The organism is Streptomyces sp. NPDC006643, assembly GCF_042870175.1.
GTDB lineage: Bacteria > Actinomycetota > Actinomycetes > Streptomycetales > Streptomycetaceae > Streptomyces.
The window spans coordinates 57,285-113,611 of record NZ_JBIAHA010000017.1; the positions used below are offsets into that span (position 1 = coordinate 57,285).

Here is a 56,327-nt window from a genome sequence, read left to right on the forward strand (position 1 = left end):
ATGAACAGCATCTGGAGCACCAGTACGCCGGTCACGAGCAGCGCGGCCCGTACGGTGACGGCCCCCCGTACCTCGTCGGCGAAAGTCGTGCCTTCGCGAGTCATGGCCCCACGCTCCGGCGCACCCGGTGTTCCCGCAGGTGGGGAGGGTCTGAATGGCTGACGGGCCATGATGTCGCACAAACGTTCGATACTCTCTATGGTGGGAGCGGGGGAGGTGGAACGGATCGATCAGGAGGTGCGGATGACCGGGTTCACGCATCTCCATACCGTCTCGGGGTTCTCCCTGCGGTACGGGGCCTCCCACCCCGAACAGCTCGCCAGGAGCGCCGCCGCGCGTGACATGGGCGCCCTCGCCCTGACCGACCGCGACACCCTCGGCGGCGCCGTCCGCTTCGCCGAGGCGTGCGAGGAGACGGGGATCAGACCGCTGTTCGGGGTGGAGCTCGCGGTGGCCGAACCGGCGGGTGGCGCCGCCGGTCCGGCCGTACGGCGGCGTACCCCGGTGCGCGGCGGCGCCTTCATCGACGAGTCCGCGCCCCGTACCGTCTTCCTCGCCCGCGACGGCGCCGCCGGCTGGGCCGACCTGTGCCGGCTCGTCACCACCGCGCACGCCGCCGGGCACAGCGGCCCGCTGCTCCCCTGGCGGGACAACCACGGCGCGGGCGTCGCCGTACTCCTCGGCCCCGACTCCGGCATCGGCCGGGCGCTGGCCGCCGGCCGGACCGGCGACGCCGCCCGGCTGCTCGCCTCCTGGCGGGAGATCTACGGCGACGCCCTGCGTCTGGAGGTCGTCCACCACGGCCGGCAGGGCACCGGGCCGGGATCGCTGCGGCACGCGGCCCGTACGCTCGGCTTCGCCGTCGAGCACGGCGTACGGGCCGTGCTCGGCAACGCCGTACGCTACGCCGACCCCGGCCAGGGCCCGGTCGCCGATGTCCTCGACGCGGCCCGCAGGCTGGTGCCCATCGATCCGCGCAAGGCGCTGGACAGCGGGGAGCGCTGGCTGAAGGATCCGGCGGCGATGGCCCGTACCGCCGAGCTGGTGGCCGAGTCGGCCGGGCTCGGGCCGGGCACCGCGCGCCGGCTGCTGGCCATGACCCGGGAGACGGCCGAGAGCTGCCGGGTCGACCCCAGGGGGGATCTCGGTCTCGGCGCCGTCCACTTCCCCGAGCCGAGACTGGTCGGCGCGGACCGGCGGACCGCCGCGCGGGTGCTCCGGTCGCGGGTGACCGCCGGCCTGGTGCGGCGCGGCTACGACCGGGACGTGGAGTACTGGCGGCGGGCGGAGGCCGAGCTGGGCACGATCGAACGGCTCGGCTACCCCTCGTACTTCCTCACCGTCGCCCAAGTGGTGGACGACATACGGGAGATGGGCATCCGGGTCGCGGCGCGCGGCTCCGGGGCCGGCTCGCTGGTCAACCATCTGCTGGGGATCGCGCACGCGGACCCGGTCGAGCACGGACTGCTGATGGAACGTTTCCTCAATGAGCGCAGACTCACCGATCCGAAAGGAAAGTTCGAACTGCCGGACATCGACATCGACGTCGAGTCCGCCCGGCGGCTGGAGGTCTACCGGGCGATCCTCGACCGCTTCGGCCCCGAGCGGGTCGCCGCCGTCGCCATGCCGGAGACCTACCGGGTCCGGCACGCCGTACGCGACGTGGGCGCCGCCCTGTCCATGGACCCGGCCGAGATCGACCGGATCGCCAAGTCCTTCCCGCACATCCGGGCCCGCGACGCCCGCGCGGCGATGGACGAACTGCCCGAACTGCGCGAGGTGGCCAAGGAGTCACGGCAGGAGGGGACCAGGCACGGCCGGCTGTGGGACCTGGTGGAGGCGCTGGACGCGCTGCCGCGCGGAATCGCCATGCACCCCTGCGGCGTGCTGCTCTCCGACGCCTCGCTGCTGCGCCGTACACCGACCGTGCCCACCAGCGGTGAGAGCTTCCCCATGTCCCAGTTCGACAAGGAGGACGTCGAGAAGATGGGGCTGCTTAAACTCGATGTGCTGGGTGTGCGGATGCAGTCGGCGATGGCGCACGCGGTCGCCGAGATCGGGCGCGCCACGGGAACGACGCCGGACATCGACGATCCGGCGCAGGTGCCGGCGGGCGACCCGGAGACGTACCACCTCATCCGCTCCGCCGAGACCCTGGGCTGCTTCCAGATCGAGTCGCCCGGCCAGCGCGATCTGGTCGGCAGGCTCCAGCCCGCCACCTTCCACGACCTGGTGGTCGACATCTCGCTCTTCCGGCCCGGTCCCGTCGCCGCCGACATGGTGCGGCCCTTCATCGAGGCCCGGCACGGCCGCGCGCCGATCCGCTATCCGCACGACGATCTGGAGGAGGCGCTGCGCGAGACGTACGGCGTGGTCGTCTTCCACGAGCAGATCATCAAGATGGTCGACACCATGACCGGCTGCGGCCTGGAGGAGGCGGACAAGATACGCAGAGGGCTCTCCCATCCCGAGTCGCAGGCGAGGATCAAGGTCTGGTTCGAGGAGGAGACCGGGAGGAAGGGGTACAGCCCCGAAGTCACCGCCCGCGCCTGGGAGATCATCGAGGCCTTCGGGTCGTACGGCTTCTGCAAGGCGCACGCCGTCGCCTTCGCCGTGCCGACGTACCAGTCGGCCTGGCTCAAGGCGCACCATCCGGCGGCGTTCCTCGCCGGGCTGCTGACGCACGACCCCGGCATGTATCCGAAGCGGCTGCTGCTGGCGGACGCGCGGCGGCGCGGGGTGCCGGTGCTGCCGCTGGACGTGAACCGGTCGGCGGCGGTCCATCGAATCGAACTGGTGTCCGGTGAGGGTGGTGACACCTGGGGGGTGCGGCTCGCGTTCTCCGATGTCCACGGCATCAGCGAGGCGGAGACCGCGCGGATCGAGGCCGGCCGGCCCTACACCTCGCTGCTGGACTTCTGGCAGCGCGCCAGGCCCGGCCGCCCGGTCGCCGAACGGCTGGCGCAGGTGGGCGCGTTGGACGGATTCGGCGCCAACCGGCGGGATCTGCTGCTGCATCTGTCGGAACTGCACGGCGCCACCCGGCGCGCGGGCGCCCATGGGGACCAACTCCCCCTGGAAGGAGGGCGGCGGACGGCTCCCGCGGGGCTGCCCGACCTGGGCGACGCGGAGCGGCTGAGCGCCGAGCTGGGCGTCCTCGGCATGGACGCGTCCCGCCATCTGATGGCGGACCACTACCCGTTCCTGAAGGAGCTGGGCGTGCTGTCGGCCAAACGGCTGCGGGAGGCGCCGCACGGCGCCACCGTCCTGGTCGCGGGCGCCAAGGTGGCCACCCAGACCCCGCCGATCCGCTCCGGCAAGCGGGTCATCTTCACGACGCTGGACGACGGTACGGGCCTGGTCGACCTCGCCTTCTTCGACGACAGCCACGAGGCGTGCGCGCACACCGTGTTCCACTCCTGGCTGCTGCTGGTGCGCGGGGTGGTGCAGCGGCGCGGCGCGCGGAGCCTGAGCGTGGTCGGCGCGGCGGCCTGGAATCTGGCGGAGCTGGTCGAACTCCGGGAGAAGGGCGGCCTGGAGGCCGTCGCCGCCGCGCTCGACGCGCCGCCGCCGGGACCGGATCCCGGGAGCACGGCGGACAACGGGCGGCGTATCGAGATGCCCACGGGTTACGCGATGAACCCCTGGGCCGATCTCCAGCCACCCGGTGAAGGCATGCCCACCGGAAGGAAGTTCTGGCACGCGAGCCCGGGGAGCGCGGGATGATCCTCTGTGTACGGTTCCACCGGTTCCACCACGAGGCCGAGACCGGGACCGGGATCGAGGCCGCGCTGCCCGCCCTGCTCGGGCTGATCGAGGACCTCAGCCCGGTCGTCCAGGCGCTGCCACCGGACTCCGCGCTCGTCGATGTGCGCGGCGCCGAGCGGTACTTCGGGCAGGACGCGGCCCAGATCGCCGCCGTCCTGCGGGTACGGGCGCTCGCCCATGTCGGGGCCGGCTGCGCGATCGGCGTCGCCGCCACCCCGATGCTCGCCAGGATGGCCGCGCGCGCGGCGGCGCCGGGCACCACGCTGACGGTGCCGGACGAGCCGCGGGCGGTCGCGGAGTTCCTGGGGCCGCTGCCGGTCGCCGCGCTGCCGGGGGTCGGCGCGGCGACCGCCCGTACGCTCCGCTCGTACGGACTGGGCACCGTCGGCAGGGCGGCGGCCGTACCGCTGTCGACACTCCAGCGGGTCGCCGGGGTGCGGACGGGGCGCGAGGTGTACGAGAGGGCCCACGGCATCGACCGTACGAGGGTCGTCCCGAACGCGTCCGCCCGCTCGCTCGCCGCCGAACGGACCTTCCCGTACGACGAGTTGGACCAGAGCCGGCACCGGGCGGCGCTGCTGTCGATCACCGAGGAGCTGGGCGGCCGGATGCGGACCGAGGGGCAGGTGTGCCGCTCCCTGACCCTCACGGTGCGCTACGCCGACCGGTCCACGACCACCCGTACCCGGGCGCTGCGCGAATCCACCGCGCACTCCGTCGCCCTCGTCGCCGCCGCCTACCGGATCCACGACTCGCTCGGGCTCCAGCGGGCCCGGGTACGGGGTCTGTCGCTGCGCGCCGAGGGGCTGGCCCCGGCCGAACGGGCCACCCGTCAGCTCACGTTCGACCCCGTGGACGACCGGGCGCGCCGGATCGAGGCGGTGGCGGACCGGGCCCGTGCCCGATTCGGCCCGCGGGCGGTCGTGCCCGGCACGCTGGCCGTACGCGCGTGACGGCGCTCCTTCGAGGACACCCCCTAGAGTTCCCGGATCACACCCGACGAGCGGAGCGGAATCGACATGCCCGACGGATGGCAGTGGGACAGCACCCTGTTCCGGGGGAGCGCCGCCCACTACGAGCGGGGCAGGCTGCCGTACGCCCCGGGTCTCGCCAGGACACTGGCCGCCGTCCTCGGTCTGGACGGGCGGGGGCGGCTGCTCGACGTCGGCTGCGGGCCGGGGACCGTGACGCTCGCCGTGGCGCCGTACGTCGCCGAGGTGATCGGTGTCGACCCGGACGAGGACATGCTGGCGCGGGCCGCGCGGCGGGCCGAGCGGCGCGGGGTGGACAACGCGCGCTGGGTGGCCGCCCGCGCGGAGGAACTGCCCGCCGGGCTGGGCGAGTTCAGGGCGGTGGTGTTCGCCCAGTCGTTCCACTGGACGGACCGGGACAAGGTCGCCGCGACCGTGCGGGAGATGCTGGTGCCGGGAGGCGCGTTCGTCCATGTCGCCGATCTGAAGGACCCGCCCGCCGCGACGGCGCCGCTGCCGCGGCCCGCCCCGCCGTACGAGCGGATCGGTGAACTGGTGCGCCGGTATCTGGGCCCCGTACGGCGCGCGGGGCGGGGGACGCTCGCGGGCGGCACGCCGGGCCGGGAGGATCTGGTCCTGGCGCGGGCCGGATTCGTGGACTTCGAGCGGCATGTGGTGCCCGCCGGGGGAGTGGCCGACCGTCCGGCGGACGAGGTCGTGGCGTGGGTGTTCTCGCGGTCCGACTCCGCGCCGCATCTCTTCGGCGACAGGCTGGCGGACTTCGAGCGGGATCTGCGCGCGCTGCTGCGGGAGGCGGCGCCCGACGGGCGTTTCGCGGAGCAGCCGCCGCCGACCGAGATCATGATCTGGCGCCGGCCGGCAGTTTTTACCGACGCGTAACTTCCCTTCCCGTTCTTACTCGTGCGTAACTTGGCATGAGCACAGCCAATTGTGTGGTCCGGGCCACAGGGCTGACAGCTATCGCCTTTTCCCCTTGAGCCGCGAGGAGATCGCTCGATGCTGCCCTGGAAACGCCTGCCCTGGAAACGCGCGTTCGGACCGCTGGCGGCACTGCTGCTGGCGGTCTCGGTCGCCACCACCGCCCCCGCCGCCGCGGCCACCCCCACCGCGACCCCGGCAACCGTCACCGCCGCCGCCGCCGCGAGCAGTGGCTGGAACAACTACTCCTGCAAGCCCTCCACCGCCCACCCCCGGCCCGTCGTCCTCGTCCACGGCACCTTCGCCAACTCCGTGGACAACTGGCTCGGTCTCGCCCCGTATCTGGTGAACCGCGGCTACTGCGTCTTCTCCCTCGACTACGGGCAGCTCCCCGGAGTGCCCTTCTTCAACGGTCTCGGCCCCATCGACAAGTCGGCCGGCCAACTGAGCGCGTACGTCGACCGGGTGCTCGCCGCCACGGGCACCTCGAAGGTCGACATCGTCGGCCACTCGCAGGGCGGCATGATGCCCCGCCACTACCTCAAGTTCCTCGGCGGGGCGGCGAAGGTGAACGCCCTGGTCGGACTCGCGCCCGACAACCACGGCACGACCCTGCTCGGTCTGACGCAGCTGCTCCCGCACTTCCCCGGCGTGGAGGACCTGCTGACCGAGAAGACCCCGGCGCTGGCCGACCAGATCGCCGGATCGGACTTCCTCACCAAGCTCAACGCGGGCGGTGACACCGTGCCCGGGGTCAAGTACACCGTCATCGCCACCCGTTACGACCAGGTGGTCACGCCGTACCGCAGTCAGTTCCTGTCCGGGCCCGGCGTACGCAACGTCACCCTCCAGGACCTGTGCGCGGTGGACCTCTCCGAGCACGTGGCGATCGGGCTGATCGACCGGATCGCGTTCCACGAGGTGGCCAACGCCCTCGATCCGGGCCGGGCCACGCCGACGACCTGCGCGTCCGTCGTGGGCTGAACACGCCTGGGCCGAGCGTGCGTTGGGCTGACCGCGCGTTGGGCCGACCGCGCGTGGGCCCCGGACCGGTGCGGTCCGGGGCCCACGCGGGGTGCGGCTCCGTCAGCGGCTGTGCCGGCCGCCGCCCGCGGGCTGGGCCCGGCGGCGGACCGTACCGAACATCACGGCCGCGCCGGCGGCGAGGATCGCCGCGCCGCCCGCCGCGATGTACGGCGTGGTGCTGTCGCCACCGGTCTCGGCCAGGTTCTCCGAACCACCCGCCGGCTGCGGCTCGGCGGCGCCGGCCTCCTTCGCCTCGGGGGCGTTGGCCCCGGACCCGGCGGCGTCCTCCGGATAGCCGCCGGCGTCCTTCGCCGTGTCCTTCACCTCGGCGGCCTTCGCCTCGCCGGGGCTGTCGCCGCCGTGCCCGCCGTGGTCGACGGTGGACTTGGCCGCGCCTTCCTCGACATCGGCCTCGGAGGGGGCGGACGCCTCGGGAGCGGCGGCCGAACCGCCGTTGTCGGCGCCGAAGACCACGTCGGAGCAGGTGTAGAACGCCTCGGGGCTGTCCGAGCGCTGCCAGATCGAATAGATCAGATGGCGGCCCGACTTGTTGGGGACGATGCCGTCGAAGACGTAAGCGCCGTTGACCAGCTTCGGGTCGGTGACCTTGGCGAACGGCTTGTCCTCCAGGTCCGACCAGTTCAGCGGCTTGGCCGGGTCGTAGCCGTCCTTGGTGATGTACAGCTCGAAGGACCCCTTGTGCGGGGCGGTGGCCTTGTAGGTGAAGGTGCGGTTGCCCGCCGTGAACGGCGACGAGGGCCAGTCGCCGCGCGGCAGGTCGAGCCCCTTGTACTTGTCACGGCCGGCCGAGCAGAGCTTGCCGTCCGGGATGATCGACTTGTGGTTGTCGGCGGCGTCCGCGATGTTGACCTCGTTCCAGTCGTAGAACGCCTGCGTCCCGCTGGACGCCACCGCCGCCTTGCAGGCGGCCGACTTCGGGCTCTCGGGTCCCTCGGCGAAGCAGGCGGACACGCGGCTGACCGGATCCGTCATCGATCCGTGGGCGGCGGCGGGAACGGCCGCGAGCCCGACGAGCGCCAGCGGCGCGACGCCCAGCACGACGATTCCGGTACTCCTGCGACGAGCGGTCATGGATCCGTACTCCTTCTGAGCGGCACAAGCGAGGGGGCGCGGAGCGGGACGAACTCCCGGCGGCGTGACCTCCGTTGCACACGGCGCCACCGGTGTCGTCCCGCTCCGGCCCTCAGCAAGCTAGCCCCTCGAAACCCCGGAACGGCCTGCTGGGACGGGGTGAAGGGGATCCTTATGGTCCGCTTAAGGCGACGCTAAGCGACCGCTGAGACTGGGCGCGGACCGGGCCGCTCCCGGTCCGTTCACGGCGTCGGCACCGTGTCCTCGAACGTCGTGCCCGCCGCGCGGTACCCGTTCACCAGTGCGCCCACCTGGGCCGGGCTGAGGACCTGGTCCTTCACATGGAGCACGTAGTCCACCTGCTGGTCGTACGAGCGCGGCGTGGTGCTGGTCTGGCCCGCGAGATCGATCAGCCACTGGTTGAAGTTGATCGACATCGGCCGCTCCGGCAGATACGCCGCCCCGTGCGTGCCGAAGTGCTGCCCGTCGACGTAGTACGTGATGGCGTTGTTGTCGATGGTCACCACCAGGTCGTGCCAGCCCGCGTAGCTCTGCCGGACCTCGCTGTGCTGGTTGACGGCCTCCCACGGGTCGGGGCGGTAGGTCTCCCAGGAGGTGGTGTAGAGGATGTTGGCGGGCTCGCCCCAGCCGCCGTTCGGCAGATACTCGAAGTCGTACTCCGCGTAGTCGTCCGCCATCGGCGCCTTCAGGTCGTTGATGGTGAAGAACGTCTGGACGAGACGGTCGCCGTCCGGGCCCGACCTGGGCGCGTCGCTGAACTTCACGCGCGCCGCGTACGTCCCGTTGCGGAACTTCATCGACCGGGTGAGGATCTCCGTCTGCTCCGTGGAAGCGGCCGTCCCGGCGGTCGAAGTCTCCAGGTTCATCACCGAGTTGCCGCTCTGACTGGCGAACGTGACGTTCTCCGGAACCCAGTTGGCGCCGGGCACCCCCGGACCGCCGGAGTTCGCGCGGACGCTCCAGCCGTTCGCGGTGATCCTCGGGTCGCTGTGGCCGCTGTAGTTGAAGTCGTCGAACAGGGTGGGACCGTCGGCGGGTTCGGTCGGGTCGGTCGGATCCGTGGGATCGGTCGGGCCGTTGCCGCCGGGTGCCTCGCCCCAGACCGTCGCGCCGCCGATGTGCGCCGTGATCCGGGACCAGTCGCCGTACGTGGCCCGCTCCCGGCCGAAGGAGTAGTCGTCGCTCTGCCCCAGCGGCTGCCAGTTCGACTGGTGGAAGCGCAGTTGCATGTCCCCGGTGTCCGCGCCGGGGGCCAGGCTGCCCGCCCCCGCCGTGAACGAGATCTCCAGATACCGGTCGGCGGTGGCGGTCGGGTTGGCCGGTGTCCCGAAGGTGCCGGTGATGTTGGCGCAGCCCTTCACCGCCCAGGAGCAGGCGAACCGGTAGGCGGCGGACGCCGAATCGGCCTTGAAGTAGTACCGCAGCTTGACGTCGCTCAGCCGTACGGCGGCGCTGCCGTTGTTGCGCACCTTCAGCCAGGGTTCGCTCTGGTCGGCGGTCGCCCCGGCGGCGCTCGTACGGTACTGGACGACGAGCCCGTCGGCCGTCGGCGCGGCGCCGGCGGACGCGGGCATCGCCGCCAGCGCCGTACAGCTCAGGGCCACCGTGGCGGCGGCGGCGGCTGCCGCGCGGACGCGGCTCTTGGCGAGTTTCCTCATCGGACGCATGGGGTGTTCCTCTCCGGAACGGTGGTGGGGGAGGGAGGGACTACGGACGGGGTGGCGCCGTACCTGCGGGGATGGTCATGAGGGACCGTGGGGTGAGCGGGCGGTAGGGAACGCCGAGGGCGTCCAGCCGGGCGGTGTGCCGGCGCAGCCGCTCGACGAAACCGGCCCAGTCACTGCGCCCGCCGGACCAGGCGCGGTCGGCGAGGGCGCACAGACGGGGGTAGCTGAGGTACTCGATCCGGTCGGGAGTCTTCACATACTCGGTCCACAACTGCGCCTGGGTACCGAGGACTTGGGCGGTCTCCTCGGTCTCCCAGTCGCCCGGCACCGGTTCGTTCCCGTGGACCGCCCGCAGCCCGACCGGGTCGCCGGGCTGACCGAGCGGCTCGCACGGTTCGGCGGACTGGGCGTAGTCGAGATAGGTGGCCCGGTGGTGGGCGGTCACGACCCGGTGGCCGCGCCGGGCGGCGGCCAGGGCGTGCGCCGGGTCGCGCCAGGTCATCACCGTGAAGTCCAGGGGCAGTTCGGTCCCCGTCTCGGCCCAGCCGACGGGCTTTCGGCCCCGCTCCACCAGGAACGCGCCGATCCGGCCCATGAACCAGCCGTGCAGCGCCGCCGGTCCGTCCAGCCCTTCGGCCGCCGCGCGGGCACGCGCCACCGGACTGTTCTCCCACTCGGTGGTCGGGCACTCCTCGCCGCCGATATGGATGTACGGGGACGGGAAGACGTCCATGACCTCCTCCAGCACCGCCCGGCAGAAGTCGAGCGCCCCGTCGTGCACGCCGAGCACGGTGTCGCAGACGCCCCATCTGGTCCATACGTCGAGCTGCCGCTCCGGGTGGTTGCCCAGCTCGGGGTAGGCGGCGAGGGCCGCGCGCACATGGCCGGGCATCTCGATCTCCGGCACGACGCTCACCCCGCGCTGCGCCGCGTAGCTCACCAGGGCGCGCAGTTCCGCCTTGGTGTACGTCCCCGAGTGCGGGACGCCGTCGAAGCTGTCGCCGCCCTCGCCCGGCGGCCAGGCCATCGACTGGCTCCGGTGGCCGCCGACCGAGGTCAGCCGGGGGTAGGCGTCGACCGGCATGCGCCAGCCCTGGTCGTCAGTGAGATGCAGATGCAGGGTGTTGAGCTTGTGGAACGCCAGCAGGTCCACATATCTGCGCAGGTACGACACGGGCTGGAAGTGCCGGGCGACATCCAGCATCGCCCCGCGCCAGGGGTGGGTGGGCAGATCGCTGATCTCGACGCAGGGCAGCTCCCAGGAGCCGCCCCGCTCCTGGCCCGACAGGGCCTCGGCGGGCAGCAGTTGGCGGATCGTCTGGACGCCGCGCAGCAGACCGGTGGGCTGTGCCGCGCGCAGCAGCAGTGCCTGCGGGCCGACGGTGATCCCGTACCCCTCCTCGCCGAGACCGCTGAGCTGGTGATCGAGCGTCAGCACGATCCGGCCGTCGGGCGAGGAGGTGAGCGGCAGTCCGGTGACCGGGGTGAGCAGGGTGCGCAGCAGGTCCGACGCCGCCTCCGTACCGGGCAGGGAGCGCAGGGTGGTGCGCCGGTCGAGGGTGAACCGGCCGGGGCGGGGCGAGACCTTGCGGGGCCGGGGGACGAGGGCGGGTTCGGGGTGTGACGCTGACACGGCGGTGGCCTCCGGGAGTTCGGATCTCGGAAAGGTGCGTGGGCGGTGCCGAGGGTCGCTCCGCGCGGCTCAGCCCTTCACGGCGCCGGCCGCGAAGCCGGAGGTGACATGGCGCTGGAGCAGCAGGAAGATCACCAGTGCGGGCAGGGCGAAGAGTGTGGAGGCAGCCATGGTGGCGCCCCAGTCGGTGCCGAAGGTGTTCTGGAAGGACGACAGCCAGACCGGCAGGGTGCGGTTGTCCTGCTCCTTGATGATCAGGAAGTTGGCGTAGGCGAACTCGTTCCACGCGGTGATGAAGCCGAAGAGCGAGGTCGCCAGCAGACCGGGCATCAGCAGCGGCAGGGCCACCCGCCGGAACGCGCCGGTCCGGGTGCAGCCGTCGACCTGCGCCGCCTCCTCCAGCTCGGGCGGGATGGTCCCGATGAAGCCCCGGAGCACCACGATCGTGAACGGCAGCGTGATCATGAAGTAGACCAGGGTCAGGGTCGGCAGCCGGTCGAGCATGTCGGTGTCACGGGAGATGATGTAGATGGGGATGATCAGCGATTCCCAGGGCGCCATCTGCGCGATGAAGACCATCAGCATGAACTGCCGCCGGCCCTTCCATCTCATCCGGGCGACGGCGAACGCCGCCCCGAGCGCCACCAGGAGCGACAGCAGCACCGCGCCGAGCGTGACCAGGACGCTGTTGCGCCAGAAGAGTTCGAAGCCGTCGGCCGCCACGGCTCTGCGGAAGTGGTCCAGCGTCCAGCTGCCCGGTACCAGTTGGGGATCGGCCGACTGGATGTCCCGGGACGGCTTGAACGCGGTCGAGACCATCCAGTACACGGGGAACAGACACACCACGACGGTCACCACGGCGGCGGCGTTCAGCGGAATCCGGCGGACTCGCGGACGTAGCAAGGTCATCGTGACTCGTCCTCCTGGCGGAGCATCTGACGGAAGTAGAGGACGAGCACCCCGGACATCAGCACCACGGTGAGCATCGAGGCCGCCGAGCCCAGGTCGTAGCGCTGGCTGGAGAGCGCCGTCTGGACCGCGTACACGGGCAGGATCGTGGTGGCGTCGCCCGGCCCGCCACGGGTCATCACCCAGATCTGGACGAACGCCTTGAACGTCCAGATCACCTCCAGCGAGAACACCAGCAGGAAGATCGGCCGGAGCATCGGGAAGGTGACCGAGCGGAAGATCCGGGTGCCCGAGGCCCCGTCCAGCCGGGCCGACTCGTACAGCTCGGTGGGGACGGTGGTGAGCGCCGAGTAGAGGGTGATCGCGGCGAACGGCACGGACTGCCAGACGATCAGCAGGACGAGGATCGCGAAGGCGGCGGTGCCGTTGGCGAACCACGGATAGCGGTCGAACGAGCCGAAGCCCAGGGAGGTCAGAGCCCAGTTGACGATGCCGAACTCGGAGTGGAACAGCCACTGGAACACGGTGGTGGCCGCGACGACCGGCATCGCCCAGGCGAGCACCAGCGCGCTGAGGACCACCGTGCGGCCCGCCTTGGCCAGCCGTTCGGTCATCAGCGCGACCAGTGTGGCGAGCACCATGATCAGGACGACGTTGAAGGCCATGAAGAGGAAGGTGCGGCCGACCACGTCCCAGAACCGCGGGTCGGACAGCAGCGTCCGGTAGTTCCGCAGCCCGACGAACTCCGCGTCGCCGGTGATGAGCTGGCGCAGTCCGAAATCCTGGAGGGAGATCAGCACGGCCCGCAGCAGCGGATAGACGAGCAGATACAGCATGCCGCCGATCGCGGGTGCGATCAGGGTGTACGGCCAGAGGCTGTGCGACGGGCGGGAGCGCCGCCGCTTCGGCGGTCCGGCCGGGGGGCCGGGGGCGGGTCGGTGCTGGGGGGTGCGTGGTGCGGTCCGCTCATGGATGACCGGCACGGCACGCCTCCTCTCGATGGAGTACCTCGGTGGGGCGGCTCTCGGTGGCACATCGCCCTGAGGAGTCAGGAGCGTCAGGAGTTGGCGTTCATGGCCCTGGTGATGTCCTGCGACGCCTTCGCCGCCTCCCGCGCGGCATCACCGCCGATGAGGACCGCGGTCATGTAGTCCTTGATCGGGTTCTCGGCCTCCACCGCCGCCCAGCCGGGGGTGTTGGGCGTCGCGTGCCCGTTCGCCGCCCCGACCGCCATCGCGGCGGCGCCCGGGTCGTCGGCCACGGCCGACGCCAGCGTGGTCCGGTTCGGCACATAGCTCATGGCCACGGCGAGCTTCTTCTGCCAGGTGTCGCCGGTCAGTTCCTTGACGAACGTCAGCGCCTCGTCCGGGTCGCCGGCCGCGGCCGGGATCACCAGATCGGAGCCGCCGGTGAAGACGGCGCCCGGAGCGGCGGCGGTCTTGCCGGGGATCGGGAAGAAGCCCAGTTTCCCCTTGAGCCGGGGGTTGTTCTCGACGACGGCTCCGGCCAGGCCCGGGGTGGCGAGGATCTGGGCCACCTGGCCCTTCGCCATCACCTCGGCCTGCGGCGGATCGTCCTCGTCGGAGTCCTTGGGGCCCTTGCCGAGCGCCTGGAGCCGCTGGTAGAACTCCATGCCGCGCAGGGCCTCGGGCGTGTCCAGCGCGCCCTTCCACCTGCCGCCGGACTCGGTGGCGAAGTCGCCGCCCTCGTCCCAGATGAAGCCGCCCAGCGCGTACCACAGCTGGCCGGGCAGATAAATGCCCTGCGTATCGCCCTTGTTGAGCTTGGTGGTCGCCTCGATCCACTGCTCGCGGGTCTTGATCGACGCGGCGTCGACGCCCGCCGCCTCGAAGAGGTCGGTGCGGTAGACGACGACGCGGTTCGCCGCGTAGTACGGGACGCCGTACTGCTTCCCCTCGTACGCACCGGGCTCGGCGAGTCCCTTCAGCCAGTCCTCGCCCTTCAACTCGGCCTTGCTGTCACTGAGATCGAGTAGTCCGCCGCTCGACGCGAACTGCGCCACCTGGGTGTTGCCCACCTCGATCACATCGGGCGCGTCGTTGCTGGCGAGGGCGGCGGTGATCTTCTCGCCGATGCCGTCCCACTCCTGGATCTGGACCTTGGCCCGGATCTTGGGGTGCGCGGCCTCGAAGTCCGTCACGAACTCTTGCCGGAACGCGTCCGAGACGCTGTCGCGCATCAGCCAGACGTCGACCGTCGTCCGTCCGTCGCCGCTCCCGTCGGCGGAGTCGGTGGACGTACTACAGGCACTGAGCACGGCGGCCATGACCAGCACGGAGCCACCGGCGAGCAAGCGGTACTTCACGATTCACCTCGGAGAGAGCAACACCTGACCACCTGACCAGTGAGGCCCACTGGACAGCTCACCTCTTGATGCTGGATGAAGGTGGCATAGACCAATGAGACCGTCAACCCCCTGTGAAGCAACGGGATTTGGTGATCTCTCCGTACGATGAGGCGCTTTCGCTCCCCGGAGCTGCGGTTACACTTGACCTGACCAGTGAGCCGAGTTGAAGTACTGGTTGGATGAACTGGTAAGTCTGACAGCTCTGTTGAATCCGGTGGGGGACACCATGGATGCCGAGGTACCCGGGACGGTGCTCAAACGGGAGCGGGCCCGTGACGCCGTCCTGGAGCTGATCGAGTCGCGCAGCCCCGGGGACGCCATCCCGTCCGAACGCGCCCTGTGCGCGCTGCTCGAAGTGTCGCGGCCCACCGTGCGCTCCGCGATCGACGAACTGGTGGCCGCCGGGCTGCTCGTCCGCGAACACGGCCGCGGCATGTTCGTCGCCCCCGCGAAGATCACCCAGGAACTGGTCTCGGCCGACCTCACCCTGACCGTGCCACGGGCCGCCGGCACCTGGTCGAGCCGGCTGCTGGAGTTCACCACCCACCAGGCCGGCGCCCGGGTCGGCCGCAAGCTGCGGATGTCACCCGCCGAGGACATCCTGTACGTCGCCCGGCTGCGGCTGGTCGACGGCGCCCCGATGGCGATCGAGCATCTGCATCTGCGGGCCGCGCTCGCCCCCGGCCTGACGGCCCAGGAACTGGAGAGCGGCGATCTCTACGAACATCTGCGGGACACACACGGGGTGCATGTCCACGAGGCTGTCCAGGCCATCGAGCCGACGGTCGTCACCCGCGCGGAGGCGAAACTCCTCGACGTGCCCGAACTCTCCCCGGCGCTGCTCTTCGAGCGGCTGACCTCGGACACCACCGGCCGGCCCGTCGAGTACGTCCACTCGCTCTACCGGGGAGACCGCTACCGCATCGTCTCCCGGCTGACGCTCGGGCCGGCGGCGGCGGTGCCGTTGTCGGTGCCCGCCGACGGGGACGGGCACCATCCGGGCATCCCCCCGGGCGACTTCGCCCACGGGGACGCCATCACGTCATCGACCCGGGGGGACATCCAGTCGGGCGGCTGACCGGCGGGCCGCGTCCAACGGGGCCGCGCCGCGGGTCCGGCCCGCGGCCGGTCAGCCGCGCCCGCGGCCGTAGTGGCGCGCCACGGCGTGGAACGACTCCTTCGGCTCCCAGTGCCAGTCCGAATCCGGGTCGTCCGGATCGTCCTTGAGGGTCTTGGTGATGCTGTAGCTCGCCATGTCCAGATCGTGGAGCGGGTCGCCGGGGCGGTGCTGCGCGTCGGGCATGACGAAGTTGTAGATCAGCGACGCGTACAGGTTCATCGACTCGAATACGTCGAGCACATCGCTCAGGTACGCGGCCTGGGTCCGCTCGCTGCGGACCAGATCCCCCTTGATCTCGCCCTTCTCGTAGTCCACGACGTCCCACCCCATGCCGCCCGCCGCCGGGGCGCCGACATACGTGCACGAGCCGCATTCGGTGATCGCGACAGGTTTGCGGTGGCGGAGGTAGGGCGTCAACTCCGCGACGTGGTCGGCCTTTCGGGCGAAGTACGAGTAGTAGTTGACGCTCACGATGTCGAACAGGTCCCAGTCGACCCGGTCCCCGTGCGCCGCGCCGTACGTCAGCGGGCCGTGGAACACGGACCGGCCGGTCTTCGCCGCGCGCGCGATGAAGGCGGTCAGCCGGCGCTGCGCCACCTGCTTGTCGTACGTGCCCGCGAGGAGGTTCTTGATCCGCTCCAGGGCGTCGGCGCCCGGCACGATACCGGGCACATACAGGACGAACTCGCAGCCGACACTGAGATGGACGTCGGCTCCCTGACGGCGCAGCCGCTCCGCGTGCTCACCGGTCGCCGCGAGATGGTCCAGGATCTCCCGCTCGGGGCGGTCGCCGAGGCGCGGCTGGAGCCAGACGTTCAGCCCGCGCTCCGCCGCCTCCGCCGCGGTGGCCCCGAGCCGGTCGACACCGTCGCCGAAGACGGCGACGGTGTTGGCGCGCAGATCGTCCTTGACGGCCCGCAGATCAGCGCGCATCCGGTCGGCATGCCAGCTGGTCGCCGGGCTCTCACCCGTCAGGACCTCGTACATCACCCCCCGATGCGTCACACCGTCGCGGGGCCGGCCACGCCCGGGCGCCGGCTCCTCCGCCGCCCGCGCCCGCCCCGAAGCGAACGCCCCCGCCATGCCCGCGATCCCGACGGCCGCCGCCCCGCCCAGAAACCGCGCCCGGTCGATCCCGTTGGTCCCGTCGATCCTGTCGCCCCGCACCGTGTCTCCCCGTGTCCCCTGTGTGTGCCGCCCACTGTGCGGACCACTGTGCCGAGCGCGGGGGCGCCGGGGCTTCGGCCGAAGGTCTACGGGGCGGTGACCTTGGTAGCGGCGGGGCGGGTCAGCCGATCCAGCGGTAGCGGCGCTCGGGGCGGCCCGTACCGCCGTACCGGAGGGTGACCTCGGCCCGGCCCGTGTCGGCGAAGTACTCCAGATAGCGCCGCGCGCTCACCCGCGACAGCGCCCCCTCGTCCGCGCACTCCGTCGCCGACAGCCCCTCCGCGTGGCGCCGCAGCGTCCGCTCGACCAGCTCGGCCGTGTGCGCCGCCAGCCCCTTGGGCAGTTCACGTGAGCCCGGCGGGCGCGTACCGAAGATCTGGTCGACATCCTCCTGGCGCGCCTCGCCCAGCCGGTCGAGGCGGGTCCGCAGCGACGCCACGTGCCGCAGCTGCTCCTGGAGCGCCGACTGGTTGAACGGCTTGATCAGATAGTGCAGCGCCCCCGCCCGCAGCGCCGCGCGGATGACCCCGGCGTCCCGGGCCGCCGTGATGAACAGCGCGTCCACGCTGGTACGCGTCCGGTCCCGCTCCTCCGCCGCCCGCAGCTCGCGCAGCACGGCGATCCCGTCCATGTCGGGCAGATAGATGTCAAGAAGCACCAGGTCAGGCCGGGCCCGCTCGGCAGCGCGCAGCGCTTCGGCACCGCTGTGCGCCACGCCGACGACCTCAAACCCGTCCATCGCGGACACATAGCGGCCGTGCAGCTTCGCGACCATGAAGTCGTCGTCCACCACCAGCACTTTTGTCACGCCGTCACGCTAGGCCGCGACCGCAACGACCACAACGTCCGTTGATTCCGGAAGAGAGACAGCTTCTTAACGCGAAGGCAACATGTGGGCCACCTCACTCCCGTACCACTTGCTTCCCTGAAAGGCGGCACACGTGCGATTCCGCACTCCCCTCGCCCTCCTCGGGGCCGCGCTGCTGGTGCTGGTGGGTCCGCCGCTGCTTTCCGTGGGCAGTGGCGGCGACACCGGTACCCAGATACCCGGTCTGCGCTTCATGGTCCCGAACACACCGGGCGGCGGATACGACATCACCGCCCGCACCATGGCCAAGAACGCCGAGGACGCCGAACTCAACCACAACATCGAGGTCTTCAACCTGCCGGGAGCCGGCGGCACCGTCGGTCTCGCCCGTGCCGTCAGCGAGCACGGCAACGGCAAACTCGCCGTCTCCATGGGCCTCGGTGTCGTCGGCGCCGTACGCACCAACAACTCGCACGAAACCCTCGCCGACACGACGCCGATCGCCCGCATCAGCGAGGAGACCGACATCGTCGTCGTCGGCAAGGACTCCCCGTACAAGACGATCGACGACCTGCTCACGGCATGGAAGAAGAACCCGGCCAAGCTGCCCGTCGGCGGCGGTTCGTCGCCCGGCGGACCCGACCACCTCGCGCCCATGCTGATGGCGCGGGCCGCCGGGATCGCGCCGAAGACCGTCAACTACGTCCCCTTCGACGGCGGTGGCGAACTCCTCGCCTCCATCCTCGGCAACAAGGTCGCCTTCGGCGTCTCCGGTCTCGGCGAGTACCGCGACCAGATCGAGGCGGGCGAGCTGCGGCTGCTGGCCGTCACCGGCCCCGAGCGGACGCCCGGCATGGACGCGCCCACCCTGCGCGAGGCGGGCCTCGACACCGACTTCACCAACTGGCGCGGGGTCGTCGCGCCCCCCGGCCTCTCCGACGCCGAGCGCGACAAGCTCATCGCCTTCTTCGAGGAGCTGCACGCCTCGTCGCAGTGGAAGGACTCGCTGAAGAAGAACGGCTGGGACGACGCCTTCCTCACCGGTGAGAAATTCGGCGACTTCCTCGCCGCCGAGGACAAGCGCGTGGAATCCGTCCTGAAGGAGCTCGGACTGTGACCGCCCACCCGAACACCCCTCCCACGGAGGAGAACTCCGCGCCCGGGACCCTCGCCTCCGGGACCCCCGGCGCCCCGGGCCCAGGCACCCCCGCCCCCGGCACACCGGCCCCCGGTACCTCCCGAGGCCGCGGCTGGCTGCGCGAGCACTCCGAACTCGGCGTCGGGCTCATGCTGCTCATCCTCGGGGTCCTCGTCCTCACCGACGCCCTGACGATGGACGTCGACATCACCCAGCGCGGCCCGGTCGGCCCCAAGACCGTCCCGGTCGTCGTCGGTATCGGTCTGCTCGTCGTCGCCGTCCTCCTCAGCCTCGACGTCCTGCGCGGCGGCCGGGGCGAGTCCGAGACCGGCGAGGACATCGACCTGTCCGAACCCAGCGACTGGCGCACCGTGCTGCTGCTCGCCGGGGTCTTCCTGGGCAACGCCGTACTCATCGGCCCCCTCGGCTTCCCCATCTCCGGGGCGCTGCTCTTCTGGGGCTCCGCGTACGCGCTCGGCAGCCGCCACCCCCGGCGCGATCCGCTCATCGCCGCGGGACTGGCCCTCGTCACCTACTTCATCTTCAACAACCTGCTCGGAGTCCCCCTCCCCGGTGGCCCCCTGATGGGAGTGATCTGAGCAATGGATTCCCTCAACTCCCTTATCGACGGCTTCGGTACGGCGCTCACGCCGATCAACCTGCTCTGGGCCGCCATCGGTGTCCTGCTCGGCACCGCCATCGGCGTCCTGCCCGGCATCGGCCCGGCCATGGCCGTCGCCCTGCTGCTCCCCGTCACCTACGGCCTGGAGCCGACCGGCGCGTTCATCATGTTCGCCGGCATCTACTACGGAGCAATGTTCGGCGGCTCCACCACCTCGATCCTGCTCAACACCCCCGGCGAGAGCGCGGCGGTGGTCGCCGCCATCGAGGGCAACCCGATGGCCAAGGCGGGACGCGGCGCGCAGGCGCTCGCCGCCGCCGCGGGCGGACACTTCGTCGGCGGCATGATCGGCACGATCCTGCTGGTGGTCCTCGCCCCGACGGTGGCCTCCCTCGCCGTCGACATCGGCGCGCCCGACTACTTCGCGATCATGGTCTTGGCGTTCATCGCCGTCACCTCGGTCCTCGGCTCGTCCCGGATCCGCGGGCTCGCCTCGCTGCTCATCGGTCTCACCATCGGCCTGGTCGGCCTGGACCAGATGACCGGCCAGCAGCGCCTCACCTTCGGCACGCTCCAACTCGCCGACGGCATCGACGTCGTGATCGTGGCCGTGGGTCTCTTCGCGATCGGCGAGGCCCTGTGGGTCGCGGCGCATCTGCGCCGCTCCTCGGGCGAGCCGGTCCCGGTCGGCCGCCCGTGGCTGGGCAAGGACGACGTACGGCGGACCTGGAAGCCGTGGCTGCGCGGGCCGGTCATCGGCTTCCCGTTCGGGGCGATCCCGGCCGGCGGCGCGGAGATCCCGACCTTCCTGTCGTACGTCACCGAGAAGCGGCTGTCCAAGCACAAGAAGGAGTTCGGCAAGGGCGCCATCGAGGGCGTCGCGGGCCCCGAGTCGGCCGCGTCCGCGTCGGCCGCCGGAACGCTCGTGTCGATGCTGACCCTCGGGCTGCCGACGACCGCCGTCGCCGCGGTGATGCTGGCCGCGTTCCAGCAGTACGGCATCCAGCCCGGACCGCTGCTGTTCGAGCGCGAGTCGGAGCTGGTGTGGGGTCTGATCGCCTCGCTGTTCGTCGGCATGGTGCTGCTGCTGGCCCTGAATCTGCCGCTCGCCCCGGTGTGGGTGAAACTGCTGCGGATCCCGCGCCCCTACCTCTACGCGGGCATCCTCTTCTTCGCCGCGGTCGGCGCGTACGCCGTCGGCGGCGAGGCTCTGGACCTGGTGATCCTGCTGATCATCGGCCTGATCGGGTTCGGCATGCGGCGCTACGGACTGCCGGTGCTGCCGGCCGTCATCGGTGTCATCCTCGGCCCGGCCGCCGAGCAGCAGATGCGCCGGGCGCTCCAGATCAGCGACGGAAGCGTCACCGGCCTGGTGAACACGCCCTTCTCGATGACCGTCTACGCGGTGATCGTGCTGATCGTCTGCTGGCCGCTGGTACGGAAGCTGGTGCTGGGCCGCCGGACGCGGGACGAGAAGTCGGACGACGACAAGGAGACGAAGGTCTCGGTGTGACGTAACGGAAGGGCCGCGTCCGCCCCGGCACTTGGGGACAGGCGCGGCCCTTCCGGCGTTTACGGACGAACCGCTTCCGGTCACCGTGACCGAGAGCCCGCCGGTCCGGACTGTCGGTGGTGGATGGGACCATCGTCGTATGACCCCGATCGACTGGGACGACGCCGCAGACTCCTTCGACGAGGAGCCCGACCACGGGCTGCTCGATCCGTCCGTGCGCAAGGCGTGGGCCGCCAAGCTCGCCGGCTGGCTGCCCGCCGAGCCGTCCCGGGTCCTCGACCTCGGCTGCGGCACCGGCAGCCTCGCCCTCCTCGCCACCGAGCAGGGCCACCGCGTCACCGCCGTCGACCTCTCGCCGCGCATGGTCGGGCTCGCCAGGGCCAAGCTCTCGGGCACGGACACCGAGGTGCTGGTCGGGGACGCCGCCAGACCGCCCGTGGGGGAGCGGACGTTCGACGTGATCATGGCCCGCCATGTGCTCTGGCTGCTGCCCGACCCGGACCGGGCCCTGACCCACTGGCTGTCGCTGCTGCGCCCCGGCGGACGGCTGCTCCTGATCGAAGGCGTCTGGGCCGGCGCCGGACTGCCGGCCACCCGCGTCACGATGTCGGTGGCCCCGCTCGTCGAGCGTGTCCAGCACGAACATCTCTCGGCCGACGCCGCGCTCTGGGGCCGCGCCGTCGACGACGAGCGGTACGCGCTGATCGCCCACGCCGCCCAGCACCGCCGCCACACGGAAGTGGTCGACGTCCATCTGATCCTGCGCAGGGGGGACGAGGTGCTGCTCGCCCGTCGGTCCGGCACGGGCTACGCGGACGACCTGCTGAACGCACCCGCGGGCCATGTCGAGGACGGCGAGGACGTCCGTGCCGCGATGATCCGCGAGGCGGCCGAGGAGATCGGCGCCGCCCTGGACCCCGAGGATCTGCGGACGGCGCTGGTCATGCACCACCGGGGCCCCGGCGGACGCCCGCGCACGGGCTGGTTCTTCGAGGTGCGGTACGACGCGGAGCGGGCGTCCTGGGAGCCGTACAACCGCGAGCCGGGCAAGTGTTCGGGCCTCTCCTGGCACCCGCTCGCCGCACTCCCGGACGACATGGTCGCGTACTGCCGCGCGGGCCTGGAGGCGTACCGGGCGGGGGAGCGCTTCGTCATCCACTGGCACGAGGACGCCGACCCGATCGCCCACGACCCGGACGGCATACCGCGCGCGGTCCTGCTGACCAAGACGGATCCCGACGCTACGGGCGGGGCCGACCCAGCAGGGTTGTGAACGCGCCGTCGCGTACGAGGAGTTCGAGCTCGTCCAGCGCGCGGCGCGCCGCGTCCGCCGCCACCGGGTCCCGGTCGGCGAGACCGCTCTCCTCGAACTCGTCCTCGTCGAGCCGCAGGACGGTATCGCCGTCGGCCGACGCCCAGAGGTCCAGGTCCAGATCCTCGACCAGCAGCTCGTAGCGGAGCGCCCCCGGTCCCCGGCCGTGGACGACGGTGGGCCGTGTCACGTCGCAGTACCAGCCCTTGAGCGTCCCGTCGCCCGTACGGACCTCCTTCACCGCGTACCACCGGTCGCGCCAGTAGTGCTCGGTGAAGACGTCGCCGGGCTCGAAGCGTACGAAGCCGAAGTCCCGTACACCGGGGGCCGCCCAGGGCGCGCGCACCACCAGATGCGTGCCGTCGTCGGCGACCAGCGTCGCGGGGTAACGGATCTTCGTACGGCCCGCCTTGACCAGCCGCACCTCGACCTGGACCCGGCCGGTGGTCCCCGGCCCGGCCTCAGCCGAGCTTGCGGACATGGCGTACCTCCGAGGCACAGATCTCGTAGCCGAGCCAGGTGTTGACCGCGAGCATCGGCTCGTTCCCGGCGTCGTTGTTCGTGAAGGCGTCCGTGTAACCGGCCGCGCGGGCGCGGCGCAGCGAGTCGACCTTGGCGGCCTTGGCCAGACCCCGGCCGCGATGGTCGCGCAGCGTGCCCGTCATGGCCGACAGATAGCTGGTCGCACCGTCGGTGTGGGCGGCGGTGAAGGCCGCGATCCGGCCGTCGTCGGCGACCACGACGGTGCTGAGTCCATGGTCCAGACAGGGGTGGCGCCAGGTGTGGTTCAGCCAGTCCTCGTAGTCGTCGAGGTCCCTGCTCATGTCGCCCGGTTCGTCCGACGTGGCCTCGGCGTCGGCCTCGAACACCGGCCGCGGGTCGTCGGCGAAGTCCGCCGCCGTCGCCAGGGTGTATCCGGCGGGCAGATCCAGGGGTTCGAGCGGCGCGCCCGCTGTCAGATCCAGCCGCTGGAAGTGCGCGGTACGCAGCGGCGAATAGCCCCGGCGCCCGGCGAAGGCGAGGCTCGCCGGGACGTCGTTGACCCAGGTGAAGAAGGTGGTCGCGCCTTCGGCGGCCAGATGCTCCTCGGCGGCCCGCAGGATCGCCGATCCGACGCCCTTGCCCGTGTGGTCGGGGTGCACATGGGGGTTGAGACGGGCCACCCCCGGCTCGTCGCTGTCGTACGCGAGCGCGACATGCGAGGTGCCGACGACCTCCCCGTCGTACTCGGCGACCAGCATGCGGTACTTCGCCGCCGGGTGGGCGCTTCGCACGGCGAAGAGCAGGGCCTCCTCGGTCGTGATGGCGGCCTGCGCGGAGGCACGCCGGACACGGACAACGGCGGCGGCGTCCTCGGGGCGGAAGTCACGAACGATCACGGTCATGGAGCGGCACGCTACGCGGACGCGCCGCCACGTCGCCTCTTATTTTCCGGCCGGGAACGCGGGCGGCGAACACCGGCGCGGAACACGGGGGATGGGGGACAATCGGCCGTGTGACCTTGAGAATCGCCATCGACGACGACGCTGCCGCCGCCCCGTACGAGCAACTGCGCACCCAGATCTCCGAACTGGCGCGCTCGGGCGCGCTGCCCGTGGGACACAAGCTTCCGACGGTACGGGGCTTCGCCGAGGAACTGGGCCTCGCGGCGAACACCGTCGCCAAGGCCTACCGGGCGCTGGAGTCGGACGGGGTGATCGAGACACGCGGCAGGAACGGCACGTTCGTCGCGGCGGCGGGCGAGGCGGCCGACCGCAAGGCGGCGGCAGCGGCCCAGGAGTACGCGGAGCAGGCGCGGCGGCTGGGACTGGCGCGGGCCCAGGCGCTGTCGCTGGCCGAGGACGCGGTGCGGGCGGCGTACTCGCGCTGAACCGCCGTCGCCGCCGTCGCGGTCGGCCGTACTCATCTCGCCAGCCGGCCCAGCAGGGACGACGCCGCGGTGATGCCCACGAGCGCCGCGAAGATCAGCACCCCGAAGTCGAGCAGCAGATGGGACGGCGTGCCGAGCAGAAGTCCCCGCAGCGCGTCCACCTGGTAGCTGAGTGGGTTGATCTTGCTGACCACCTGGAGCCAGCCGGGCATGATCGCCACCGGGTAGAGGGCGTTCGAGGCGAAGAAGAGCGGCATGGTGATGGCCTGTCCGATGCCCATCAGCCGGTCGCGGGTGAGGACGATGCCCGCGATCGTGATCGACAGGCAGGAGAAGAAGGCCGAGCCGAGGACCACCACGACCGCGACGCCGAGCAGCTTCAGCGGATTCCAGGTCAGCGCCACCCCGAGGGCGGCGGCGATCACGATCACGACGACCGCCTGGATCAGCGCCTTGACCCCGGAGGCGAATGCCTTGCCGCTGATCAGCGCGGCTCTCGGGGTCGGGGTGACCAGGAGTTTGGTCAGAATGCCGGCGTCCCGCTCCCAGATGATCATGATGCCGTAGAAGATCGCGATGAACATCGCGGACTGCGCGATGATGCCGGGCGCGAGGAAGTCGATGTACGGGATGCCGCCGGTCGGGATGGCCCTGATGTGGGTGAAGGTCTCGCCGAAGATCAGCAGCCAGAGGGCGGGCTGGATGGCCCGGGTGTACAGCTCGGTGCGGTCGTGGCGAAGCTTCTGGAGTTCGACCACGCACATGGCGACGACCCTGGCGGGCAGCACCCGCCAGCCCGTTCGGGGCGCCGGCGGTACGAGCAGCAGCTCGAACCGCTTGGGATCGACGGCCTCAGCCGAGTCGGGACGCCGTCCGTCGTGTGCTTCTGACATCGCTGTAGTCGCCTCCTTCCTCTTCCAGGCCCTGGCCGACCACGTCGCGGAAGACGTCCTCCAGCGTCGGGGTGGAGCCGTCGTCCGCCGTCGGGGTGCCCGCCTCACGCGCCTCCTTACGGCGGCGGTCGCGCAGCTCCGTACGCAGTTCGTCGGAGGTGCCGAGCGCGTGGATCCGGCCCCGGTGCATCAGCCCGACCCGGTCGCAGTACTGCTCGGCCTCGTCCATGTAGTGCGTCGTCACCAGCACCGTCATGCCCGTGGCCTCCCGCACCGCGTTGATGTGCTCCCAGACGCTGCTGCGGGCGATCGGGTCGAGCCCGATCGTCGGCTCGTCGAGCATCAGCAGCCGGGGCGCGCTGACCAGCGCCTGCGCGAGTTCCAGCCGGCGGATCATGCCGCCGGAGTAGGTCTTGGCCATCCGGTCGGCGGCGCCGGTGAGATCGACGACTTCCAGCGCCTGCGTCACCCGGGCGGCGCGTTCGCGGCGCGGGACGTCGAAGACGCGGGCGAACAGCGCCACGTTCTCGCGGCCCGTCATCGTGGCGTCGGCGGACAGCTGCTGCGGTACGTATCCGAGCAGGCGCCGTACCGCCATCTTCTCGTTCGCGGCGTCGTGCCCGAACACCTTCACCATTCCGGTGGGGACCGGCAGGAGCGTGGTGATACAGCGGATGGCGGTCGTCTTGCCGGCGCCGTTGGGTCCCAGCAGGCCGAAGATCTCGCCTGTACGGACGGACAGGTCGAGGTGGTCGACGGCCTTGGTGTCACCGAAGGAGTAGTCCAGCGCGCGACAGCTGACGGCCTCTTCGGCGGCGCCGTCGGGGGTTTCAGCGGCGTCATAGGGGGTTTCGTCGGGGTTCCCGCCGGCGGCGAGAGGTCCTCGGGTCATGCCCCCTCCACCTCCTCGTGCAGATTCCGGGCGAGGCTGCGCAGCGCCGGAAGCGCACCGGCCAGGGCCGACCGCTCGTCGTCCGTCAGCCGGGCCACCTGTTCGCGCACCAGCGCGGAGCGCCGCGCCTCCCAGTCGGCCAGCCGCGACATCGCCGCGGGGGTCGGCATCAGCAGGACGGCCCTGCCGTCGGCGGGATCGGTGTCGCGACGCAGATAGCCGGCCCGGCTGAGCTGATTGACCAGCGTGGAGACCGAGTTCCCGGCGAGGAACAGCTCCTTTGCCGCGCCCGAGACGCGGATTCCCGGGCGGGCGGCGACCAGGCGCAGCAGATCGACCTGCGCGCCGCGCAGGGGTGGGGCCGTCAGACCGACCCTCAGCCGTCGCCGGATCGTGCGCTGCACTCCCGCCAGCACGTCGGCGAGTGAGTCGGAGAGCGAGTCGGGGAACTCAACCGCAGTCATGGCTATATTTTAGCTCTGAATGGGAGGAATCGCCCAAAAGGTACAACCGGGGCGAGTCGGCTCCGGGGGCGGCTCCGGGGGTCGACTCCGGGGGTCCGCTACAGATACAGCCCCGCGTCGACGCCCTTCGACTGGCCCGGGACCGATGTAGGGCCGGCGCCGCGGCGCAGCGCGAACAGCTCGGCCAGCGTCGCGCCTTCGCGGCCCACCGCGCCCTCCCAGTCGCCCTCCTCCCGGCCCAGCCAGCTCTCCGCCTCCGGGCGGGTCAGCGAACCGACCTCGATCCGGGCCAGACAGCGGCCGGGCCGGACGACCGCCGGATGCAGCCGCTCCAGATCCTCGTTGGTCGTGACACCCACCAGGACGTTCCTGCCCTGGCCGAGCAGCCCGTCCGTGAGATTCAGCAGCCGCGAGAGCGCTTGGCCGGCCGTGTGCTTGGCCTCGCCGCGGATCAACTCGTCGCAGTCCTCCAGGAGCAGCAGCCGCCAGCGGCCCTTCGCCGAGCCCTCGTCCTCGCCGATCGCGATGTCCATCAGATAGCCGACATCGTTGAACAGCCGCTCCGGGTCCAGGACACAGTCGACCTGGCACCAGTCACGCCACGACCGGGCCAGCGTCCGCAGCGCGGAGGTCTTCCCGGTCCCGGGCGGTCCGTGCAGCAGGAGCAGCCGCCCCGCGATGTCGTCGGGGGTCACCTTCATCAGCCGGTCCATCGCGTCGGCCACCGGGGCGGTGTAGTTGGCCCGCACCTCGTCCCAGGTGCCGGCCGCGATCTGCCGGGTCGTACGGTGCGGACCACGGCGCGGGGACACGTACCAGAACCCCATCGTCACGTTCTCGGGCACCGGCTCGGGCTCGTCCTGCGCGCCGTCCGTCGCCTGCGCGTGCACCTTCTCGGCGAGTTCGGACGTGGTCGCGGTCACCGTGACGTCCGCGCCCCGGTTCCAGCGGGAGATCAGCAGCGTCCAGCCGTCGCCCTCGGCGAGGGTGGCGCTGCGGTCGTCGTCCTTGGCCGAGCGCAGCACGGTGGCGCCCGGCGGCAGCAGCGAGACACCGGACTTGACGCGGTCGATGGACGAACTGTGCGAGTGCGGCTGCTCGCCCGTCGCGAAACGGCCGAGGAAGAGCGCGTCGACCACGTCCGACGGCGAGTCGCTGTCGTCGACGTTGAGCCGAATCGGCAGGGCGTCCTGAGGCTTGGCAGACATGCGGCCCATGATCCGGCACGCGCGCCCCCGGCGCACGGTGTTTTGCCCGGTGACGCCCGGACCTGTCCCCGCGCGGTCGGCCGCCGCGCGGGCGGGACGGGGCCGGCGCGTACCCGGCCCCGGCCCCGTACCGCTCAGCCCTCGCCGATCCGCCGCGCCACCCGGCGGGCGCCCCGCACCACCGCGTACCCCTTCGTCAGCGCCCGGTCGGCCGCGAAGGCACGGCCGAGCGCGCGGCCCTCGACCAGCCGCCCGAACTCCGCGATGTCCGTGGAGCGCCGCACCGTGAGCCGTCTCAGGGCGTACGGCCCCTGGGCGCGGCGGGCCGGCGCGTTGCCCACGGCCAGGGACTGCGCGAAACCGGCCGCCCGGACCGCGTGGCGTACGCGGCGGGTGGAGTAGCCGTACGGGTACGCGAACGACACCGGCGCCGCGCCCAGTTCGGCGGTGACGATCTCCCGGCAGCGCACCGCCTCGTGGCCGAGCCGCCGGTCGTCCAGCTGGTCCAGCTGCGGGTGCGTATGGCTGTGGCCGCCGATCTCCACGCCCCCGGCGGCCAGTTGGCGCACCTGGTCCCAGTCGAGCATCGTGTCGGGCGCGCCGCCCACCTCGTACGGGCCGCGCAGCCACCCCGTGGACACGAACAGGGTGGCCGCGAAGCCGTGCCCGGCCAAGGCCGGGAGGGCGTAACGGTGCACGCCCTCGTAACCGTCGTCGAACGTGATCAGCACCGGCCGCGCCGGCAGCCGCCCCGTACCCCGCCAGACGGCGGCCAGCGCGGCCGTCGTCAGCGGGGTGAAGCCGCGCTCGCCGAGCAGCTCCAGCTGCTCGGCGAACGCGTCGGGCGACACGGACAGTCCACGCACCGACGGGGCGGGCCGGTGCGCGAGCGCGTGGTACATCAGGACCGGCACACCCGCGTTCATACCCGCACCGGCCTGTCCGGCCTGTCCGCCCTGTCGGCCCTGTCCGTCCTGTCCGCCGGCGTGATCGGGCCCGAGGCGAAGGTGACCGAGCCCCGGCGTACGCGGGCGCTGCCCACCAGATAGCCGGCCGTCGTCGTCAGCACCCCGGCCACGATCGCCCCGGCCCGCGCCGCGCCGCCGCGTTCGCGCCCCGCCCCGAGGCCCGCCGAGCGCCCGGCCCCGCGCACCGCGTCGCGCAGCCCGCGCGCCACCCCCGCCGGCAGGACCCGCGTGGCATAGCGGCGCTCCGACTCAAGTCCCTTGCCCGCGCCGACACTTCGCGCGACCAGGGCCTTCGAGAGCCCTTCGGCGTAGGCGCGCTCGCGGAAGTATCCGAACCGCGCACGCGCCGGGGGCACCTTGTGGTGGATCACCGCACGGTCGTCGATCAGCAGCACCGCGTGCGGCAGCGCCCTGCTGAGCCTGATGCACAGCTCTGTCTCCTCGCAGCCCAGCGGACGCTTGTCGCCGTCGCGCCCGATGCCGGTCGCGAAGCCCCCGGCGGCGTCGAACGCGGTACGGCGGAACGAGGCGTTGCCGCCCAGGACGTTGCGCACCCGCACCTTGCCGGGCGGCAGACCCCGGTACGTACAGCCGACGACCCAGTCGAACTCCTCCGGGAACCAGACCGGCCGGCTCCCGGACGACCAGGCGGGCAGCGTCCTGCCGCCGACGGCCATCACCCGCGGATCGCCGTAACCCGCCGCGAGGTACCGCAGCCAGTCGGGCTCGGCGACGGCGTCGTCGTCCAGGAAGGCCACGAACTCCCCGCGCGCGGCGGCGATTCCGGTGTTGCGGCCGGCCGAGAGCCCACGGGGCCCAGCGTTGGCGAGGACCCGCACCTCCCCGCCGTCCGCCGCCGGCGGACCGGCGTACCGGGCGAGCAGCCGGGCCCGCAACGCCTCGTTGTGGTCGACCACCAGCAGCGTCTCCACGGCCGGCATCGACTGGCTCCGTACGGAGTCGACGGCGGCCAGGATGTCCTCCCAGCGCTCCTCGGTGTACACGCAGACGACGACGGAGAACGCCCGGTGGAGGTGACGGTCGGTCAAGACGCCTCTCCCTGCCTGACCACGGGCCCCGCGAGGCCCGTGTGGACGGCGAGCGGCAGCGGGAGCGCCGGCCGGACGGCGCGCGTCCGGCGCCGCGCCGCCCTCGGGACACCCCTCTCCTGGAGGATGACCCGCAGGACCCGCAGCCCGTCGCGTACGGCCCGGAGATTGCTCACGCCGTGGATCCGGTCGTACTCGTGGCTCGGGATCTCCTGCACCCGCAGTCCGGCCTTGACGACCCGGATGTTCATCAGGGTCTCGACCTCGAAGCCGGTGCAGTCGAGCGTGATCCGGTCCAGGCAGTGCCGCCAGAAGGCGTTGTAGCCGTAGCAGAGATCGGTGTAGCGGGCGCCGAACTTGGCGTTCACGACCGCGCACAGCACATGGTTGCCCAGCTTGCGGATCAGTGTCATGTCGTCCGTGCCGCCGCCGTTGGCGAACCGCGACCCCTTGGCGAAGTCGGCGCCCGACACGAGGGCCGACACATAGCTGACGATCTCCTGGCCGTCGGCCGAGCCGTCCGCGTCGATCATCACGATGATGTCGCCGGTGCAGGCGGCGAAGCCGCTGATCAGGGCGTCGCCCTTGCCCTTGCCGCGCTGCTCGACCACCTTGACGTCCGGCCACAGCTCCCGCGCGACGCGGACCGTGGCATCGGTCGAATTGCCGTCCACGAGGACGACTTCATGAATCCAGTCGGGCAGTGTCTTGAATACGTACGGCAGATTCTCGGCCTCGTTCATCGCCGGGATCACCACGCTCACCGGCGGCGCGATGGCGAGATACGAGGAGACCGGCCGATAACGGCCGACGGTGTGCCGGCTGTCGAGCGGCGCCACGGTTAACGGGTCTTCGCCCGGGGCCGCCGGGCGCAGGAATGAGCTCACGAGATCTTTTCCCTCTCCACCGGTGGACCGCCCGCCCCCGGGCGGTCCGGATGATGTGCCGGTTCGAAAGGGGGGTTCTCACCCTGTACGTGACAGCGTGGATCTCCGTGCCTGTCAGGTGAGTTGTCGAGATTCGAGTGCCGCGCGGCACCCCCCTACCGCGCCCCGCCCGGGAGCCGTCGCGACGTCCGAGCCCTCCCCTGAAGTCGCTCTCCATGACGGACCGATGCGGGTGGATGTCAGAAGGTATTGATACTTACGACTGTATGGCAAGGGCTGCGACATGACCGCGCCTATTTGCTATTTGGCCTTACTTCGACGGTGGTTTCCGGAACCTCCGTGTTCCGATTAACTCGATCTGTTAAGCGGTGCGATCCCGTTCGGGCCACTTCGAGCGGTATACGCGCGTCCATCTGCAAGTTGTCACCGGATCTACTTGGCATGAACACTTCCAGCGAAGTCCTGTGCCTGGTACGAACGTTGGAGCAGAGATCCTGCTCGATGGAGGTTCCATGAAGCTGTCCAGATTCGCCGCGTTCTCGTCCACGCTCCTGCTCGGTGCCGTTCTCGCGTTCACCGGAGCGGGCCAGGCCCAGGCGGCCGAGGCGGCGGCGCTCGACTATGTCGCCCTCGGCGACTCCTACTCCTCCGGCCTCGGAGCCGGTCCCTACGACAGCGCCAGCGGCAACTGCAAGCGCAGCAGCAAGGCGTACCCGTCCCTCTGGGCCGCCGCCAACTCACCCTCGTCGTTCGCCTTCACCGCCTGCTCGGGCGCTCGTACGGGTGATGTGACCGGCAGCCAGCTCGGCCCCGTCAACTCCGGGACGGACCTCGTCAGCATCACCGTCGGCGGCAACGACGCCGGTTTCGCCGACGTCATGACGACCTGTGTCCTCCAGTCCGAGGCCAGTTGTGTGAATCGGGTCAACACGGCGCGGGCCTACGTCGATTCGACGCTGCCCGGCCAACTGGACGCCGTCTACGACGCGATCAGCGCCAAGGCGCCGGCCGCGCAGGTCGTCGTCATCGGCTACCCGCGCTTCTACCAGCTGGCCGGCACGTGCGTGGTGGGCATGACCGAGGTCGAGCGCGGCGCCATCAACGGCGCGGCCGACCACCTCAACAGCCTGCTGGCCAAGCGCGCCGCCGACCACGGCTTCCGCTACGCGGACGTGACCGGCACCTTCAGCGGGCACGAGATCTGCTCGCCGTCGACCTGGCTGCACAGCGTCACGTTCCCGCTCGGTGAGTCCTACCACCCCACGGCCCAGGGCCAGTCGGGTGGTTATCTGCCGGCCTTCTCCTCGGCCGTCTGACCACCGCCGGGCCGGCCGTCCGATTCGGCCGTCTGACCCAATCGCGGATCGTACGAACTGACCGCCGGGTCCGCACCTGTCCGCCCGTCCCCTCGGGCGGGCGGACAGGAATCGACGTTCGACGCGATCGAACATTTCCGTGGTCGATTGTCCAACTCGCCCTGGAATACAATGGATTCACCGGGCGGGGTGCCATCCCCCGACGGGTGTTGTCAATCCCCGAGGCGGGATACACGTGTGTCCCATGGGGGCGATAGGGTTAACCTGCCCGAGCCGGGTGCCCTCGTACGGGTGGGGAGTGACATGGATCAGATAACGGTGCACAGCAGGGCGCGAGTCCCTGCCATCACATGTGGGAGCAGCGCGACCAGTTCACGGCTCGACCGTCATCTGTCGGTGCTGGGCGGCCCCGCCGTCCCGCAGCGCGAGACGGCCGAGGCGACGATGCTGATGCGGGAGTTGACCTCGCGGGACGAGGTACGGACCCGCAAGAGCGCGCGTGTCTCCCTGTTCGCACCGCTCCGGCGGCTGCGACGGTCCCTCTTCGGCAGCCGCCGCTGACTCAGCCGGTCGGCGTCCGCCGACCCCCGGACAGCGCTCGGGCGATCACGCCGTACCGACGCAGCGCCGCTCCCCGCTCGCCCGTCACTCCCAGGGCGCGCGGCGGTGCGTCGGTGTGCTCGCCGAGTGCCCGGACCGTCCCCGTCCCACGGTGCCGCCACCTCACCACCCGGCCAGGTGAACCGGCGGCCCAACAGGACGGCGGCGACGGGCTGTTCGCCCTGACCGGCCGTTCACCCCGCCGGCCGTTCACCCCGCCGGCTGTTCGCCCGAGCGGTTACTCGCCGCTCCTGGTGTATCTGCGGACCGTCAGCGGCACGAACACCACCAGGAGCAGCAGACTCCACAGCAGCGCGCCAGCCACCGGCTCGGCCGACGGCCAGGCCGCTTCGGCGTTCGGCGTTGCGTTGCCGCACAGATCGCGTACGGCGGCGGCGACCGCGCTGATCGGGTTCCACTCGGCCACCACGCGCAGCCAGCCCGGCAGGCCCTCCGTGGGGATGTAAGCGTTCGAGATCAGCGGCAGGACGAAGGTCACGCTGCCCAGTTGACCGGCGATCTCCTCGTCGCGGATGAGCAGCCCGAGATACGCGCCGAGCCAGTTGGCGGCGAAGCGGAAGAGCAGCAGCAGTCCGAAGGCCCCGAGCGCGCCCGGGACGCCGCCCTCGATCCGCCAGCCCACCGCCAGACCCACGAGCACCAACGGCACCATGCCCACCACGGTGGTGACCAGATCCGCCGCCGTCTGCCCAAGCGGTACGGCGATCCGGCTCATCGGCAGCGTGCGGAACCGGTCCATCACTCCGCGCTGGGCGTCCTGCGCGGACTGGAACATGCCGGTCATGATGCCCCCGGCCGCCGTGGCCGCCAGCAGTCCCGGCACCAGGAAGGCCCGGTACTCCTGGCCGGGTGTCGCCAGCGCGCTGCCGAAGACGAAGCCGAAGAACAGCAGCATCGTGATCGGCATGGTCTGGGTGAGGACCACCACCCCGGGGGAGTGCCTGATGCGCTGGAGATGGCGGCCGAGGACGGCCGTGCTGTCGTAGGCGACGGTGCTCACGCGGCGCTCTCCTCGATGGTCCGGACCGTGGCCGTGGCCGTGGCCGTGGCCGTGGTGGTGGTCGTGGTCGTGGTCGGTGCGGCGGCAGGGGGCGCGCCCGTCCCGCCGGTCAGCCGCAGGAACACCTCGTCCAGCGTCGGCGGGCGCAGGCTCACGTCGACCACCGGCACCCCGGCCGCGTCCAGCGCGCGCACGATCCGGGGCAGGGTGAGAGTGCCGTCGGTCGTCACGGCTCCCACCGCCCGCCGGTCCCGCTCGATCACCGGCTCGGTGCCCGTCAGTTGGTCGAGCACGCCCGCCGCGGCGAGAAAGGCCCCCTCCGTGGTGTCGTCGGCCAGCACCACCTCCGCGTACGACCCGATCCGGGACTTGAGCGCGGCGGGCGTGCCCCGGTGCGCCGCCCTGCCGTGGTCGATCAGCACGATGTCGTCGGCCAGTTGGTCGGCCTCCTCCAGATACTGGGTGGTGAGCAGGACGGTCGTCCCCTCGTCGGCCAGCTCGCGTACCGCCGTCCAGATCTGGCCCCGGCTCTGCGGGTCGAGCCCGGTCGTCGGCTCGTCGAGGAAGAGCACCTGTGGCCGGGTGAGGAGGCTGGACGCCAGATCCAGCCGGCGGCGCATCCCGCCGGAGTAGGTGCGGGCGGCCCGGTCGGCCGCCTGGTCGAGTTCGAACCGCTCCAGCAGTTCGTCGGCGCGGGCCCGGCCCGCCGCTCCGCGCAGCCGCAGCAGTCTGGCGAAGAGCCGGAGATTCTCCCGGCCGGTCAACTCGCCGTCCACGGAGGCGTTCTGGCCGGCGACGCCGATCGCCGCGCGGACCGCGGCGGCGTCGCTCACGATGTCGTGCCCGGCGACCCTGGCTGAGCCGCCGTCCGGTGCGCTGAGCGTGGTGAGGACGCGTACGGCGGTGGTCTTGCCCGCGCCGTTCGGTCCCAGCACCCCGCAGACCGTGCCCCGGGTGATGGCGAGATCCAGCCCGCGCAGGGCGTGGACGTCACCGAACCGCTTCTCCAGACCTTCACTAAGTACAGCGTACGTAGTATCCATGCGGCTCACCGTACCCCACTACGTACGCTGTACGTAACTGGACTTCCGGGGGAGCTTCCGGGGGAGAATGGGCACGAGGTGATGACCGATGGCGGGGCGACCTGCTGAACCCGAAGTGATCTGGTCCCGTCCCGAGCGCGCCGCCCGTGGCCCGAGGCCCGCGTACACCCGCGCCGAGATCGCGGCCGTCGCTGTACGGATCGCGGACGACGACGGCCTGGACGCCGTCTCCATGCGCCGCGTCGCCGGGGAGCTGGGCTGCGGCACGATGTCGCTGTACAACTACGTGCCGCGCAAGGAGGACCTGTACGAGCTGATGGTCGACCTCGTCGCGGAGGAGCACGACCTGCCGGAGCGGCCCACCGGCGACTGGCGGGCCGATCTGACGGCCCTCGCCCACCGGGCGCGGGCGATCATGCGGCGCCATCCATGGATGGCGCGCCTGATGCAGTCGGCCTACGGCTTCAGCCCGAACTCGATGAAGTTCCTCGAATTCAGCCTGTGGTGCCTGGACCCGCTCGACCTGCCGTACGGTCAGAAGGTCGAGCTGGTGGCGATGGTGAACGGCGTGGTCACCACCTATGTGGCCAACGAGATCGAGACCGCCGAGCGCATCCGCTCACTGCCCTGGTCGGCCGAGCGGGAGCAGGAGATCAGGGCGGCCCATCTGGCGAAGCAGCTTGCCACCGGGCGCTATCCCCGGCTGGCGGCGGCCGTCGCCGCGGACTCGGGGCCGGTCGACATGGAGGCCGTCTTCGACCGGGCGCTGAGCCGGGTGCTGGACTCGTTCGCACGCGGCTGACCTCCCGTCCCCGGGCGGCTCAGATCAGGGCGAACTGGCCGTCCGGGCCCTCCTCGTGGTGGTCGAGCACGGAGGCGGGACGCCGGGCCCGGTCCGGTACCGGCAGCACACCGGCGGCCCGCAGCTCGGCGGCTCCGAACACCGGTCCGTCGTCCAGGGCCTCGGCCAGCTCGCGCTGCCGGGGCCGCGCTCCGGCGAGCAGCGCCAGGACGGTGATCAGCTCCAGCAGCTCCGAGGTCCACTCCCGCGGCCAGGCGCGCGGCCCGATCGCCTCCAGGGTGCCGGGCCCCGGGATCCCGGCACGCCGCTCGAACCACAGCTCGATCATCCGGACCCCGCCGACCCGGAAATCCCACGCCTCGGCCGGCACGGGGGAGATCCGGCCGGCACCCAGGTGCAGCGTCTCGTCCTCGGGGTCGTAACCGATGGTCGTGGGCCGCGCGGGGACCGCCGCGCGTACGTACGGCCTGCGGCCACCGGGCAGCCGGTGGCGCTCCCCGCCCCGCGCGCCGCGCAGTTGGATGCCGGTCAGCAGGGCGCCCAGCTCCACACCGGCCGCCCACAGGGCCGGGTCGGCGGTCAGCGGCACCACACAGCCGCGCGCCGACGGCCGGGCGGCGGCGAGAGACCAGTCGAGCAACTGGCGCGGCGTGACCTCGTGTCCGAGGCGCGCGGTCAGCGCCTCCACGAGGCCCGGCGTCAGATTCGGTTCGGCGCCGCCGGGCCGCCGGAACAGCGGCCGGATCCGGCCGGGCCGCCCGGCGGGGGAGCGGCCGTCCGGCAACAGGGCGCTCACCAGCAGCGGCGGACCCGGCTCGCCGGGGACGAACCCCTGCTCCACGGCGAAGAGCTGACGCTCGTCGGCGACCCGCCACAGCTCCGGCCTGGCCGCGTCGATCAGCCGGTGGTCGGGGATCACGAACCGCTCGTCGAACGGGCCGTGCCCCACCCGCAGCGGCGCCGGACACCGCCCGGACTCCCGGGCGAATCTCCCCGTGCCCGTGAGCTGCCCCGGCAGCGCGGCAACCGCGCTGTCCGGCGTACGGGAGCGGGTCGGCCGGAACAGCGCCTCCCGCTCGGCGCCCGTGGCCCGTATCAGGGTGTCCCAGCGTGCGGTGAGCGAGGCGGCGTCGGGGGCCAGGATCCAGCCGCGCCCCAGCCGCAGCGGCGCCACCGACCACGGCATCAGATCGCTCAGCAGCGGGGCCGACACGGCCGTCATACGGGCACACCCCTCCCCGGTCCGTTACGTGCCGTCCGGGAAAGCGTACCGAGCGGGCGCGGCGGCGGGCCGGTCGGCCGAAGCCGGCCGTGGCCGGTCAGTCCGTCTCCATCGTGACCGAGAACGAGAAGCGGTCGCCCCGGTAGCGGATCCTCGCCACGTCCACGACCCGGCCGTCCGCGTCGTACGTGACACCCGTGTAGTGCAGGATCGGGCTGAGCAAGGGCACTTGGAGCAGATCGGCCGTGACCGGGTCGGCGAGCGTGGCCTCCACCGTGTCCGTGATCCGGCCGATCTTCACACCCAGCACGTCGCGCAGCACCTTGGTCATCGGCCAGCGTTCCAGATCGCCGGGATCGAGACGGTCCGCGACCTCCGTACGCACCGCGTTCTCCGCCCAGTTGACCGGCTCGCCGCTCTCGCCGTCGCGGCGCAGCCGCCGGTAGACGGCCACCTCGTCGACGCCCGGGAAGTACTCCGCCACCTCGCCGGGCACCAGCGCCCGGCCGTGGCCGATCACCGTCGTCCGCTCGCCCGACTGCTGCGCCACGACGGCGTCGACCGAGCCCAGCAGCCGGCGGGGAGCGCCGCGCCGCGCGCCCGGCTCGATGAACGTGCCCCGCCGCCGGTGCCGGCTGATCAGACCCTCCTGCTCCAGCTCCTTGAGCGCCTGACGCATCGTCAGGACACTGACGCCGTAGTGCCCGGCCAACTGCTCCTCCGTGGGCAGGCGCAGCGGGTCGTGCGGACGCCGGCCGAGTATGGAGGCGCGCAGCGACTGCGAGACCTGGTACCAGAGCGGCAGCTTGCGGTTGAGGACCAGCGAATCGGGTGCGAATGCGGTCACGGCGGGCTCCGGGTCGGGGTCAGGGTCTGTCGGTGGGGGCGGCCGGGCCGGCAGACGGCCTGAAGTGGCGCTCCAGACCCTGCCACACGTCGTCGTAACCCTTCTGAAGATGCCCGGCCGTCGCCGCCTGGGCGGTCGCCGTCACCGGCCAGCGCGTCTCGAACATGAACGCCAGTCCGTCGTCGATCCGCTGCGGTTTCAGCTCGGCGGCACTGGCCCGGTCGAACGTCTCCCGGTCGGGCCCGTGCGCCGACATCATGTTGTGCAGCGAGCCGCCGCCGGGCACGAAACCCCCCTTGCCGGCTGTCTTGGCGTCATACGCGCCCTCGATCAGGCCCATGTACTCGCTCATCACATTGCGGTGGAAGTACGGCGGCCGGAAGGTGTTCTCGCCGACCAGCCAGCGCGGCGCGAAGACGACGAAGTCCACACCCGCGAGGCCCGGGGTGTCCGACGGCGAGGTCAGCACCGTGAAGATCGACGGATCGGGGTGGTCGTAGCTGATGGTGCCGATCACATTGAACCGGCGCAGGTCGTAGACGTACGGCAGATGGTTGCCGTGCCAGGCGACGACATCGAGCGGGGAGTGGTCGTAGGTGGCGGTCCACAGATTCCCGCAGAACTTGTTGACCACCTCGGTCGGGCGCTCGACGTCCTCGTACGCGGCGACGGGGGCCAGGAAGTCCCGCGCGTTCGCCAGGCCGTTGGCGCCGATCGGGCCGAGGTCGGGGAGGACGAAGGGGCTGCCGTAGTTCTCGCAGACGTATCCGCGCGCCGTCTCCTCCAGCAGCTCGACCCGGAAGCGCACACCGCGCGGGATCAGCGCGATCTCGCCGGGGCGGGCGGCCAGCAGGCCGAACTCGGTGACGATCAGCAGCCCGCCGTGCTCGGGGACGATCAGCAGCTCCCCGTCGGAATCGCTGAACACCCGGTCCGTCATGGGGGAGTTGGCGTGGTACAGATGCACGGCCATTCCCGTGCGCCGCGCCGCGTCACCGTTGCCGCCGAGTGTCCAGAGACCCGCCAGGAAGTCCGTGCCGGGCTCCGGCCGCGGCAGTGGGTCCCAGCGCAGCCGGTTGGGGTCGGGCACGGACTCGGTGAACGGCGCGGCGCGCAGCGTGCCGTTGTCGGTCCGGGTGAACGGCGGGTGCGCCGCCGACGGGCGGATCCGGTAGAGCCAGGAGCGGCGGTTGTGCGCGCGGGGCTCGGTGAAGGCGCTGCCGCTCAACTGCTCCGCGTACAGACCGAGTGGGGCTCTCTGCGGCGAGTTGCGGCCCACGGGCAGGGCGCCCGGCACGGCCTCCGAGCTGTGCTCGTTGCCGAAGCCGGTGGCGTACGCCAGGCCCTCGGCGGTCTTCCTCGCCTGCTCGCTGCCGCTCATCGTCGCTCCCCGTGTCGCTGTGCTGCCGGTTCACTGAATCCTATGGTCCACCGTAGGATTGAGTCGGCGGCTCGTCAACGGGGACAGGCGGACGGGATCACGTTGTCCGAAAGAGACGCCCGCGCGATCGGAAGCCGCGACGGGTCGCCGCAGTCGGTAGTCGCGGTCGGAAGTTGCGAGCAGAAGTACGCTCCCGCCGTCTCGAACGGCGGCCCGTCACGAGGGAGACTCGAAGGGCGGCAACACCGCACATCGCGCCGAAGGGTGGGCCAGCCCGTGCACGGAGTCAGCGCCGGACCCAACGCGACGCCAGGCCTGCGCACGGTCCCCGTGCAGCGGCGCAGCGCGGCACGCCTCGCCCGGATTCTCGACGCCTGCGCCGAGCTGCTGGACGAGACCGGCTACGAGGAGCTGTCCACCCGCGCCGTCGCCACCAGGGCGGGCGTCCCCATCGGGTCGGTCTACCGCTTCTTCGGCAACAAGCGCGCCATGGCCGACGCGCTCGCCCGGCGCAATCTGGACAGCTACGCCGCCCGCGTCGAGCGTCGGCTCGCCGCGATCCCGGCCGCCGACTGGCGGGCGGCGATCGACGCGGTGCTGGACGAGTACTTATCGATGAAGCGCACCGTGCCCGGCTTCGGCCTGGTCGACTTCGGCACCCGGATCCCGGCGGGGCCGCCCGGCCGGGGCGCGGCGCCGGCCGCCGGGCCCGAACCGGTGCCCGACGCCAACGACCGCGTCGCGGACCGCCTCACCGCACTGCTCGCCGCGCATCTGCGCCGCGCCCCGGACGCCGCGCTGCGCCGGACGGTGCTGGTCGCGGTCGAGGCGGCGGACGCGCTGTTCCAACTCGCCTTCCGTACGGACGTGTCGGGTGATCCGGACATCATCGCCGAGACGCGGGAGCTGGTCCGCGCGTATCTGGCCCGGACGCTGGGCTGACGGCGCCGCGGCTGACGGCGGCCCCCTTCCTTTGTTCGTACCGGTCGGTATGCTCGGCGGCAGCCCACGCGTCATCGCCGCCGCCCTGGAGGACCCATGCCGCCCACCGGCCCCGCCCGCACCGCCCGTACCGCCCCGCGCGTCTGCCCGCTCTGCGAGGCCACCTGCGGACTGACCCTCACCATCGAGGGCACCACGGTCACCGGGGCGCGCGGCGACCGCGACGACGTGTTCAGCAAGGGCTTCATCTGCCCCAAGGGCGCCTCCTTCGGAGAGCTGGACGCCGATCCCGACCGGCTGCGCACACCGCTGATCCGGGTGAACGGCGATCTGAGGGAGGCGAGTTGGGACGAGGCGTTCGATCTGATCGCGGCCCGGCTGCGCCCGCTGACCGAGGAGCACGGACCGCAGTCGGTCGGCGTCGTCCTCGGCAACCCCAACGTGCACACCATGGCCGGCGCCCTCTACCCGCCCGTACTGCTGGGCGTCCTGCGCACCCGTAACCTCTTCACCGCCTCCACCCTCGACCAGATGCCCAAACACGTCTCCTCCGGTCTGCTCTTCGGCGACGCCCTCGCGATCCCCGTGCCCGACCTGGACCGCACCGACCATCTGCTGCTGCTGGGCGCCAACCCGCTGGACTCCAACGGCAGCCTCTGCACCGCCCCCGACTTCCCCGGCAGGCTCAAGGCCCTGCGCCGGCGCGGCGGCACCCTCACCGTGGTCGACCCGCGCCGTACCCGCACCGCGCGCCTCGCCGACCGGCATCTCGCCATCCGGCCCGGCACCGACGCCCTGCTGCTCGCGGCCCTCACCCATGTCCTGTTCGAGGAAGGGCTCACCGACCCCGGCGCGCTGGCCGACCGGCTCGAAGGAGTCACCGAACTCCGCGAAGCCGTACGGGACTTCACGCCCGACGCCGTCGCGGCGGCCTGTGACCTGGACGCCGAGGAGATCCGTACCCTGGCGCGCGAACTCGCGGCGGCGCCCACCGCCGCCGTCTACGGACGCATCGGAAGCTGCACCGTCGAGTACGGCACGCTCGCCAGCTGGCTGGTCGACGTACTGAACGCCCTCACCGGCAATCTCGACCGGCCGGGCGGCGCGCTCTTCCCGCTCTCCGCCACCGACCGCGCGCCCCGCCCGGCGGCCCCCGGCAAGGGCTTCGCCCTCGGCCGCTGGACCAGTCGGGTCGGCGGCCACCCGGAGGCCAAGGGCGAACTGCCCATCGCCGTCCTCGCGGAGGAGATCGAGACGCCCGGTGACGGGCGGATCCGCGCGGTGATCGCCCTCGCGGCCAACCCCGTGCTCTCCGCGCCCGACGGCAGCCGCCTCGAACGGGCGCTGGACGGCCTGGACTTCATGGTCAGCGTCGACCCGTACCTCAACGAGACGTCGCGGCACGCGGACGTCGTCCTGCCCCCGCCGCCACCCTCCCGCAGCGCCCACTTCGACTTCGCCTTCAACGGCTTCGCCGTACGCAACCAGGTCCGCTACAGCCCGGCCGCCGTCCCCCTGGCGGCGGGCTCGATGGACGAGTGCGAGATCCTGGCGCGGCTGGTGCTGGCGGTCGGCGGGATGCACGGGGCCGACCCGTCGGCGGTGGACGACCAGGTGATCGACCGTACGCTCGGCAAGGCCGTCGCCGACCCGCTGTCGCCCGTCCACGGGCGCGACGCCAAGGAACTCGCCGCCGCGCTCACCGGCCCCGGCGGCCCCGAGCGGCGGCTCGACCTGATGCTGCGACTGGGCCCGTACGGCGACGGCTTCGGCGCCGACCCGGCGGGGCTCACCCTCGCCCGGCTCGCCGACCGGCCGCACGGCATCGACCTCGGGCCGCTGAAACCCCGGCTCCCCGGCATCCTCAAGACCCGCAGCGGGCGCGTCGAACTGCTCCCCGCGCCGATCGCCGCCGACCTGCCCCGGCTGCGGGCCGCGCTCACCGGCGTCCCCGCGTCCCTGGTGCTCGTCGGGCGCCGCCATCTGCGCTCCAACAACAGCTGGATGCACAACGTGGCCGCGCTCAACGGCGGTTCGAACCGCTGCACCGTCCAGGTCCACCCCGACGACGCCGGGCGCCTCGGCCTCGTGGACGGCGGCCCGGCGCGGATCACCACGGAGGCGGGCGAGATCACGCTCCCCGTGGAGATCACCGACACGGTCCGGGCGGGCGTCGTGAGCGTGCCGCACGGCTGGGGGCACGACCGCCCCGGCACCCGCATGGCGGTGGCCCACGCGCGGCCCGGCGTCAACGTCAACCAACTGCTCGACGGCAGCCGCCGCGACCCGCTCTCCGGGACGGCCGTCCTCAACGGTTTTCCGGTCGAGCTGGCCCCGGCCTGACCAGCACCCTTGTCTGACCTGGGGTTTTGCGCGTATTGCTCACACGTCAACATCTTGTTAACGCGAGGAAACGACACCTAACGTCATCCGCACCGCCGATCCGGGTGGGAGTTCAACGGTGAACGTGAGGTATCCCAGATGCTGACAATCCTCGGATTCGTCATGATCGCCACCTTCCTGGTGCTGATCATGACGAAGAAGATGTCCCCGATCGCGGCGCTCGTGCTGATCCCCGCGCTCTTCTGCGTCCTGGTCGGCCAGGGCGCGAACCTGGGGGAGTACGTCATCGAGGGAGTCGGCGAACTCGCGCCGACCGCGGCGATGCTGATGTTCGCCATCGTCTACTTCGGCGTGATGATCGACGTCGGACTCTTCGACCCGATCGTGCGGGGCATCCTGCGCTTCTGCCAGGCCGACCCGATGCGCATCGTGGTCGGTACGGCGCTGCTCGCCGCGATCGTCTCGCTGGACGGCGACGGCTCGACCACCTTCATGATCACCGTCTCGGCGATGTATCCGCTCTACAAGCGGCTCAAGATGAGCCTGGTCGTCCTGACCGGTGTCGCCGCCACGGCGAACGGCGTGATGAACACCCTTCCCTGGGGCGGCCCCACGGCGCGCGCCGCCACCGCGCTGAAGGTCGACGCCACCGACATCTTCGTCCCGATGATCCCCGCGCTCGCCGTCGGACTCCTCGCCGTCTTCCTCCTCTCCTACGTCCTCGGGCTGCGCGAGCGCAAGCGCCTGGGCACCCTCACCCTGGACGAGGTGCTGGAGCCGGCGACCGAGACGGTGCTGGTCGAGGCCGGAAGCGGCGGCGCCGGCAAGGGCGCCCCGCGGACCGCGACCGCGACCGCGACCGGCGGCGGCGCGGGCGGCGCGGGCGGTACCGCCGGTACCGCCGACGGCAAGGGCCCCGACGCCGAAGAGACCGCGGACGACGACTTCCAGGGCCTGGACCCCGACCGCTCGACCCTGCGCCCCCGCCTCTACTGGTTCAACGCCGGACTCACCCTCGTCCTGCTCACCGCGATGATCATGCAGCTCCTGCCCATCCCGGTCCTCTTCCTGCTCGGCGCAGCACTCGCCCTGACCGTCAACTTCCCCTCCATGACCGACCAGCGGGCCCGGATCGCCGCCCACGCCGACAACGTGCTCAACGTCTCCGGCATGGTCTTCGCGGCAGCCGTCTTCACCGGCGTCCTGACCGGCACCGGTATGGTCGAACACATGGCTGACTGGCTGGTGAGCGCCGTTCCCGAGGGCATGGGCCCGCACATGGGAATCGTCGCCGGGCTGCTGAGCCTGCCCCTCACGTACTTCATGTCGAACGACGGCTTCTACTTCGGCGTCCTGCCCGTCCTCGCCGAGGCCGGCGCCGCGCACGGTGTCTCCCCGCTGGAGGTCGCCCGCGCCTCGATCGTCGGCCAGCCGCTGCACATGTCGAGCCCGCTCGTCCCCGCCGTGTACGTCCTCGTCGGCATGGCCAAGGTCGAGTTCGGCGACCACACCAGGTTCACCGTCAAGTGGGCCGTGCTCACCTCCCTCGTCGTCCTCGCCGCCGCGATCCTCTTCGGCATCATCTGATGGCGGCGGGGGACCGACGCTGGCTGCTGCGCCTCGTCATCGCCTTCGCCTTCTCCCAGGCCGCCGTGTCGATGGCACGGCCGGCCGTCTCCTACCGGGCCCTCGCGCTCGGCGCCGACGAGCGCGCGGTCGGTGTCATCGCCGGTGTGTACGCGCTGCTGCCGCTGTTCGCCGCCGTACCGCTGGGGCGCAGGACCGACCGGGGACGCTGTGTGCCGCTCCTCGCCGTCGGCGCCGCGCTCATCGGCGCCGGCTGCGGGCTCAGCGGTACGGCGGGGTCCCTGACCGCGCTCGCCGCCTGGAGCGGAGTGATGGGCCTCGGCCATCTCTGCTTCGTCATCGGCGCGCAGTCCATCGTGGCGCGCCGCAGCGCACCGGCCGAACAGGACCGCAACTTCGGGCACTTCACCATCGGCGCGTCGCTCGGCCAGCTCGTCGGGCCGGTCGCCGCCGGGCTGCTGGTCTCCGGCCACGACGGCGCGATGGGGCGTACGAGCGCCCTCGCCCTGGTCGTCTCGGCCGGGGTCGCGGCCGTCTCCCTCACATGCCTGCGGCGCATAGAGGCGCCGGTCGTCCCGGCCGCCCGCCCGGTCAGGACGGCCGGGCGGCGGGTCGGGGCAGGGGCGGCCGGGCCCGGCAAGGTGTCCGTGTGGCGCATTCTGCGCACCCGCGGTGTCCCCAGCGGCATCCTCGTCAGCCTGGCCGTGCTCTCGGCCACGGACATCCTCACCGCGTACCTCCCGGTCGTCGGCGAGGAGCGGGGCATCTCCCCGACCACGATCGGTGTGCTGCTGAGTCTGCGGGCAGCCGCCGCCATCGCCTGCCGTCTGGTGATGACCCCGATGATCCAGCGGATGGGACGTACGGTCCTGCTCACCGGCTCGTGTCTGCTGGGCGGGCTGCTCTGCGCGGGCATCGCGCTGCCCGTACCGGTGTGGGGGATGGCCCTGATGCTCGTGGCGCTCGGTTTCTGTCTCGGCGTCGGCCAGCCGCTGTCGATGACGACCGTCGTCCGGGCGGCGCCCGAGGAGGCCCGCTCCACGGCGCTGGCGCTCCGGCTCACCGGCAACCGCCTCGGGCAGGTCGCCGCCCCGGCGTCCGCCGGGCTCGTCGCCGGGGTCGCGGGCACGGGCGCCCCGTTCATGATGCTCGGTGTGCTGCTGCTGGGCGCGGCGGGACTGGGCGTACGGTCCACCCCGCGCGATCCGGCCCCGACGCCCGCGCCGCCGTCGGCCCCGACGCCCGCCCCGGCAAAGGCCGTTGGGATTTCCGACGGGTCGCCCGTCCCCGCCGAGGAGAGCCGCGACCGCCGCTGAACGACACTTTCTACGACTCCTGTCCGGACGCCGCCCCCGCATCCGCCGTACCGCCTCCGGTGTATCGCCCCGGCCGCCACCCGACGGCGCCGCAAGTCATTCCCTGACCCCGGGTAGTCGGCTAACTTCAGGCGTCGCAGGCGCTCAACCTCACCTTCCGGGCGGCATCCTCATGACTCGCGCCATCTCTCTGCACAGTGTCAGCAAGGTGTACGGGCGGACCACGCGTGCCGTGGACCGGTTCTCCCTGGACATCGACCCCGGTGAGTTCGTCGTGCTCCTCGGCCCCTCGGGGTGCGGCAAGTCCACGGTGCTGCGCATGGTCGCCGGTCTGGAGGACATCACCGAGGGGGAGTTGCTGCTCGACGGCGAGCGCTCCAACCTGGTGCCGCCGCGCGACCGCGAGATGGCGATGGTGTTCCAGAACTTCGCGCTCTACCCGAACATGACCAACCGCGACAACATCGGTTTCCCGCTGAGTCTCCAGAGCCCGCGGCAGGACAGCTCCGCACGCGTCGAGGCCACCGCCCGGATGCTCGGCATCGAGCATGTGCTGGACCGCTACCCCAGTCAGCTCTCCGGCGGTGAGCGGCAGCGCGTGGCGATGGGCCGCGCCATCTCGCGGCGCCCCTCCGCGTTCCTGATGGACGAGCCGCTGTCCAACCTGGACTCCAAGCTGCGCAACCATGTGCGGGCCGAGATAGCGCAGCTGACGGCCGAGTTGGGCGTCACGACCATCTATGTGACCCACGACCAGGCCGAGGCGATGTCACTCGGCGACCGGGTCGCGGTGATGCGCGGCGGCGTGCTCCAGCAGGTCAGTTCGCCGCGCGACGTGTACGCGCTGCCGTGCAACGTCTTCGTCGCCGCCTTCATCGGCACCCCGCGCATCAATCTGCTCCAGGCCGTCGTCTACGCGCCCCTCGAAGGCCGGATGTCGATCGATCTCGGCCGGCAGCGGCTGCCCCTGCCCGAACCCCTCAGCCCCGACCACCAGTTGCTCCGGATCCAGCAGGGCCGGAAGATCATCGTCGGGCTGCGGTCCGAGGCGGCGCGTATCGCCCCGCCGAGCCAGGCGCGCCCCGGCGAGGTCGCGCTGAGCGGCATCGTCGAGCACATGGAGTACCAGGGGCACGAGGCGCTGGTGCATCTCAACACCGGCTCGGAGCCCGCCGTGGTGCCCGACCTCGAATCGCCACGCCTCAGGGCCGCCCCGCGCCGCCGCCGTGGCCGGAGCGGGCCGGGGGTCCTGGAGCGGCTGAGGGAGCGGGCCGCCGCGCACGTCCCCGGCCGGGTGCCGGTCAATGTGTCGGGTCCCGTCGTGGCGCTGGACGACCGGGAGCCGGCGAACCCCGCCACGTACACCCCGGACCGCCCCGCGATCTCGGCGAGCGATCTCGTCGTACGGACCGGCCCCGACATGCGGCTGCGCACGGGGGCGCAGGTGCCGCTCCTGGTCGACCTCGCGCATCTCTATGTCTTCGACGACTACGGGCAGCGGATCTGCCCGGCGCCGATGGACATGCCCGGCATCGACACCTGACCGCCCCGGGATGTGACGTTCGGGACTCCCGGGGTACCTGGCGCCGGAAAACTAACACCGCTAGTTTGGGGGTGACGACGCCGACCCCAGCCGTACGCGGCAGTCCTCCGGGAGGAACGAGCGATGAAGGCTCACGACAGCATGTACATCGGCGGCGAATGGCGCCCCGCCGCCGGGCCCGACACCATCGCCGTCGTCAACCCGGCGACCGAGCAGGTCATCGCGGAGGTCCCGGCCGGTACCGCCGAGGACATCGACGCCGCCGTACGGGCCGCGCGGGCCGCCTTCCCCGGCTGGGCCGCCACCCCGCCCGCCGAACGCGCGGCGCGCCTGGCCGCCCTGCGGGACGCGCTGGCCGCCCGCAAGGACGAGATCGCCGAGACCGTCACCGCCGAACTGGGCGCCCCGCTGCGGCTGTCGAAGGCGGTGCACGCCTCGGTGCCGGTGCTCGTCGCCGGCTCGTACGCCGAACTCGCCGCCTCCTACGCCTTCGAGGAGCGGATCGGCAACTCGACGGTGCTGATGGAGCCCGTCGGTGTCGTCGGCGCGATCACCCCGTGGAACTACCCGCTGCACCAGATCGTCGCCAAGGTCGCCCCCGCGCTCGCCGCCGGCTGTGTGATCGTCGTCAAGCCGGCCGAGGACACCCCGCTGACCGCGCAGCTCTTCGCGGAGGCCGTCCACGAGGCGGGCCTGCCGCCGGGCGTCGTCAACGTGGTCACCGGGATCGGCGCCGTCGCCGGCCAGGCGCTCGCCGCGCACGAGGACGTCGACCTGGTCTCGTTCACCGGCTCCACCGCCGTCGGCCGGCAGATCGGTGCCACGGCCGGGGCGGCCGTCAAACGCGTCGCACTGGAGCTGGGCGGCAAGTCCGCCAACGTGATCCTGCCGAGCGCCGACCACGCCAGGGCCGTCAAGGCGGGAGTCGCCAACGTGATGGCCAACTCGGGCCAGACATGCAGCGCGTGGACCCGGATGCTGGTCCACACCGACCGGTACGACGAGGCGGTGGAGGCCGCGGCGGCGGCCGTCGCCTCGTACCGCGCGGGCGACCCGCACGACGAACTGTGCCGTCTGGGCCCCGTCGTCAACGCCACCCAGCACGCCCGGGTGCGCGGCTACATAGCGAAGGGCGTCGCCGAGGGCGCCCGGCTGGTCGCGGGCGGCGCCGAACCCCCGCGCGACACCGGCTACTTCGTCGCCCCGACCGTCCTCGCCGACGTCACCCCCGAGATGACCGTCGCCCAGGAGGAGATCTTCGGCCCCGTCCTGTCCATCATCCGGTACGAGGACGAGGAGGACGCCCTGCGGATCGCCAACGGCACCGTCTACGGCCTCGCCGGCGCCGTCTGGGCGGGCGACGACGACGAGGCCGTCGCCTTCGCGCGGCGGATGGACACCGGGCAGGTCGACATCAACGGCGGCCGGTTCAACCCCCTTGCCCCGTTCGGCGGTTACAAGCAGTCGGGCGTCGGCCGGGAGCTCGGCCCGCACGGACTCGCCGAGTACCTCCAGACCAAGTCCCTCCAGTTCTGAGCCGGGAGAGAGAACGATCGTGGTCCGCGCAGCCGTCCTGCCCGCCGTCGGGGCTCCGTTGGAGATCACCGACATCGAACTGCCCGAGCCCGGCCCCGGCCAGGTACGGATCCGACTGGCCGCGGCCGGGGTCTGCCACTCCGACCTGTCCCTCACCGACGGCACGATGCGGGTGCCCGTACCGGCCGTCCTCGGCCACGAGGGCGCGGGCACGGTCCTGTCCGTCGGCGAGGGCGTCACCCACATCGCGCCGGGCGACGGCGCCGTACTCAACTGGGCGCCGTCCTGCGGCGAGTGCCACCACTGCCGGCTCGGTGAGGTCTGGCTCTGCGCCTCGGCGCTGACCGGCACGGGCGCCGTCCACGCCCGTACGGCCGACGGCACACCGCTCCACCCCGGGCTGAACGTCGCGGCGTTCGCCGAGGAGACGGTCGTCGCCGCGAACTGCGTCCTGCCGGCCCCCGACGGCATCCCGCTCACCGACGCGGCGCTGCTCGGCTGCGCCGTACTGACCGGGTACGGCGCGGTGCACCACTCCGCCCGGGTGCGGGCGGGCGAGAGCGTGGTGGTCTTCGGTGCCGGCGGGGTCGGTCTTGCCGTGCTCCAGTCCGCCCGGATCGCCGGGGCCTCGACCGTCGTGGCCGTCGATGTCTCCCCGGAGAAGGAGGAGTTGGCGCGGGCGGCCGGAGCCACCGACTATCTCGTCGCCTCCGCCACCACCGCCAAGGACGTCCGCAAGCTGACCGGCGGGCACGGGGCGGACGTCGCCGTGGAGTGCGTCGGCCGCGCCGTCACCATCCGTACGGCCTGGGAGTCCACCCGCCGGGGAGGCAGGACCACGGTCGTCGGCATCGGCGGCAAGGACCAGCAGGTCACCTTCAACGCGCTGGAGCTGTTCCACTGGGGACGCACCCTGTCGGGGTGTGTGTACGGCAACTGCGACCCGGCCCGCGATCTGCCGGTCATCGCCGGACACGTCCGGGCCGGACGGCTCGACCTCGGCGCGCTGGTGACGGAACGGATCACGCTGGACGGGATCCCGGCCGCGTTCGACTCCATGGTCGCGGGGCGCGGCGGCCGGGCGCTGATCGTCTTCTAGGAGTGCCCGACGCTCAGGAGGCACCGGGCAGTTGGTCCGTCACCGGGCGGGAGCGCGAGCGTGCCACCGCCACACCCGCCAGACAGAGCACACCACCGGCGAGCGTGAGCGGGCCGGGGATCTCGTCCAGCAGCAGCCAGGCCATCAGGACGACGATCGCCGGCACCGCGTACGTCGTGGCGCCCATCCGTGACGCGGTCGTACGGGCCAGGGCGTACGCCCAGGTCGTGAACGCCAGCGCGGTCGGGAAGACGCCCAGATAGACCATGTTGAGCGTCGCGGACAGCGGCGCGTGCGCGGCGTCCCGCACGAGCTGCCAGCCGAACGGCAGACAGCCCACCGCCCCGATCAGGGCGCCGTACGTGGTGACCTGCAACGGCGTCGCGTACGCCAGCGTCGGCTTCTGCGCGACCACACCGCCCGCGTACGCCACCGCCGCCACCAGGCAGAGCAGCACGCCCAGTACGGAGGTGCTGCCCCCGCCCGCCATCGACAGGCCGACCACCACGGCGCCGGCGAAGGAGACCGCCATGCCCGTGAGCAGCCGGGGCGCCAGGCTCTCGCCGAGCAGGCGGAAGGCGAGCAGCGCCATCAGCAGCGGCGCGATGTTCACGACGAGGGACGCCGTGCCCGCGTCGACCAGTTGCTCGCCCCAGTTGAGAACCACCGAGTAGCCGCCGAACCAGAGCAGTCCGGAGACCACGATGCCGGGCCAGGCGGCCCTCGGCGGCAGCCCTTCACGGCGTATCAGCAGGATCGCGACCAGCACCAGCGAGCCGGTCAGCAGCCGCCCCAGCGCCAGCGCGCCCGGCGCGTACGCCTCGCCCGCGCTGCGGATGGAGACGAAGGCCGACGCCCAGAGGACGACGGTGACCCCGGCGGCGGCCAGCGCCAGCGGCTGCGCGCGGCCGGTCGCCGGGGTGGACGCGCCGCCGGTAGCAGGGGGTGTCGGGGTGGCCGGGCGCGCCTGGGCGCGCGGACCGGAGGAGTTCGCCATGGAGCGATGTTAAGCCCTGAACAGTTCGGCTGTCACCGAACTATTAACGGAGTTTCGCCGGCTCGATCCCCAGCAGCTCGGCGAAGACACGCTCACCGGTCGGTGTCACCCGCACCGCCCGCTCCGTGCCGATGCGCACGCACCACTTCGACTCCAGCGCCAGCCGGCACAGCCCGGCCCCCGCCACCCCCGCCAGATGGCGCCGGCGCTCCGTCCAGTCCAGACAGGAGCTGACCACCGGGCGCCGGCCGGCGCCGTCCAGCGCGATCCCCCGCTCGCGGAACCAGTCCGTGCCCTGCTCGGTGAGGGCGAAGCCCGCGTCGGTGAGCAGCAGTCCGCGCCGGGACATGGCATCGGTGAGGGTCACCCCGAGCCGCCCGGCGAAGTGGTCGTAGCAGGTACGGCCGCGCGCCATGGCGCCGCTCGCCCTCGACGCACGCACGATGTGCGGGCTGTCCCGGCCCGGCATCACATGCGCGGCCAGCGACTCGACCAGCTCGGCGGTGGTCGCGTCGGCCAGCCGTACATACCGGTGGCGGCCCTGCCGCTCCTCGGTGACCAGCCGGGCGGCGATCAGCTTCCCGATGTGCTCACTGGCGGTGGACGCCGCGACACCGGCCTCGCGGGCCAGCTCGCCGGCCGTCCAGGCGCGCCCGTCGAGCAGGGACAGACAGAAGACGGCGCGGGTCTCGTCGGCCAGCAGCGCGGCGAAGCCCGCGACGAGCGCGCCGGGGGACGCCGAGGGGGCGGGGAGTTCGAAGAGGTCGGACTTCGGGGTGGAGGTCTGCGGCATATCTCCAGGGTGCCTCAGAAACGCTTCGGCGTGGCCCGAACTGTCTCATACTGGGCGGCCAGCCCGTCGATCAGTGCCCTGAGCCCCGTCTCGAAGGCGCCCTCGTCCACCCGCTGCTGCCGCTCGGCCAGCAGATGAGCCTGGCCGAGGTGCGGATAGTCGGCGGGGTCGTACGCCGTCTCGTCGTCCACGAAGCCGCGCGCGAACGAGCCGAGCGCCGACCCCGTGATGAAGTACCGCATCAGCGCCCCGATATGGGTGGCCTGGACCGGCGGCCACCCGGCCCGGACCATCGCGCCGAAGACCGTGTCGGCCACCCGCAGCCCCGCCGGGCGGCGGCCGGGCCCCTGGGCGAGGACCGGCACGATGTGCGGGTGCGCCGTGAGCGCGGCGCGATACGAGACGGCGTAGTCGTGCAGCGCGGTGCGCCAGTCGCGTACGTCGTCCTCGTCGAACATCGACAGATCGACCTGCGCGCTGACGGAGTCCGCGACGGCGTCCAGGATCTCGTCCTTGTTGCGGAAGTGGTTGTAGAGGGACGGTCCGCTGACCCCCAGCTCCGCCGCCAGCCGGCGGGTGGAGACGGCACCGAGCCCCTCGGCGTCGACGAGCGCGCCCGCCGTCGCGACGATGCGGTCTCTGCTGAGGAGCGGCTTGCGGGGTCGGGCCATGGCGCACATCGTAGGGCGACGGCCCCGCGGCGGTCCGCCCGCGCGTACGACGCCGGTTCGACCGGACACCTAAGCGCTTGCTCACCTTCGGGGTAGGGTGTGCGTTCTGTTGACCGGAAGAGGCCGGAAGGGGCGAGAGGGATGCGTACGGCGGAACGGACGCCCGACGGCGAGGGCATGCCGTGGGGTGAGGTCACCCCCGAGGCGGCCAGAAGGCTCCTCGTCGCCGCCGTGGAGGCGTTCGCCGAACGCGGGTACCACGCCACCACCACCCGCGACATCGCGAGCCGCGCCGGGATGAGCCCGGCGGCGCTCTACATCCACTACAAGACCAAGGAAGAACTGCTCCACCGGATCAGCCGCATCGGCCACGACAAGGCCCTGGAGATCCTGACCGCCGCCGCCGACCGCGACGGCACGGCGGCCGAGCGCCTCACCGGCGCGGTCCGCTCCTTCGTCCGCTGGCACGCGGCACGCCACACCACGGCCCGCGTCGTCCAGTACGAACTCGACGCCCTCGCCGACGAACACCGCACCGAGATCGTCGAGCTGCGCCGACGCAGCGACGCGACGGTGCGCCGGATCCTCCAGGACGGCGTACGGGACGGGGAGTTCGACGTCCCGGACGTCCCCGGCACCACCCTCGCCGTGCTGTCGCTCTGCATCGACGTGGCGCGCTGGTTCAACACCGAGGGGCGCCGGACGCCCGACGAGGTCGGCGCGCTCTACGCCGACCTCGTGCTGCGCATGGTGGTGGCGCGGGACCGCCCGCTGCCGCCGGTGACCGGCCGGACGTGACCGGCCGGAAGCGGCGGCGGGTGGGTGGTCAGAAGTAGTAGCGGGAGACCGACTCCGCGACGCACACCGGCTTCTCGCCGCCCTCACGCTCCACCGTGACGACGGCCGTGACCTGCACGCCACCGCCCGCCTCGGCGACCTCCTTCAGCACGGCCGTCGCGCGCACCCGGGAGCCCGAGGGCACGGGGGAGGGGAAACGTACCTTGTTGGCGCCGTAGTTGACGCCCATCGTCACGTTCCGCACGGTCAGGATCTGCGGGACGAGGACCGGCAGGAGCGACAGCGTCAGATAGCCGTGCGCGATGGTCGTGCCGAACGGACCCTTCGCGGCCTGCTCCGGATCCACATGGATCCACTGGTGGTCACCGGTGGCCTCGGCGAAGAGATCGATCCGCTTCTGGTCGACCTCCAGCCAGTCGCTGTGTCCCAACTGCTCGCCGACAGCGGCGCGCAGCTCCTCCGCGGAAGTGAAGACCCTCGGCTCAGCCATGTCTGTCGATCCCTGCCTCTCCAAGCGGGTGTCCAAGCGCTTGCTCAGCATGGTGGGGGCCGTCTGTCCTGTCAACGCGTGACACGACGCCCACGTAGGGTCGGTGGGGTGCCGCAGATTCCGGAGAAGATCCATGAACTCACCGTCGGGCAGCTGTCAGCGCGCAGCGGTGCCGCGACGTCGGCCCTGCACTTCTACGAGACGAAAGGGCTGATCAGCAGCCGCCGTACGAGCGGCAACCAGCGCCGCTACAGCAGGGACACCCTTCGCCGGGTCGCGTTCGTGCGCGCGGCCCAGCGCGTCGGCATCCCGCTCGCCACCATCAGGGACGCTCTCGCGGAGCTTCCCGAGGGGCGTACTCCGAACCATGACGACTGGGCACGGCTCTCCGCGGCCTGGCGCTCCGAACTGGACGAGCGCATCCGGCAACTCGGCCGGCTGCGTGACCATCTGACCGACTGCATCGGCTGCGGCTGTCTCTCGCTGGAGACCTGCGTGCTGTCCAACCCCGACGACGTGTTCGGCGACCGGATGTCGGGCTCCCGGCTGCTGGCGGAGCGCAAGCGCGCCGCGAAGTAGCGTCCGGAAGCGGCGTTCGGAAGTGGCGTCCGACGGATCGGCGCGCCCCTGGCCGATCCGTACGTCGTCGTCCACCGTCTGCCGTTACTCGTCCGTCGTCCGTCGTCCGGCGCCGTCGGCCCGCCCAGCCCGGGGCGGGTCAGGCCACCGAGGCCAACTCCCGCTGCCGTACGCGCTTCGCCCGCTCCATGGCCTCGGACGTAAGAACGGGCCGTGGCACGACAATGCCACAGCCCTTGCACACCGCTCCCGCCCAGGGAGCCTGCGACAGATCCGGCCGCCAGACGATTCCCTTCTCCGCGCACACCGGGCACGCGCCGCCCGGTCCCGACTCCAGCCCGGCGATCAGCCGGCGGAGCACCTCGGCCAGCGGCTCCGTCGGATGCACGGCCGGGTCGTCGCACCGCACCACCCCGTTGCCGCCCCACGTCCTGCGGTGCCAGTCGTCGAACGTGCCTGGTCTTCTCAGTCCGTCGTGCTTCTCGCGCTTACGGCGCTTGGCGAACTGCGTCTCGTACGCCAGCCAGACGGCCCGCGCCTCTTCCAGTTCGTCGAGCGCGGCCATCAGCCGCACCGGATCGGGAGCCCTGTCCTCCGGCTCGATGTCGTGCCGTTCACACAGATGGTCCCAGGTGGCCCGATGCCCATAAGGGGCAAATCGCTCAAGGCACTTACGCAGTGAATACCGGCGTAGTGCCAGGTCGCATCGGGGATCGCGCACCTGTCTCGCGAGACTCCGGAATCCGGCCATCGCCTGCCACCTCCGTCGTTGCTGCATCGGCGTCATCCAATAGACGTACGCGTGCCCGATCCGGCTCCATCGAAAATGCGATGGCAGCCATCAATGGGCTTTTCACCCATGAGGACTGCCATCAGCCCCGCTCAGCGGTACTGGAGGTACCGCTCACGGGTCTTCTCGAACGCGGCGAGTTCGGCGCGCCAGGCGCCGGCCACCTCGTCCGTGTCCGCGCCCGCGTCAATCAATGTGCGTACGGAGGTGGAGCCGGTCAGCTTGTCGATCCAGTTGTCCGGGCGCCAGGCGAAACCGCTCCACGTCCTCCTGGCCGTCACCAGCAGCGCGATGCCCGTCCGCACCGGGTCGAACGACTCCCGGTCGTGGACGTGCAGTTGGACCCCGCCGACCGTCTTCCCCTGGAACTTGGAGAACGTCGGCGCGAAGTACGCCTCACGAAAACGCACCCCGCGCAGTCCCTCCGCGTTGGCGGCCTCGGCCCACGCGCGGTCGATCCCCTCGGCGCCGAGCAGTTCGAAGGGGCGGGTCGTGCCCCGGCCCTCGGAGAGGTTGGTGCCCTCGAAGAGGCAGGTGCCCGAGTAGACCAGCGCGGTCTCCGGCGTGGGCATGTTGGGGCTCGGCGGCACCCAGGGCAGTCCGGTCCGGTCGAAGAAGTCGGCGCGGCGCCAGCCGGACATCTTCACGATGTCCAACTCCACGGGCCGGTCGAGGAATTCGCCGTTGAAGAGGAGCGCCAGTTCGGTGACCGTCATGCCGTGGGCCTGCGCGATCGGCCGGCGGCCGACGAACGTGGCGAACTCCGGGTGCAGGACCGGCCCGAGCGCCGCCCGGCCGGTGACCGGGTTCGGGCGGTCGAGCACGACGAAGCGCTTGCCCGCGAGGGCCGCCGCCTCCATGCAGTCGTAGAGCGTCCAGATGTAGGTGTAGAAGCGGGCGCCCGCGTCCTGGATGTCGAAGACGACCGTGTCGACACCGGACTCGGTGAAGATGTCCGCGAGCGGCTGTCCGCTGGTCTGGTACGTGTCGTACACCGGCAGCCCGGTCGCCGGGTCGTCGTACCTGCCCTCGGAGCCGCCGGCCTGCGCCGTGCCCCGGAAGCCGTGCTCGGGGCCGAAGACGGCGGTCAGGTTCACGCGCTCGTCGGGGTGCATGACGTCGACGACGTGCCGTACGTCCTGGGTGACGCCGGTCGGGTTGGTGACGATCCCCACCCGCTGCCCGGCGAGCGTGCGGTAGCCGTCGGCGGCCAGCCGGTCGAAGCCGGTACGGACCCGCCCGCTCCCGCCGCTCCCGCCGCTCCCGCCGGTCGCGGCGGCCGGGGGAACGGCCGCCGCGACAGCGCCCACCGCGCCCACCGCACCGCCCGCGGCGATCAGACTCCTTCGGGACAGGCTCATTCGGCCACCTCCGTCATCGGCGTGCTGTTTGTCATGGGCACGCACTCTAGTCCTTCCCCGCAACATACCGACCGGTTAGTCTGCTGGTGTCGAGCGGTGTGTGCCGCGGTGGACGGTGAACGGTGACGGTGAACCGGAGAGGCAGGTCCGATGGTTACGGTGCGGGACGCGCGAGTGGTGGTCACAGGAGCCGGTGGCGGTATCGGTGCCGCGCTCGCCCGCAGATTCGTCGCCGGGGGCGCCCGCGTGGTCGTCAACGACCTCGACGCCGGCAAGGCCCGGGCAGTGGCCGAGTCCATCGGCGCCCTCGCCGCCGTACCGGGCGACGCGTCCGACGTGGTCGAGCAGGCACGCGACGCGCTCGGCGGCGCCGTCGACATCTACTGCGCCAACGCCGGTGTCGGCTCGGCCGGTGACGCCTTCGCCGCCGAGGACGTCTGGGCGTCGGCCTGGGACGTCAACGTCATGGCGCACGTCCGCGCCTCCCGGGTCCTGCTGCCCGGCTGGCTGGAGCGCGGCACGGGCCGGTTCGTCTCCACCGTCTCCGCCGCCGGACTCCTCACGATGATCGGCGCCGCGCCGTACAGCGTCACCAAGCACGGCGCGCTCGCCTACGCGGAATGGCTCTCCCTGACCTACCGTCACCGTGGACTCAAGGTGCACGCGATCTGCCCGCAGGGCGTACGGACGGACATGCTGACCGCCTCGGGAGCGGCGGGCGGACTCGTACTCGCCCCGACGGCGATCGAGCCCGACGAGGTCGCCGACGCGCTGTTCGACGCGATGGACGAGGACCGGTTCCTGGTGCTGCCGCACGCCGAGGTGGCGGACTACTCCCGGGCCCGCGCCGGCGACCCCGACCGCTGGCTGAACGGCATGAACCGGATCCAGCAGAAATGGGAAGCGACCGGGCCGTGACCGGGCCGGCGGCCATGAGTGGGAAGA

At 71.8% G+C, this 56,327-nt stretch carries 52 protein-coding genes (1 of these 52 only partly in view); 23 read left to right on the forward strand and 29 right to left on the reverse strand.

Annotated features, from left to right (window positions below):
* A protein-coding gene (locus tag ACFYNU_RS23100) for a DUF3533 domain-containing protein (protein WP_356588351.1) crosses the window boundary here: on the reverse strand, positions 1-104 show its 5' portion. 1,039 nt of this gene lie to the left of the window's left edge; only the first 104 of its 1,143 coding nucleotides appear in the window; the start codon lies at positions 102-104; its stop codon lies beyond the left edge, outside the window.
* A gap of 139 nt (positions 105-243) precedes the next feature.
* Here ACFYNU_RS23100 and ACFYNU_RS23105 point away from each other — a divergent pair, with 139 nt between their 5' ends.
* From ACFYNU_RS23105 to ACFYNU_RS23120, 4 genes are all read left to right on the forward strand, one after another.
* Positions 244-3,726 (forward strand): DNA polymerase III subunit alpha, encoded by a 3,483-nt coding sequence (locus ACFYNU_RS23105; RefSeq protein WP_356588353.1) that lies wholly within the window; start codon positions 244-246, stop codon positions 3,724-3,726.
* On the forward strand, positions 3,723-4,721 hold the full coding sequence (locus ACFYNU_RS23110) for a hypothetical protein (RefSeq protein ID WP_356588355.1): 999 nt from the start codon (positions 3,723-3,725) through the stop codon (positions 4,719-4,721). Before ACFYNU_RS23105 ends, ACFYNU_RS23110 begins: the two co-directional genes overlap by 4 nt.
* Before the next feature lie 66 nt (positions 4,722-4,787).
* Complete coding sequence (locus ACFYNU_RS23115; RefSeq protein WP_356588357.1) at positions 4,788-5,639, forward strand: class I SAM-dependent methyltransferase; 852 nt, start codon at positions 4,788-4,790, stop codon at positions 5,637-5,639.
* Positions 5,640-5,756: 117 nt separating this feature from the next.
* Positions 5,757-6,662, forward strand: a complete 906-nt coding sequence (locus tag ACFYNU_RS23120; protein WP_356588359.1) for an alpha/beta fold hydrolase — start codon at positions 5,757-5,759, stop codon at positions 6,660-6,662.
* A 102-nt stretch (positions 6,663-6,764) separates the two neighbouring features.
* Here ACFYNU_RS23120 and ACFYNU_RS23125 read toward each other — a convergent pair whose 3' ends face one another.
* The 6 genes from ACFYNU_RS23125 to ACFYNU_RS23150 form a co-directional block, all read right to left on the reverse strand.
* Entirely contained in the window at positions 6,765-7,796 is a 1,032-nt protein-coding gene (locus ACFYNU_RS23125; RefSeq protein ID WP_356588361.1) for a lytic polysaccharide monooxygenase, read from the reverse strand.
* A gap of 242 nt (positions 7,797-8,038) precedes the next feature.
* Positions 8,039-9,475 (reverse strand): cellulose binding domain-containing protein, encoded by a 1,437-nt coding sequence (locus ACFYNU_RS23130; RefSeq protein WP_356588577.1) that lies wholly within the window; start codon positions 9,473-9,475, stop codon positions 8,039-8,041.
* Positions 9,476-9,524: 49 nt separating this feature from the next.
* On the reverse strand, positions 9,525-11,117 hold the full coding sequence (locus ACFYNU_RS23135; RefSeq protein WP_356588363.1) for a beta-N-acetylhexosaminidase: 1,593 nt from the start codon (positions 11,115-11,117) through the stop codon (positions 9,525-9,527).
* Between the two features lie 69 nt (positions 11,118-11,186).
* Positions 11,187-12,026 (reverse strand): carbohydrate ABC transporter permease, encoded by an 840-nt coding sequence (locus ACFYNU_RS23140; protein WP_356588365.1) that lies wholly within the window; start codon positions 12,024-12,026, stop codon positions 11,187-11,189.
* Positions 12,023-13,009 carry a sugar ABC transporter permease gene (locus ACFYNU_RS23145; RefSeq protein WP_356588367.1) on the reverse strand — a complete coding sequence of 329 codons (987 nt, stop codon included), beginning with the start codon at positions 13,007-13,009 and terminating at the stop codon, positions 12,023-12,025. Before ACFYNU_RS23145 ends, ACFYNU_RS23140 begins: the two co-directional genes overlap by 4 nt.
* Positions 13,010-13,083: 74 nt before the next feature.
* Positions 13,084-14,352, reverse strand: coding sequence for an extracellular solute-binding protein (locus tag ACFYNU_RS23150; RefSeq protein ID WP_356588369.1), 1,269 nt, complete (start codon positions 14,350-14,352; stop codon positions 13,084-13,086).
* Between the two features lie 268 nt (positions 14,353-14,620).
* Here ACFYNU_RS23150 and ACFYNU_RS23155 point away from each other — a divergent pair, with 268 nt between their 5' ends.
* Positions 14,621-15,472 carry a GntR family transcriptional regulator gene (locus ACFYNU_RS23155; RefSeq protein ID WP_356588371.1) on the forward strand — a complete coding sequence of 284 codons (852 nt, stop codon included), beginning with the start codon at positions 14,621-14,623 and terminating at the stop codon, positions 15,470-15,472.
* 51 nt (positions 15,473-15,523) lie between these two features.
* Here ACFYNU_RS23155 and ACFYNU_RS23160 read toward each other — a convergent pair whose 3' ends face one another.
* Together ACFYNU_RS23160 and ACFYNU_RS23165 are read right to left on the reverse strand one after the other, a co-directional pair.
* Positions 15,524-16,666, reverse strand: coding sequence for an abortive phage infection protein (locus ACFYNU_RS23160; protein WP_356588579.1), 1,143 nt, complete (start codon positions 16,664-16,666; stop codon positions 15,524-15,526).
* A 136-nt stretch (positions 16,667-16,802) separates the two neighbouring features.
* The gene (locus ACFYNU_RS23165) at positions 16,803-17,489 is read right to left on the reverse strand and encodes a response regulator (protein WP_356588373.1); all 687 of its coding nucleotides are present in this window, start codon (positions 17,487-17,489) and stop codon (positions 16,803-16,805) included.
* Positions 17,490-17,622: 133 nt separating this feature from the next.
* Here ACFYNU_RS23165 and ACFYNU_RS23170 point away from each other — a divergent pair, with 133 nt between their 5' ends.
* The 4 genes from ACFYNU_RS23170 (at position 17,623) to ACFYNU_RS23185 (ending at position 22,035) form a co-directional block, all read left to right on the forward strand.
* Positions 17,623-18,606: a tripartite tricarboxylate transporter substrate binding protein gene (locus tag ACFYNU_RS23170; protein ID WP_356588375.1), complete on the forward strand. Its 984-nt coding sequence runs from the start codon at positions 17,623-17,625 to the stop codon at positions 18,604-18,606.
* Between the two features lie 137 nt (positions 18,607-18,743).
* Positions 18,744-19,226 (forward strand): tripartite tricarboxylate transporter TctB family protein, encoded by a 483-nt coding sequence (locus tag ACFYNU_RS23175; RefSeq protein ID WP_356588581.1) that lies wholly within the window; start codon positions 18,744-18,746, stop codon positions 19,224-19,226.
* Between the two features lie 3 nt (positions 19,227-19,229).
* On the forward strand, positions 19,230-20,762 hold the full coding sequence (locus tag ACFYNU_RS23180) for a tripartite tricarboxylate transporter permease (protein ID WP_356588377.1): 1,533 nt from the start codon (positions 19,230-19,232) through the stop codon (positions 20,760-20,762).
* A gap of 139 nt (positions 20,763-20,901) precedes the next feature.
* Entirely contained in the window at positions 20,902-22,035 is a 1,134-nt protein-coding gene (locus ACFYNU_RS23185; RefSeq protein ID WP_356588379.1) for a methyltransferase domain-containing protein, read from the forward strand.
* On the opposite strand, the gene ACFYNU_RS23190 is transcribed toward ACFYNU_RS23185, so the two are convergent.
* Together ACFYNU_RS23190 and ACFYNU_RS23195 are read right to left on the reverse strand one after the other, a co-directional pair.
* Positions 22,004-22,555, reverse strand: a complete 552-nt coding sequence (locus ACFYNU_RS23190) for a DUF402 domain-containing protein (protein ID WP_356588381.1) — start codon at positions 22,553-22,555, stop codon at positions 22,004-22,006. The genes ACFYNU_RS23185 and ACFYNU_RS23190 overlap by 32 nt on opposite strands.
* A complete protein-coding gene (locus ACFYNU_RS23195) occupies positions 22,536-23,459 on the reverse strand; it encodes a GNAT family N-acetyltransferase (protein WP_356588383.1) in 924 nt (307 codons plus the stop codon). The genes ACFYNU_RS23190 and ACFYNU_RS23195 overlap by 20 nt, the downstream gene beginning before the upstream one ends.
* A 110-nt stretch (positions 23,460-23,569) precedes the next feature.
* Here ACFYNU_RS23195 and ACFYNU_RS23200 point away from each other — a divergent pair, with 110 nt between their 5' ends.
* A complete protein-coding gene (locus tag ACFYNU_RS23200; RefSeq protein ID WP_356588385.1) occupies positions 23,570-23,944 on the forward strand; it encodes a GntR family transcriptional regulator in 375 nt (124 codons plus the stop codon).
* A gap of 32 nt (positions 23,945-23,976) precedes the next feature.
* Here ACFYNU_RS23200 and ACFYNU_RS23205 read toward each other — a convergent pair whose 3' ends face one another.
* The 7 genes from ACFYNU_RS23205 to ACFYNU_RS23235 form a co-directional block, all read right to left on the reverse strand.
* On the reverse strand, positions 23,977-24,837 hold the full coding sequence (locus ACFYNU_RS23205) for an ABC transporter permease (RefSeq protein ID WP_356588387.1): 861 nt from the start codon (positions 24,835-24,837) through the stop codon (positions 23,977-23,979).
* Positions 24,797-25,729 (reverse strand): ATP-binding cassette domain-containing protein, encoded by a 933-nt coding sequence (locus ACFYNU_RS23210; RefSeq protein ID WP_356588389.1) that lies wholly within the window; start codon positions 25,727-25,729, stop codon positions 24,797-24,799. Before ACFYNU_RS23210 ends, ACFYNU_RS23205 begins: the two co-directional genes overlap by 41 nt.
* On the reverse strand, positions 25,726-26,193 hold the full coding sequence (locus tag ACFYNU_RS23215; RefSeq protein WP_356588391.1) for a MarR family transcriptional regulator: 468 nt from the start codon (positions 26,191-26,193) through the stop codon (positions 25,726-25,728). Before ACFYNU_RS23215 ends, ACFYNU_RS23210 begins: the two co-directional genes overlap by 4 nt.
* 98 nt (positions 26,194-26,291) lie before the next feature.
* Positions 26,292-27,401, reverse strand: a complete 1,110-nt coding sequence (locus ACFYNU_RS23220) for a DUF5925 domain-containing protein (RefSeq protein WP_356588393.1) — start codon at positions 27,399-27,401, stop codon at positions 26,292-26,294.
* Positions 27,402-27,535: 134 nt separating this feature from the next.
* Positions 27,536-28,327: a polysaccharide deacetylase family protein gene (locus ACFYNU_RS23225; protein ID WP_356588395.1), complete on the reverse strand. Its 792-nt coding sequence runs from the start codon at positions 28,325-28,327 to the stop codon at positions 27,536-27,538.
* Entirely contained in the window at positions 28,324-29,418 is a 1,095-nt protein-coding gene (locus ACFYNU_RS23230) for a glycosyltransferase family 2 protein (protein WP_356588397.1), read from the reverse strand. The genes ACFYNU_RS23225 and ACFYNU_RS23230 overlap by 4 nt, the downstream gene beginning before the upstream one ends.
* Positions 29,415-30,305, reverse strand: coding sequence for a glycosyltransferase family 2 protein (locus tag ACFYNU_RS23235; protein ID WP_356588399.1), 891 nt, complete (start codon positions 30,303-30,305; stop codon positions 29,415-29,417). The genes ACFYNU_RS23230 and ACFYNU_RS23235 overlap by 4 nt, the downstream gene beginning before the upstream one ends.
* 512 nt (positions 30,306-30,817) lie before the next feature.
* Between ACFYNU_RS23235 and ACFYNU_RS23240 the strand changes: the two genes are divergently transcribed.
* Both ACFYNU_RS23240 and ACFYNU_RS23245 read left to right on the forward strand, forming a co-directional pair.
* The gene (locus ACFYNU_RS23240; protein ID WP_356588401.1) at positions 30,818-31,621 is read left to right on the forward strand and encodes an SGNH/GDSL hydrolase family protein; all 804 of its coding nucleotides are present in this window, start codon (positions 30,818-30,820) and stop codon (positions 31,619-31,621) included.
* A gap of 303 nt (positions 31,622-31,924) precedes the next feature.
* Positions 31,925-32,182, forward strand: coding sequence for a hypothetical protein (locus ACFYNU_RS23245; RefSeq protein ID WP_356588403.1), 258 nt, complete (start codon positions 31,925-31,927; stop codon positions 32,180-32,182).
* A gap of 277 nt (positions 32,183-32,459) precedes the next feature.
* Here the strand turns inward: ACFYNU_RS23245 and ACFYNU_RS23250 are convergent, their stop codons facing one another.
* Both ACFYNU_RS23250 and ACFYNU_RS23255 read right to left on the reverse strand, forming a co-directional pair.
* On the reverse strand, positions 32,460-33,242 hold the full coding sequence (locus tag ACFYNU_RS23250; protein ID WP_356588405.1) for an ABC transporter permease: 783 nt from the start codon (positions 33,240-33,242) through the stop codon (positions 32,460-32,462).
* Positions 33,239-34,285, reverse strand: coding sequence for an ATP-binding cassette domain-containing protein (locus tag ACFYNU_RS23255; protein ID WP_356588407.1), 1,047 nt, complete (start codon positions 34,283-34,285; stop codon positions 33,239-33,241). Before ACFYNU_RS23255 ends, ACFYNU_RS23250 begins: the two co-directional genes overlap by 4 nt.
* A gap of 88 nt (positions 34,286-34,373) precedes the next feature.
* Here ACFYNU_RS23255 and ACFYNU_RS23260 point away from each other — a divergent pair, with 88 nt between their 5' ends.
* A complete protein-coding gene (locus ACFYNU_RS23260; protein ID WP_356588409.1) occupies positions 34,374-35,087 on the forward strand; it encodes a TetR/AcrR family transcriptional regulator in 714 nt (237 codons plus the stop codon).
* Between the two features lie 19 nt (positions 35,088-35,106).
* Here the strand turns inward: ACFYNU_RS23260 and ACFYNU_RS23265 are convergent, their stop codons facing one another.
* From ACFYNU_RS23265 to hmgA, 3 genes are all read right to left on the reverse strand, one after another.
* Positions 35,107-36,309 carry a type ISP restriction/modification enzyme gene (locus ACFYNU_RS23265; RefSeq protein ID WP_356588411.1) on the reverse strand — a complete coding sequence of 401 codons (1,203 nt, stop codon included), beginning with the start codon at positions 36,307-36,309 and terminating at the stop codon, positions 35,107-35,109.
* A 97-nt stretch (positions 36,310-36,406) separates the two neighbouring features.
* Positions 36,407-37,156: a GntR family transcriptional regulator gene (locus ACFYNU_RS23270; RefSeq protein ID WP_356588413.1), complete on the reverse strand. Its 750-nt coding sequence runs from the start codon at positions 37,154-37,156 to the stop codon at positions 36,407-36,409.
* 19 nt (positions 37,157-37,175) lie between these two features.
* On the reverse strand, positions 37,176-38,537 hold the full coding sequence (hmgA, locus tag ACFYNU_RS23275; protein ID WP_356588415.1) for a homogentisate 1,2-dioxygenase: 1,362 nt from the start codon (positions 38,535-38,537) through the stop codon (positions 37,176-37,178).
* Positions 38,538-38,813: 276 nt separating this feature from the next.
* On the opposite strand from hmgA, the gene ACFYNU_RS23280 reads away from it, so the two are divergent.
* From ACFYNU_RS23280 to ACFYNU_RS23310, 7 genes are all read left to right on the forward strand, one after another.
* On the forward strand, positions 38,814-39,479 hold the full coding sequence (locus tag ACFYNU_RS23280; protein ID WP_356588417.1) for a TetR/AcrR family transcriptional regulator: 666 nt from the start codon (positions 38,814-38,816) through the stop codon (positions 39,477-39,479).
* A 96-nt stretch (positions 39,480-39,575) separates the two neighbouring features.
* Entirely contained in the window at positions 39,576-41,822 is a 2,247-nt protein-coding gene (locus tag ACFYNU_RS23285; protein ID WP_356588419.1) for a molybdopterin oxidoreductase family protein, read from the forward strand.
* Between the two features lie 138 nt (positions 41,823-41,960).
* Positions 41,961-43,409 carry a citrate:proton symporter gene (locus ACFYNU_RS23290; protein WP_356588421.1) on the forward strand — a complete coding sequence of 483 codons (1,449 nt, stop codon included), beginning with the start codon at positions 41,961-41,963 and terminating at the stop codon, positions 43,407-43,409.
* Positions 43,409-44,725: an MFS transporter gene (locus ACFYNU_RS23295; protein WP_356588423.1), complete on the forward strand. Its 1,317-nt coding sequence runs from the start codon at positions 43,409-43,411 to the stop codon at positions 44,723-44,725. Before ACFYNU_RS23290 ends, ACFYNU_RS23295 begins: the two co-directional genes overlap by 1 nt.
* A gap of 172 nt (positions 44,726-44,897) precedes the next feature.
* Positions 44,898-46,268 carry an ABC transporter ATP-binding protein gene (locus ACFYNU_RS23300; protein WP_356588425.1) on the forward strand — a complete coding sequence of 457 codons (1,371 nt, stop codon included), beginning with the start codon at positions 44,898-44,900 and terminating at the stop codon, positions 46,266-46,268.
* A gap of 123 nt (positions 46,269-46,391) precedes the next feature.
* On the forward strand, positions 46,392-47,804 hold the full coding sequence (locus ACFYNU_RS23305) for an aldehyde dehydrogenase family protein (protein ID WP_356588427.1): 1,413 nt from the start codon (positions 46,392-46,394) through the stop codon (positions 47,802-47,804).
* Positions 47,805-47,823: 19 nt separating this feature from the next.
* A complete protein-coding gene (locus ACFYNU_RS23310) occupies positions 47,824-48,903 on the forward strand; it encodes a Zn-dependent alcohol dehydrogenase (RefSeq protein WP_356588429.1) in 1,080 nt (359 codons plus the stop codon).
* A 13-nt stretch (positions 48,904-48,916) separates the two neighbouring features.
* Here ACFYNU_RS23310 and ACFYNU_RS23315 read toward each other — a convergent pair whose 3' ends face one another.
* Genes ACFYNU_RS23315 through ACFYNU_RS23325 form a run of 3 tightly spaced genes read right to left on the reverse strand, consistent with a single transcriptional unit; the run spans position 48,917 to position 51,364 of the window.
* Complete coding sequence (locus tag ACFYNU_RS23315) at positions 48,917-49,900, reverse strand: DMT family transporter (protein WP_356588432.1); 984 nt, start codon at positions 49,898-49,900, stop codon at positions 48,917-48,919.
* 43 nt (positions 49,901-49,943) lie between these two features.
* Entirely contained in the window at positions 49,944-50,693 is a 750-nt protein-coding gene (locus ACFYNU_RS23320; protein ID WP_356588434.1) for a winged helix-turn-helix domain-containing protein, read from the reverse strand.
* Between the two features lie 14 nt (positions 50,694-50,707).
* Positions 50,708-51,364 (reverse strand): TetR/AcrR family transcriptional regulator, encoded by a 657-nt coding sequence (locus ACFYNU_RS23325; protein ID WP_356588436.1) that lies wholly within the window; start codon positions 51,362-51,364, stop codon positions 50,708-50,710.
* A 141-nt stretch (positions 51,365-51,505) separates the two neighbouring features.
* Between ACFYNU_RS23325 and ACFYNU_RS23330 the strand changes: the two genes are divergently transcribed.
* Positions 51,506-52,162, forward strand: a complete 657-nt coding sequence (locus tag ACFYNU_RS23330) for a TetR/AcrR family transcriptional regulator (protein WP_356588438.1) — start codon at positions 51,506-51,508, stop codon at positions 52,160-52,162.
* A gap of 28 nt (positions 52,163-52,190) precedes the next feature.
* Here the strand turns inward: ACFYNU_RS23330 and ACFYNU_RS23335 are convergent, their stop codons facing one another.
* Positions 52,191-52,652, reverse strand: a complete 462-nt coding sequence (locus ACFYNU_RS23335) for a MaoC family dehydratase (RefSeq protein WP_356588440.1) — start codon at positions 52,650-52,652, stop codon at positions 52,191-52,193.
* A gap of 108 nt (positions 52,653-52,760) precedes the next feature.
* On the opposite strand from ACFYNU_RS23335, the gene soxR reads away from it, so the two are divergent.
* Positions 52,761-53,231 carry a redox-sensitive transcriptional activator SoxR gene (gene soxR / locus ACFYNU_RS23340; RefSeq protein WP_356588442.1) on the forward strand — a complete coding sequence of 157 codons (471 nt, stop codon included), beginning with the start codon at positions 52,761-52,763 and terminating at the stop codon, positions 53,229-53,231.
* A gap of 139 nt (positions 53,232-53,370) precedes the next feature.
* On the opposite strand, the gene ACFYNU_RS23345 is transcribed toward soxR, so the two are convergent.
* Together ACFYNU_RS23345 and ACFYNU_RS23350 are read right to left on the reverse strand one after the other, a co-directional pair.
* Positions 53,371-53,982 (reverse strand): hypothetical protein, encoded by a 612-nt coding sequence (locus ACFYNU_RS23345; RefSeq protein WP_356588444.1) that lies wholly within the window; start codon positions 53,980-53,982, stop codon positions 53,371-53,373.
* Positions 53,983-54,113: 131 nt separating this feature from the next.
* Complete coding sequence (locus tag ACFYNU_RS23350) at positions 54,114-55,382, reverse strand: DUF1343 domain-containing protein (RefSeq protein WP_356588446.1); 1,269 nt, start codon at positions 55,380-55,382, stop codon at positions 54,114-54,116.
* Positions 55,383-55,532: 150 nt separating this feature from the next.
* Between ACFYNU_RS23350 and ACFYNU_RS23355 the strand changes: the two genes are divergently transcribed.
* Positions 55,533-56,300 carry an SDR family oxidoreductase gene (locus ACFYNU_RS23355; RefSeq protein ID WP_356588448.1) on the forward strand — a complete coding sequence of 256 codons (768 nt, stop codon included), beginning with the start codon at positions 55,533-55,535 and terminating at the stop codon, positions 56,298-56,300.
* Positions 56,301-56,327: the final 27 nt, after the last annotated feature.

Coding starts and splice junctions, on each gene's coding strand:
- ACFYNU_RS23220 (WP_356588393.1), bottom strand. CDS start 27,401: ATGTCTGCCAAGCCTCAGGACGCCCTGCCGATTCGGCTCAACGTCGAC.
- ACFYNU_RS23295 (WP_356588423.1), top strand. CDS start 43,409: ATGGCGGCGGGGGACCGACGCTGGCTGCTGCGCCTCGTCATCGCCTTC.
- ACFYNU_RS23110 (WP_356588355.1), top strand. CDS start 3,723: ATGATCCTCTGTGTACGGTTCCACCGGTTCCACCACGAGGCCGAGACC.
- ACFYNU_RS23225 (WP_356588395.1), bottom strand. CDS start 28,327: ATGAACGCGGGTGTGCCGGTCCTGATGTACCACGCGCTCGCGCACCGG.
- ACFYNU_RS23155 (WP_356588371.1), top strand. CDS start 14,621: ATGGATGCCGAGGTACCCGGGACGGTGCTCAAACGGGAGCGGGCCCGT.
- ACFYNU_RS23305 (WP_356588427.1), top strand. CDS start 46,392: ATGAAGGCTCACGACAGCATGTACATCGGCGGCGAATGGCGCCCCGCC.
- ACFYNU_RS23180 (WP_356588377.1), top strand. CDS start 19,230: ATGGATTCCCTCAACTCCCTTATCGACGGCTTCGGTACGGCGCTCACG.
- ACFYNU_RS23330 (WP_356588438.1), top strand. CDS start 51,506: ATGCGTACGGCGGAACGGACGCCCGACGGCGAGGGCATGCCGTGGGGT.
- ACFYNU_RS23140 (WP_356588365.1), bottom strand. CDS start 12,026: ATGACCTTGCTACGTCCGCGAGTCCGCCGGATTCCGCTGAACGCCGCC.
- ACFYNU_RS23125 (WP_356588361.1), bottom strand. CDS start 7,796: ATGACCGCTCGTCGCAGGAGTACCGGAATCGTCGTGCTGGGCGTCGCG.
- ACFYNU_RS23260 (WP_356588409.1), top strand. CDS start 34,374: ATGGCGGGGCGACCTGCTGAACCCGAAGTGATCTGGTCCCGTCCCGAG.
- ACFYNU_RS23195 (WP_356588383.1), bottom strand. CDS start 23,459: ATGACCGTGATCGTTCGTGACTTCCGCCCCGAGGACGCCGCCGCCGTT.
- ACFYNU_RS23190 (WP_356588381.1), bottom strand. CDS start 22,555: ATGTCCGCAAGCTCGGCTGAGGCCGGGCCGGGGACCACCGGCCGGGTC.
- ACFYNU_RS23185 (WP_356588379.1), top strand. CDS start 20,902: ATGACCCCGATCGACTGGGACGACGCCGCAGACTCCTTCGACGAGGAG.
- ACFYNU_RS23120 (WP_356588359.1), top strand. CDS start 5,757: ATGCTGCCCTGGAAACGCCTGCCCTGGAAACGCGCGTTCGGACCGCTG.
- ACFYNU_RS23355 (WP_356588448.1), top strand. CDS start 55,533: ATGGTTACGGTGCGGGACGCGCGAGTGGTGGTCACAGGAGCCGGTGGC.
- ACFYNU_RS23345 (WP_356588444.1), bottom strand. CDS start 53,982: ATGGCCGGATTCCGGAGTCTCGCGAGACAGGTGCGCGATCCCCGATGC.
- ACFYNU_RS23350 (WP_356588446.1), bottom strand. CDS start 55,382: ATGAGCCTGTCCCGAAGGAGTCTGATCGCCGCGGGCGGTGCGGTGGGC.
- ACFYNU_RS23285 (WP_356588419.1), top strand. CDS start 39,576: ATGCCGCCCACCGGCCCCGCCCGCACCGCCCGTACCGCCCCGCGCGTC.
- ACFYNU_RS23115 (WP_356588357.1), top strand. CDS start 4,788: ATGCCCGACGGATGGCAGTGGGACAGCACCCTGTTCCGGGGGAGCGCC.
- ACFYNU_RS23335 (WP_356588440.1), bottom strand. CDS start 52,652: ATGGCTGAGCCGAGGGTCTTCACTTCCGCGGAGGAGCTGCGCGCCGCT.
- ACFYNU_RS23130 (WP_356588577.1), bottom strand. CDS start 9,475: ATGAGGAAACTCGCCAAGAGCCGCGTCCGCGCGGCAGCCGCCGCCGCC.
- ACFYNU_RS23300 (WP_356588425.1), top strand. CDS start 44,898: ATGACTCGCGCCATCTCTCTGCACAGTGTCAGCAAGGTGTACGGGCGG.
- ACFYNU_RS23215 (WP_356588391.1), bottom strand. CDS start 26,193: ATGACTGCGGTTGAGTTCCCCGACTCGCTCTCCGACTCACTCGCCGAC.
- ACFYNU_RS23240 (WP_356588401.1), top strand. CDS start 30,818: ATGAAGCTGTCCAGATTCGCCGCGTTCTCGTCCACGCTCCTGCTCGGT.
- ACFYNU_RS23255 (WP_356588407.1), bottom strand. CDS start 34,285: ATGGATACTACGTACGCTGTACTTAGTGAAGGTCTGGAGAAGCGGTTC.
- ACFYNU_RS23205 (WP_356588387.1), bottom strand. CDS start 24,837: ATGTCAGAAGCACACGACGGACGGCGTCCCGACTCGGCTGAGGCCGTC.
- ACFYNU_RS23245 (WP_356588403.1), top strand. CDS start 31,925: ATGGATCAGATAACGGTGCACAGCAGGGCGCGAGTCCCTGCCATCACA.
- ACFYNU_RS23210 (WP_356588389.1), bottom strand. CDS start 25,729: ATGACCCGAGGACCTCTCGCCGCCGGCGGGAACCCCGACGAAACCCCC.
- ACFYNU_RS23315 (WP_356588432.1), bottom strand. CDS start 49,900: ATGGCGAACTCCTCCGGTCCGCGCGCCCAGGCGCGCCCGGCCACCCCG.
- hmgA (WP_356588415.1), bottom strand. CDS start 38,537: ATGAGCGGCAGCGAGCAGGCGAGGAAGACCGCCGAGGGCCTGGCGTAC.
- ACFYNU_RS23325 (WP_356588436.1), bottom strand. CDS start 51,364: ATGGCCCGACCCCGCAAGCCGCTCCTCAGCAGAGACCGCATCGTCGCG.
- ACFYNU_RS23290 (WP_356588421.1), top strand. CDS start 41,961: ATGCTGACAATCCTCGGATTCGTCATGATCGCCACCTTCCTGGTGCTG.
- ACFYNU_RS23320 (WP_356588434.1), bottom strand. CDS start 50,693: ATGCCGCAGACCTCCACCCCGAAGTCCGACCTCTTCGAACTCCCCGCC.
- ACFYNU_RS23105 (WP_356588353.1), top strand. CDS start 244: ATGACCGGGTTCACGCATCTCCATACCGTCTCGGGGTTCTCCCTGCGG.
- ACFYNU_RS23265 (WP_356588411.1), bottom strand. CDS start 36,309: ATGACGGCCGTGTCGGCCCCGCTGCTGAGCGATCTGATGCCGTGGTCG.